60 protein-coding genes (2 of these 60 running past the window's edge) are annotated in these 56,520 nt (G+C 57.7%); 3 read left to right on the top strand and 57 right to left on the bottom strand.

The window, feature by feature from the left end:
- The 27 genes from WKS99_RS07780 to cmk all read right to left on the bottom strand — a co-directional run.
- Positions 1 to 1,333 carry the 5' portion of a DUF3794 and LysM peptidoglycan-binding domain-containing protein gene (locus WKS99_RS07780; protein WP_240287741.1) on the bottom strand. 197 nt of this gene lie to the left of the window's left edge, so the window shows 1,333 of its 1,530 coding nt (coding positions 1-1,333); it begins with the start codon at positions 1,331 to 1,333; the stop codon falls past the left edge of the window.
- 342 nt (positions 1,334 to 1,675) lie between these two features.
- Entirely contained in the window at positions 1,676 to 2,560 is an 885-nt protein-coding gene (gene rsgA, locus WKS99_RS07775; protein WP_240287742.1) for a ribosome small subunit-dependent GTPase A, read from the bottom strand.
- Positions 2,560 to 4,566, bottom strand: coding sequence for a Stk1 family PASTA domain-containing Ser/Thr kinase (gene pknB / locus WKS99_RS07770; protein WP_240287743.1), 2,007 nt, complete (start codon positions 4,564 to 4,566; stop codon positions 2,560 to 2,562). Before pknB ends, rsgA begins: the two co-directional genes overlap by 1 nt.
- A 40-nt stretch (positions 4,567 to 4,606) precedes the next feature.
- Positions 4,607 to 5,320 (bottom strand): Stp1/IreP family PP2C-type Ser/Thr phosphatase, encoded by a 714-nt coding sequence (locus tag WKS99_RS07765; protein WP_147572275.1) that lies wholly within the window; start codon positions 5,318 to 5,320, stop codon positions 4,607 to 4,609.
- Between the two features lie 46 nt (positions 5,321 to 5,366).
- Positions 5,367 to 6,392 (bottom strand): 23S rRNA (adenine(2503)-C(2))-methyltransferase RlmN, encoded by a 1,026-nt coding sequence (gene rlmN / locus WKS99_RS07760; RefSeq protein ID WP_147572274.1) that lies wholly within the window; start codon positions 6,390 to 6,392, stop codon positions 5,367 to 5,369.
- Positions 6,389 to 7,726 (bottom strand): 16S rRNA (cytosine(967)-C(5))-methyltransferase RsmB, encoded by a 1,338-nt coding sequence (gene rsmB / locus WKS99_RS07755; RefSeq protein WP_262669752.1) that lies wholly within the window; start codon positions 7,724 to 7,726, stop codon positions 6,389 to 6,391. The genes rlmN and rsmB overlap by 4 nt, the downstream gene beginning before the upstream one ends.
- Before the next feature lie 231 nt (positions 7,727 to 7,957).
- Positions 7,958 to 8,881, bottom strand: a complete 924-nt coding sequence (gene fmt / locus WKS99_RS07750) for a methionyl-tRNA formyltransferase (RefSeq protein WP_340405689.1) — start codon at positions 8,879 to 8,881, stop codon at positions 7,958 to 7,960.
- On the bottom strand, positions 8,878 to 9,381 hold the full coding sequence (gene def, locus WKS99_RS07745; protein WP_147572271.1) for a peptide deformylase: 504 nt from the start codon (positions 9,379 to 9,381) through the stop codon (positions 8,878 to 8,880). Before def ends, fmt begins: the two co-directional genes overlap by 4 nt.
- 46 nt (positions 9,382 to 9,427) lie before the next feature.
- Positions 9,428 to 11,893 (bottom strand): replication restart helicase PriA, encoded by a 2,466-nt coding sequence (gene priA / locus WKS99_RS07740; RefSeq protein ID WP_340405688.1) that lies wholly within the window; start codon positions 11,891 to 11,893, stop codon positions 9,428 to 9,430.
- Positions 11,894 to 11,959: 66 nt separating this feature from the next.
- Entirely contained in the window at positions 11,960 to 12,148 is a 189-nt protein-coding gene (gene rpoZ / locus WKS99_RS07735) for a DNA-directed RNA polymerase subunit omega (protein ID WP_147572269.1), read from the bottom strand.
- A 43-nt stretch (positions 12,149 to 12,191) separates the two neighbouring features.
- Complete coding sequence (gene gmk / locus WKS99_RS07730; RefSeq protein ID WP_186852651.1) at positions 12,192 to 12,797, bottom strand: guanylate kinase; 606 nt, start codon at positions 12,795 to 12,797, stop codon at positions 12,192 to 12,194.
- Entirely contained in the window at positions 12,794 to 13,069 is a 276-nt protein-coding gene (locus tag WKS99_RS07725; RefSeq protein WP_340405687.1) for a DUF370 domain-containing protein, read from the bottom strand. The genes gmk and WKS99_RS07725 overlap by 4 nt, the downstream gene beginning before the upstream one ends.
- A 14-nt stretch (positions 13,070 to 13,083) precedes the next feature.
- Entirely contained in the window at positions 13,084 to 13,965 is an 882-nt protein-coding gene (locus WKS99_RS07720; protein ID WP_147572266.1) for a YicC/YloC family endoribonuclease, read from the bottom strand.
- A 32-nt stretch (positions 13,966 to 13,997) separates the two neighbouring features.
- Positions 13,998 to 14,528 carry a hypothetical protein gene (locus WKS99_RS07715; protein WP_240287754.1) on the bottom strand — a complete coding sequence of 177 codons (531 nt, stop codon included), beginning with the start codon at positions 14,526 to 14,528 and terminating at the stop codon, positions 13,998 to 14,000.
- Positions 14,529 to 15,119: a J domain-containing protein gene (locus tag WKS99_RS07710; protein ID WP_186852517.1), complete on the bottom strand. Its 591-nt coding sequence runs from the start codon at positions 15,117 to 15,119 to the stop codon at positions 14,529 to 14,531. It abuts the gene before it with no gap.
- Positions 15,119 to 15,982, bottom strand: a complete 864-nt coding sequence (locus WKS99_RS07705; RefSeq protein WP_340405686.1) for a DUF5685 family protein — start codon at positions 15,980 to 15,982, stop codon at positions 15,119 to 15,121. The genes WKS99_RS07710 and WKS99_RS07705 overlap by 1 nt, the downstream gene beginning before the upstream one ends.
- Before the next feature lie 15 nt (positions 15,983 to 15,997).
- Positions 15,998 to 16,420: a SoxR reducing system RseC family protein gene (locus WKS99_RS07700; protein WP_147572262.1), complete on the bottom strand. Its 423-nt coding sequence runs from the start codon at positions 16,418 to 16,420 to the stop codon at positions 15,998 to 16,000.
- A gap of 17 nt (positions 16,421 to 16,437) precedes the next feature.
- On the bottom strand, positions 16,438 to 17,673 hold the full coding sequence (locus WKS99_RS07695; protein ID WP_147572261.1) for a CdaR family protein: 1,236 nt from the start codon (positions 17,671 to 17,673) through the stop codon (positions 16,438 to 16,440).
- Positions 17,670 to 18,554, bottom strand: coding sequence for a diadenylate cyclase CdaA (gene cdaA, locus WKS99_RS07690; protein WP_262669758.1), 885 nt, complete (start codon positions 18,552 to 18,554; stop codon positions 17,670 to 17,672). The genes WKS99_RS07695 and cdaA overlap by 4 nt, the downstream gene beginning before the upstream one ends.
- Before the next feature lie 235 nt (positions 18,555 to 18,789).
- A complete protein-coding gene (locus WKS99_RS07685; RefSeq protein ID WP_340405685.1) occupies positions 18,790 to 19,914 on the bottom strand; it encodes an aminotransferase class V-fold PLP-dependent enzyme in 1,125 nt (374 codons plus the stop codon).
- Positions 19,911 to 20,165, bottom strand: a complete 255-nt coding sequence (locus tag WKS99_RS07680) for a DUF3343 domain-containing protein (protein WP_147572258.1) — start codon at positions 20,163 to 20,165, stop codon at positions 19,911 to 19,913. The genes WKS99_RS07685 and WKS99_RS07680 overlap by 4 nt, the downstream gene beginning before the upstream one ends.
- Before the next feature lie 239 nt (positions 20,166 to 20,404).
- Complete coding sequence (gene ispF / locus WKS99_RS07675; RefSeq protein WP_262669809.1) at positions 20,405 to 20,878, bottom strand: 2-C-methyl-D-erythritol 2,4-cyclodiphosphate synthase; 474 nt, start codon at positions 20,876 to 20,878, stop codon at positions 20,405 to 20,407.
- Between the two features lie 2 nt (positions 20,879 to 20,880).
- Positions 20,881 to 21,618 (bottom strand): 2-C-methyl-D-erythritol 4-phosphate cytidylyltransferase, encoded by a 738-nt coding sequence (gene ispD / locus WKS99_RS07670; RefSeq protein ID WP_147572257.1) that lies wholly within the window; start codon positions 21,616 to 21,618, stop codon positions 20,881 to 20,883.
- An 85-nt stretch (positions 21,619 to 21,703) separates the two neighbouring features.
- Positions 21,704 to 22,180: a CarD family transcriptional regulator gene (locus WKS99_RS07665; protein WP_147572256.1), complete on the bottom strand. Its 477-nt coding sequence runs from the start codon at positions 22,178 to 22,180 to the stop codon at positions 21,704 to 21,706.
- A gap of 178 nt (positions 22,181 to 22,358) precedes the next feature.
- The gene (locus WKS99_RS07660) at positions 22,359 to 24,320 is read right to left on the bottom strand and encodes a bifunctional 4-hydroxy-3-methylbut-2-enyl diphosphate reductase/30S ribosomal protein S1 (protein WP_186852516.1); all 1,962 of its coding nucleotides are present in this window, start codon (positions 24,318 to 24,320) and stop codon (positions 22,359 to 22,361) included.
- The gene (locus WKS99_RS07655; RefSeq protein ID WP_240287764.1) at positions 24,317 to 24,967 is read right to left on the bottom strand and encodes a lysophospholipid acyltransferase family protein; all 651 of its coding nucleotides are present in this window, start codon (positions 24,965 to 24,967) and stop codon (positions 24,317 to 24,319) included. Before WKS99_RS07655 ends, WKS99_RS07660 begins: the two co-directional genes overlap by 4 nt.
- The gene (gene cmk / locus WKS99_RS07650; RefSeq protein ID WP_147572254.1) at positions 24,964 to 25,641 is read right to left on the bottom strand and encodes a (d)CMP kinase; all 678 of its coding nucleotides are present in this window, start codon (positions 25,639 to 25,641) and stop codon (positions 24,964 to 24,966) included. The genes WKS99_RS07655 and cmk overlap by 4 nt, the downstream gene beginning before the upstream one ends.
- A 120-nt stretch (positions 25,642 to 25,761) precedes the next feature.
- Between cmk and WKS99_RS07645 the strand changes: the two genes are divergently transcribed.
- Positions 25,762 to 26,205, top strand: a complete 444-nt coding sequence (locus WKS99_RS07645) for a GyrI-like domain-containing protein (RefSeq protein ID WP_340405684.1) — start codon at positions 25,762 to 25,764, stop codon at positions 26,203 to 26,205.
- Here the strand turns inward: WKS99_RS07645 and WKS99_RS07640 are convergent.
- From WKS99_RS07640 to ylqF, 18 genes are all read right to left on the bottom strand, one after another.
- Positions 26,189 to 27,403, bottom strand: coding sequence for an NAD(P)/FAD-dependent oxidoreductase (locus WKS99_RS07640; RefSeq protein WP_445297953.1), 1,215 nt, complete (start codon positions 27,401 to 27,403; stop codon positions 26,189 to 26,191). The two genes, WKS99_RS07645 and WKS99_RS07640, sit on opposite strands and share 17 nt — an antisense overlap.
- 47 nt (positions 27,404 to 27,450) lie before the next feature.
- Entirely contained in the window at positions 27,451 to 28,314 is an 864-nt protein-coding gene (locus tag WKS99_RS07635; RefSeq protein ID WP_147572251.1) for a MurR/RpiR family transcriptional regulator, read from the bottom strand.
- Between the two features lie 160 nt (positions 28,315 to 28,474).
- Positions 28,475 to 29,200: a pseudouridine synthase gene (locus WKS99_RS07630; protein ID WP_147572250.1), complete on the bottom strand. Its 726-nt coding sequence runs from the start codon at positions 29,198 to 29,200 to the stop codon at positions 28,475 to 28,477.
- A 19-nt stretch (positions 29,201 to 29,219) separates the two neighbouring features.
- Positions 29,220 to 30,344: a D-alanyl-D-alanine carboxypeptidase family protein gene (locus tag WKS99_RS07625; RefSeq protein ID WP_147572249.1), complete on the bottom strand. Its 1,125-nt coding sequence runs from the start codon at positions 30,342 to 30,344 to the stop codon at positions 29,220 to 29,222.
- 86 nt (positions 30,345 to 30,430) lie between these two features.
- Complete coding sequence (locus tag WKS99_RS07620) at positions 30,431 to 30,853, bottom strand: GerW family sporulation protein (protein ID WP_147572248.1); 423 nt, start codon at positions 30,851 to 30,853, stop codon at positions 30,431 to 30,433.
- 4 nt (positions 30,854 to 30,857) lie between these two features.
- Positions 30,858 to 31,478, bottom strand: a complete 621-nt coding sequence (locus WKS99_RS07615) for a DUF2953 domain-containing protein (RefSeq protein ID WP_340405682.1) — start codon at positions 31,476 to 31,478, stop codon at positions 30,858 to 30,860.
- A complete protein-coding gene (scpB, locus tag WKS99_RS07610; protein WP_147572246.1) occupies positions 31,475 to 32,089 on the bottom strand; it encodes an SMC-Scp complex subunit ScpB in 615 nt (204 codons plus the stop codon). The genes WKS99_RS07615 and scpB overlap by 4 nt, the downstream gene beginning before the upstream one ends.
- A gap of 15 nt (positions 32,090 to 32,104) precedes the next feature.
- On the bottom strand, positions 32,105 to 32,905 hold the full coding sequence (locus tag WKS99_RS07605; protein ID WP_147572245.1) for a segregation and condensation protein A: 801 nt from the start codon (positions 32,903 to 32,905) through the stop codon (positions 32,105 to 32,107).
- Positions 32,906 to 33,055: 150 nt separating this feature from the next.
- On the bottom strand, positions 33,056 to 33,652 hold the full coding sequence (gene yihA / locus WKS99_RS07600; protein WP_147572244.1) for a ribosome biogenesis GTP-binding protein YihA/YsxC: 597 nt from the start codon (positions 33,650 to 33,652) through the stop codon (positions 33,056 to 33,058).
- 12 nt (positions 33,653 to 33,664) lie between these two features.
- A complete protein-coding gene (lon, locus tag WKS99_RS07595) occupies positions 33,665 to 36,085 on the bottom strand; it encodes an endopeptidase La (protein WP_340405681.1) in 2,421 nt (806 codons plus the stop codon).
- 86 nt (positions 36,086 to 36,171) lie between these two features.
- On the bottom strand, positions 36,172 to 37,485 hold the full coding sequence (gene clpX, locus WKS99_RS07590; protein WP_147572242.1) for an ATP-dependent Clp protease ATP-binding subunit ClpX: 1,314 nt from the start codon (positions 37,483 to 37,485) through the stop codon (positions 36,172 to 36,174).
- Between the two features lie 59 nt (positions 37,486 to 37,544).
- Positions 37,545 to 38,126, bottom strand: a complete 582-nt coding sequence (clpP, locus tag WKS99_RS07585; protein ID WP_147572241.1) for an ATP-dependent Clp endopeptidase proteolytic subunit ClpP — start codon at positions 38,124 to 38,126, stop codon at positions 37,545 to 37,547.
- A gap of 209 nt (positions 38,127 to 38,335) precedes the next feature.
- A complete protein-coding gene (gene tig, locus WKS99_RS07580; RefSeq protein WP_340405680.1) occupies positions 38,336 to 39,730 on the bottom strand; it encodes a trigger factor in 1,395 nt (464 codons plus the stop codon).
- A 134-nt stretch (positions 39,731 to 39,864) separates the two neighbouring features.
- On the bottom strand, positions 39,865 to 40,554 hold the full coding sequence (locus WKS99_RS07575; RefSeq protein WP_186852511.1) for a metallophosphoesterase: 690 nt from the start codon (positions 40,552 to 40,554) through the stop codon (positions 39,865 to 39,867).
- A gap of 4 nt (positions 40,555 to 40,558) precedes the next feature.
- Positions 40,559 to 42,043: a threonine synthase gene (gene thrC, locus WKS99_RS07570; RefSeq protein WP_340405808.1), complete on the bottom strand. Its 1,485-nt coding sequence runs from the start codon at positions 42,041 to 42,043 to the stop codon at positions 40,559 to 40,561.
- A gap of 140 nt (positions 42,044 to 42,183) precedes the next feature.
- A complete protein-coding gene (locus WKS99_RS07565) occupies positions 42,184 to 42,531 on the bottom strand; it encodes a YraN family protein (RefSeq protein WP_445297946.1) in 348 nt (115 codons plus the stop codon).
- A 17-nt stretch (positions 42,532 to 42,548) separates the two neighbouring features.
- Complete coding sequence (locus WKS99_RS07560; protein ID WP_186852509.1) at positions 42,549 to 43,154, bottom strand: ribonuclease HII; 606 nt, start codon at positions 43,152 to 43,154, stop codon at positions 42,549 to 42,551.
- Entirely contained in the window at positions 43,155 to 44,036 is an 882-nt protein-coding gene (gene ylqF, locus WKS99_RS07555; protein WP_240287775.1) for a ribosome biogenesis GTPase YlqF, read from the bottom strand.
- Between the two features lie 106 nt (positions 44,037 to 44,142).
- Between ylqF and WKS99_RS07550 the strand changes: the two genes are divergently transcribed.
- Positions 44,143 to 44,907, top strand: a complete 765-nt coding sequence (locus WKS99_RS07550) for a TraX family protein (protein ID WP_340405678.1) — start codon at positions 44,143 to 44,145, stop codon at positions 44,905 to 44,907.
- A 37-nt stretch (positions 44,908 to 44,944) separates the two neighbouring features.
- On the opposite strand, the gene rplS is transcribed toward WKS99_RS07550, so the two are convergent.
- The 6 genes from rplS to WKS99_RS07520 all read right to left on the bottom strand — a co-directional run bounded on the left by rplS (position 44,945) and on the right by WKS99_RS07520 (position 49,433).
- Entirely contained in the window at positions 44,945 to 45,286 is a 342-nt protein-coding gene (gene rplS, locus WKS99_RS07545) for a 50S ribosomal protein L19 (protein ID WP_147572234.1), read from the bottom strand.
- A gap of 153 nt (positions 45,287 to 45,439) precedes the next feature.
- Positions 45,440 to 47,092, bottom strand: coding sequence for a hypothetical protein (locus WKS99_RS07540; RefSeq protein WP_340405677.1), 1,653 nt, complete (start codon positions 47,090 to 47,092; stop codon positions 45,440 to 45,442).
- Positions 47,085 to 47,891 carry a Nif3-like dinuclear metal center hexameric protein gene (locus WKS99_RS07535; RefSeq protein WP_340405676.1) on the bottom strand — a complete coding sequence of 269 codons (807 nt, stop codon included), beginning with the start codon at positions 47,889 to 47,891 and terminating at the stop codon, positions 47,085 to 47,087. The genes WKS99_RS07540 and WKS99_RS07535 overlap by 8 nt, the downstream gene beginning before the upstream one ends.
- Complete coding sequence (locus tag WKS99_RS07530; RefSeq protein ID WP_340405675.1) at positions 47,870 to 48,577, bottom strand: tRNA (adenine(22)-N(1))-methyltransferase; 708 nt, start codon at positions 48,575 to 48,577, stop codon at positions 47,870 to 47,872. The genes WKS99_RS07535 and WKS99_RS07530 overlap by 22 nt, the downstream gene beginning before the upstream one ends.
- A complete protein-coding gene (locus WKS99_RS07525) occupies positions 48,574 to 49,167 on the bottom strand; it encodes a flavodoxin family protein (protein ID WP_340405674.1) in 594 nt (197 codons plus the stop codon). Before WKS99_RS07525 ends, WKS99_RS07530 begins: the two co-directional genes overlap by 4 nt.
- 62 nt (positions 49,168 to 49,229) lie before the next feature.
- Entirely contained in the window at positions 49,230 to 49,433 is a 204-nt protein-coding gene (locus tag WKS99_RS07520; RefSeq protein ID WP_147572230.1) for a DUF1858 domain-containing protein, read from the bottom strand.
- 300 nt (positions 49,434 to 49,733) lie between these two features.
- On the opposite strand from WKS99_RS07520, the gene WKS99_RS07515 reads away from it, so the two are divergent.
- Complete coding sequence (locus WKS99_RS07515; protein ID WP_147572229.1) at positions 49,734 to 50,477, top strand: tRNA threonylcarbamoyladenosine dehydratase; 744 nt, start codon at positions 49,734 to 49,736, stop codon at positions 50,475 to 50,477.
- A 54-nt stretch (positions 50,478 to 50,531) separates the two neighbouring features.
- Here WKS99_RS07515 and WKS99_RS07510 read toward each other — a convergent pair whose 3' ends face one another.
- From WKS99_RS07510 to WKS99_RS07485, 6 genes are all read right to left on the bottom strand, one after another.
- A complete protein-coding gene (locus WKS99_RS07510) occupies positions 50,532 to 50,954 on the bottom strand; it encodes a DUF3830 family protein (RefSeq protein WP_147572228.1) in 423 nt (140 codons plus the stop codon).
- Positions 50,955 to 51,020: 66 nt separating this feature from the next.
- Positions 51,021 to 52,241, bottom strand: coding sequence for a tyrosine--tRNA ligase (gene tyrS / locus WKS99_RS07505; RefSeq protein ID WP_262669772.1), 1,221 nt, complete (start codon positions 52,239 to 52,241; stop codon positions 51,021 to 51,023).
- Between the two features lie 42 nt (positions 52,242 to 52,283).
- Positions 52,284 to 53,150, bottom strand: coding sequence for a DMT family transporter (locus WKS99_RS07500; RefSeq protein WP_186852504.1), 867 nt, complete (start codon positions 53,148 to 53,150; stop codon positions 52,284 to 52,286).
- A gap of 306 nt (positions 53,151 to 53,456) precedes the next feature.
- Positions 53,457 to 54,797 carry a hypothetical protein gene (locus WKS99_RS07495; protein ID WP_147572225.1) on the bottom strand — a complete coding sequence of 447 codons (1,341 nt, stop codon included), beginning with the start codon at positions 54,795 to 54,797 and terminating at the stop codon, positions 53,457 to 53,459.
- Positions 54,790 to 56,070 carry a DUF58 domain-containing protein gene (locus WKS99_RS07490; RefSeq protein ID WP_186852502.1) on the bottom strand — a complete coding sequence of 427 codons (1,281 nt, stop codon included), beginning with the start codon at positions 56,068 to 56,070 and terminating at the stop codon, positions 54,790 to 54,792. Before WKS99_RS07490 ends, WKS99_RS07495 begins: the two co-directional genes overlap by 8 nt.
- Positions 56,060 to 56,520, bottom strand: the final stretch of a protein-coding gene (locus tag WKS99_RS07485; protein WP_186852501.1) for an AAA family ATPase. It continues 499 nt past the right edge of the window; 461 of the gene's 960 nt are visible here — the last part of the coding sequence; the start codon falls outside the window, past its right edge; its stop codon occupies positions 56,060 to 56,062. The genes WKS99_RS07490 and WKS99_RS07485 overlap by 11 nt, the downstream gene beginning before the upstream one ends.

The following is a 56,520-nucleotide window of genomic DNA, read 5'->3' as shown; positions in this document are numbered from 1 at the left end:
CACGAACCACAGGCACAGAGATGCACTCCGTAGTCAGGCAGTGGAATTCGACGGTAAACCGTACCTCCACGCCGCCGGCGGAGGGGGTGGCAAATACTTCGCCTGAGGTGGAACAGCGGCAGCTGCACCGACTGCCCTCGGAACAGTTCAGGCGGCACTGGACTGGAATAGTCCGGCGGACACACTGGACCATCTCATTTTCATCCAGGTACATGACAGTGATCCAAGCCTCGGCGGTCAGGACTAACTCTTTCCCCTCCCTGCTCTGGCTCACCTGGCCCAGAGCCAGGCGGCTGTCTACCACGCTTCGTACCATCTCACCTGTCTCCAGCAGCTCCCGGACGGCCTGGGGACGGATCGACTGCTCCCCCAGCTGGAACAGCTGCTGATTGTCCCGGTCCGCCTCCAACTGCCAGCTGGTGCTGTATAGGTCTTGGAGCAAGGTTACCGGACGGTGGCAGCGCACCTCAGCCTGGGCCAGCAGCTCCAGCGTCACCTCCAAGCTGCGGCTGTCCTCACTGCTGGGACCGCACCGGAAGTCTGTAATCTCCACCAGGACCTGGCAATCTCCCTCTTCTCCAGCACCTGTTACCTCCAAAATCTGAGAGAAAGGCATGGACTCGTGGTTAGTGGTCAATCCGCCGCCCGCCTCCAGAAGGAGCAGCTCCAGCTCAACCACCCCTTTCAGAATCAGTTTGGTTCCTATGAGCTTGTTTTCTGAGCATACAGCACTGGCCCGGCTGGCCAGAAGTTGAGGAATCTCTCCTTGGTTTCCCTGAAGTCTGATCTGTTCAGTAAATGTAAAGGGTTTTTCCTGGACAGATGAAATCTGATAATTTTCTCCCTGATACTGGCGCTGGCACAGTGTATGGTCTTCAGTATCAGACGCGCCGCTACAGATAGGGATTTCTGTTGGCTGGAGTGCTGTCACATCTACCGCTAGATCCACCCGGAGCAGCACCTTCCTGGGGTTTAGTGCTCTCGCTTCAGCGCAGCGCAGGCGAGGACTGGCCTCTACATATCCCTGGTCCGTGAGCCCTGGGGCCTCGGCCTGACAGGTAAATGGAAGTCCCACCTCCATACGGCGCAGCCCGGCAGAACCCTCAGGCTGGTACAGAATGACAGCCCGGACCATGCCGGTTACTACCGCCATACCCTCTTTGGCTGCCTTAGAGCTGAGTGTAGCCTGACCGCACACATCCACGATCCGCAGAATATCCGGACAGGCGTCCGGAACAATGGACTCCAGCGTTTCCTCCTGGCAGAGCGTCACCTCAGTCAGTGTTTCATAACATACGATTGTATCCCGTTCAAATTCCAGTTCCATGGTCATTGTCCTCTCCTTATCATGGTGTCAGGCCGGCGGAACGCGGCCCCGGCTTTGTGACACCATATGAGAGAACGGCAGAATGTATGACTGCTTTTTCCCCTCTCAGGACTTATCGCACCCCGAAGATCCTGCGCAGCAGTCCCCGCAGGCATTTGGGGGAACGCACCACTACGATACCCATGAACACGCCTCCCCTCCCCTAAATTGACCGTCTCCGGCTGTTACCATTATATGGCGGAAGGGCTGGTCCGTGTCACTGATCCTCCTCTTTTCTCTCCATCTCCTCCACTTTGGGATTTAGAAATAGGAAAGGAGCGGATGACGAAATCGTCATCCGCTCCTTTCCTATCCGCGCTCCCAATCTGGAATCGCTTTGGCCTGTTCATACAGGCGTACATAGCTCTGATGCCGAGTTGGTTCAATCTCTCCCTCTTTCAGAGCCGCCAAAACGGCGCAGCCCTTCTCCTTCACATGAGCGCAGTCTTGAAACCGGCATCGTCCCAGGTAGGGCGCAAAGTCTGGAAAGGCATACTGCAACTCCTCTTTGCGGGCCAGCTCCATGCGGTCCACATCGAAGGAAGAGAACCCCGGCGTATCCGCTGCCAAGGCGCTACACGACAGGCGGTACAGCTCCACATGGCGGGTGGTATGCCGGCCCCGGCCCAGCTTTTGGCTCACATCCCCGGTGGAAAGGGCAATTCCAGAGTCCAGCGCGTTCAATACGCTTGATTTCCCTACCCCCGAATTTCCTGTAAAGGCAGATACCTTTCCGGTGATTAGACTGCGAAGCTCCTCCAGTCCCTCCCCGGTTTCCGCGCTGATGCGAAGGGTTGGAAAGCCAGCCCTGTGATAGATTCCAGCCAGTTTCTGGCCATCTGCAAGGTCGCATTTATTGATGCAGATGATACACTGGCAGTTCCTGCTCTGGGCGATGGCGGCCACCCGGTCGATAAGGAAAGGGTCTGTAACCGGTACAGCTTCCGAAGCGATGATAACCAGTTGGTCGATGTTGGCTACCGCAGGACGGAAAAACTCATTTCTCCTAGGCAGGATCTCATCCAGCGTGCCCGGGCTGCCATCTAAGGATGGGGTAAACCGTACCCGGTCCCCCACCAGAGGCGTCATCTTAATATGGCGAAGCCTGCCCCGTCCCCGACAGGTATAGACGCTCGCTCCGTCATCCACATAATAGAAGCCGCTGAGGGCCTTCATGATCGTACCTTCCGCCATCATCCTTCAAAACTTTCTGTCCAGCTGTTCTGTAGGACGCCATCTACATAGAGGGACATATTCTTGCTTTCTCCCGCTTTGGCCGTCACCGATACTTCAACCAGCATTTCCATTGTGGTGTCTATATCGTCGGAAAAAACGACCTCTCCGTCCGCCAGGATCTGAATAAACGCTACTCCACCAGTTTCCGGCAGAGGGACGCTCAACGTCTTGGTGACATCCTTAGCCTGGGTGCTGGGGTCCGGTCCCTGGCTGACCTGAAGACTGACAACGCTTCCAGCCTCGACCTCTTTATACGCCTCAGGATACTGCCACACTACCTGCCCCGCCTGAGCGGTATCGCTGTACACAGGGGTGACAGTCCCCACCTTCAGCCCAAGGGCGGTAATATCTTCTTCCGCCTTTTCCTGGGTTAAGCCTACCAGGCTGGGCATGGAAAAGGTCTCCGTAGCTGGCCCCAGGCTGACTACCATATGGACCTCCGTTCCCAGGGGAACCGGATTATTTTCCAGCGGCGTGAATGATATGACATGGTTGTAGGCAATCGTATCGTCATGCTCATAGGTGGGGGTGGCCACCTTCAGCCCCATCTCTGTGACCGCCAGATAGGCTTTGGAATACTCCATATTTTTTAGGTCAAGCATATTCACTGTTTCCGGTCCGCCACTGACAGTCACGGTGATAGGTGTCACCTCATCCTGGACCTTGGAGTCCGCTGCCGGGTCCTGGTGGAGGATTACACCTGCGTCGGTGTCCTCGTCGGTCTTTGTTTCTCCCAGGACCACCGTAAAATGCTCACCCAGTATGGACGGGTCCGTCATCACTTCCTCATAACTCTTACCAATCAAATTTGGTACATCATAGCTGATCTGCGGTGTAAACAGGCCGGACAGGAAGGTATTGTAGAGGAAATAGACAACCACGCCGATAAAAGCCAGTATAGCTACCACAGCCCCCACCACCGGCCAAGGGAAGCCTCCCTGCGGCCCATCCTCGTCCTCCTCCTGGCGGCGAGGGCGGTGGTCCTCTCTGTGGCCGCCGGAATGGCGCCGCTCTGGTCTTGCCTCCCGGCTCCGATGTGAGGCCGATACCGCATGGATCTGAGTCTTGTCTCTGTCTTCCTCTTCAGGGGATGCGACGGAAAATTCGTTGAGATTATACTCAAAATTAATGGTAGGATTCTTCCGAAACTCCTCCAGATCCGCCAGCATTTCATCCGCGTTGAGGTATCGGTTGTCCGGATTGGGGGCCATCGCTTTCATAGTGATGGCCTCCAGTGCCTCAGGGATTGATGGATCGATCTCTCTGGGAGACAGAGGGATCGAGTTGATATGCTGAATGGCCACCGAAACCGGGGTATCCCCTTCAAATGGAAGCCGTCCGGTGATCATTTCATAGAGCACCACACCGGCGGAGTACAAATCGGAGCGTGCGTCAATAAAGCTACCCCTGGCCTGCTCCGGAGAGATATAGTGGACAGAGCCCAGCGCCTCCTGGGTCAAAGTGCTGTGGCCCCCGGAGGCCACCCGCGCGATGCCGAAGTCGGCCACCTTTACGCTCCCGTCCCGGAGCACCATCACATTGTGGGGCTTGATGTCCCGATGGATAATGCCCCGGCTGTGGGCGTGGCCCAGCGCCTTGGTAATTTGTGTGATGAAGTGGAGGGCCTCACGCCAGTTCAGCTTGTTCCCCTTCTTCTGCATATATTGCTTCAGGGTAATCCCGTCGATCAGTTCCATGACGATATACTCCAGCTGGGAGGAGCGGCTCACGTCATAGACAGCCACGATATTTGGGTGGGACAGCATGGCTACAGCCTGGGACTCGTCGTGGAAGCGGCGGCGGAACTCGGCGTCCTGGGCCAGATCCTCCCGCAAAATCTTGATAGCCACCAGCCGGTTCAGGCGGTGGCACCGTGCCTTATACACCCTGGCCATGCCGCCGGAGCCGATAAGCTCCAGTATCTCATATCGGTTGTCGAGTAATTTACCTATGTATTGATCCATGGTAACATCCTCCCTATCTTCTTGTTCATAACCGGGGCCGTCAGCAGCGGATCAGGACCGCTGTCACGTTGTCCGGCGCGCCCCGGTGAAGGGCGATGTCCAGCAGACGCTGGGGACAGCTTTCGCTGTCACCGCCGTGGATCACCTCGTAGAGCATCTCCTGCTCTGTGACCAGATTGCTCAACCCATCGCTGCACAGCAGGAGAAAATCACCCTGGGCCAGCGGCTGGCGAAAGCAGTCCGCCAACAGCACAGGCTCGGCGCCCAGGGCCCGGGTAATCAAATTTTTATGCGGATGAGTCCTGGCCTGTTCTCTCGTCAGCTCTCCCCGCTCCACCAGGTCCTCGACCAGAGAGTGGTCCCTGGTGATCAGCACGATGCCGTCCCCATTGATATGATAGGCCCGGCTGTCCCCCTCGTTAAGGATGACCGCCTCCCCCGCTCCGGCCAGAGCAGCCACCAGTGTGGTGCCCATCCCAGTGCAATCCTCATCTGTGGCTGCCTTTTGGAATATCTCTTGGTTGGCCTGGGAGGCCGCCCGCTGCATCCGCTCCTGGTCATCGCCACTCTCCCGTAGAAAGCGGTCCATAAACAGGTCCACAGCCATAGCGCTGGCCACATTGCCTGCTCTGGCGCCTCCCATTCCATCACAGACCAGAGCGATCACCCGTCCGTCATCCATTGTCCGGGCAGAAAACGCATCTTGATTTTGTTGCCGAACCACACCCCGATGGGTAATCCCCCATACTTCCATGGAATGTAACCTCACTTCTTAGCGGTACACCACCGGCACCGCTTCGTCAATTTTCCTCTCTCATGGCCTTTCTCCGCAGTTGGCCGCAGGAGGCGTCGATATCTCCCCCCAGCTTGCGCCGGACGGTGACGGTAACCCCCTGGCTCTCCAGCCGCTTCTGGAAAGCCGCCACTCGCCTGCTTGGTTTCAGAGGACTCTCCTCCACGTCGTTGAGAGGAATTAGATTCACATGACCGGGTGTTCCCTTCAGCAGGCTGGCCAGCCGGTCGGCCTGTTGGTCAGAGTCGTTAACTCCGTCGATCATGGCGTACTCATAGGAGATCCGCCGTCCGGTGGTCTGGAAATACCGGCGACAGCAATCCATCAGCCTTTCCACCCCTATGCCCCGATTTACTGGCATGATTTTCGACCGCGTCTCGTCATCGGGCGCGTGGAGGGAAACGGATAGTGTTAATTGTAACCCACGCTGGGCCAATTTGTCAATTTTGTCTACCAAGCCGCAGGTGGACAGAGAGATATGCCGCATCCCAATGTTCAATCCGTCGGGATGGTTGACCAGGGTGAGGAACTTCATCACCGTGTCATAGTTATCCAATGGCTCCCCGATGCCCATCAGAACGATGTTGGAGATTGGCTCACCGCTGTCTATCTGGGTAAACAGGACCTGGTCCACCATCTCCGCCGGAGTCAAATCCCGGACCTTTCCAGCCAGGGTAGAGGCACAAAAGGCACACCCCATGCGGCAGCCCACCTGACAGGAGATACATACCGTATTTCCATGCTTGTACCGCATCAAAACTGTTTCAATACAGTTGCCATCGGCCAGCTCCCAGAGGTATTTGATCGTCCCATCCAGGGCGGAAACCTGCTTCCGGGCCACCTTGGGCTTGGACAGAAAGCACTGCTCCTCCAGCTTTTGACGAAGGGGCTTGGACAGGTCGCTCATCTCCCCAAAGGAGGTGGCCCCCCGGTAGAACCAACGAAAGACCTGCTTTCCCCGAAAGGCGGGCTCTCCCTGCTCTTGGAGCCAAGCGGTCAGCTCCTCCAGTGTCATGGATTTTAGGTCAATCAAAGGGAATCCTCCCCCTTCCGAAGCTTACAAATAAAGAATCCGTCGGTGTCGTGGCGATGTGGCCACAGGGTAATCATCCCCTCCGGGGCGGCTCCTACTGGGTCAGGCAGTACAAAGGGCTCCTTTTGGAAGGAGCTGTCCCTTGTTAAAAAGGTCCCAATGACCTCCTCGTTCTCCCGACGGAGAAGCGTGCAGGTAGAGTAGAGCAGCGTCCCGCCGGGCCGTACATACCGGGCCGCATTGGACAGGATGGCCAGCTGGATCTCTGGAAGTCCCTCCAAAGGCGCCGGGTCCTTGTAGCGGATATCCGGCTTTTTACGGATGACACCCAGCCCGGAGCAGGGGGCGTCTACCAGTACCAGGTCAAAGGCACGCTCCCACTCCGGGTGAAATACTTTGCCGTCGGCGGTCTGTGGAGTAATGATGTCCAGACCCAACCGGTCCGCGCCGGCCTGGATGAGTTTCTTTTTATGGGGATGAAGGTCGCAGGAAATGACCTGGCCACAATTTTCCATCGCAATCGCCGCAGCGAAGGACTTTCCTCCGGGGGCGGCACAGCAGTCCAGCACCCTCATGCCGGAGATGGGGCCTGCGGCGAGGACGGCCAGCCGGGACGCTGGGTCCTGCACATAGAACAGACCCTTTTGAAAGGCATCAAGCTCCTCCAGATTACCCGTCCGGGCCAAAAGCAGACAGTCGTTCAGCCATAGGTGGAGTCGTGCCTCCACCCCCGCCTCCTCCAGCTTATCCCGCAGCTCCTGGGCCGTAATCTTTGTTGTGTTCACCATAACGGACATAGGTGGCTGGCTATTATTTGCTGCAAGCAGCTTGGATGTTTCCCCTGTCCCGATGGCCAAGAGAAATTCCTTTACCATCCACTCCGGATGGGAATACAAAATAGACAGATAAGAGGTGGGGTCCCGCTGAGGTACCGTGGGCAGATCGTCCAGACTTCGGACCAACGCCCTCAAAATACCATTTACCATTCCCGCCGCCCTGGGGTTTTTACAGTGCCGTTTGGCCAGCTCCACCGAGCTGTTTACCGCCGCGCTCTGGGGAATCTTATCCAGAAAGAGAAGCTGGTATGCCCCCAAGCGCAGGGCCTGTACCACCTTTTCCTCCATCCTCTTCAGGGGAATATTGGAAAACCGGGACAGATAAAAGTCCAGCAGCATCTGATTTTGAAGCACGCCAAAGCACAGTTGGGTGGCAAGGGCCGCATCCCGTCTGTCCGCTCCGTGTTGAGCTAGTTGTTTCTTCAACACACCATCCGACCAGCCCCCTTGCTTGTGGCAGGCATACAGCGCCTGCAACGATACCTCGCGTGCGTCCATGCTTCTCACCGGCCTTTCTTCTTCTTTTCTTGAAAGAAAAAGGAGGGGAAAACTTGAGAAAAACTTCGTTTTCTCTCACTTTCTTACCATTTCTCTCAGCGTTAAAACAGAATGCCAATCAGGTCCTCCTATCATAGCAGCCGGGATGACTATAAAATACAGGCAAGTCTCCCTATAAATTGGCAAATGCCATGATAAATGACCGCTCCCATGGCGTTTCTCCTTTTTCAATCACAGGTGAATGGGATGGCCAGCCAAATAGGAGGCGGCGGACATACGCTTGCCGCCAGGAGCCTGCAGCTCTAGGATACGGAGGAGCCTTCCGTCCCCACAGGCCACATCGATACCTTCCTTCCCCGCGGCGACCACTGTACCAGGCTGTTTGTCCGTCCCCTGGTCCAGAAGGGTGGACTTGAACACTTTGACTGGCTCTGCAGAAAAGATGTCCGTGGATGTGGCTGGCCATGGCACCAGCCCTCTGATCTGGTTATGGATGTCCCGCCCACTCCTGCTCCAGTCGATGGGAGAGAGCTCTCGGGACAGCATAGGAGCCAGCGTAGCCTGGCTGTGGTCCTGAGGGATCCGCCGGGCGGTCCCGGCAGCCAGCTCCGCCACAGTTTGGACCAGCAACCGCCCACCCAGGTCAGCCAGCCGGTCGTGGACGTTCTCCACCGTTTCCTCCGGGTCGATATGGGTTGTCTCCTGGGCGATGATATCTCCGGCGTCCAGTTCCCCGGCCATATACATAATGGTCACACCTGTCTCCTTTTCCCCACGGATCACTGCCCAGTTGATGGGGGCAGCCCCCCGGTATTTGGGCAGCAGAGAGGAATGGACATTGATGCAGCCCATTGGAGGCAGAGCCAGGATATCGTCAGGTAGGATACGGCCATAGGCGGCCACCACCACCAGCTCCGGTGCCAGCTCCCTGAGCTGGGCTAATGCTGTGCCATCCCGAAGCTTGGTAGGCTGGTAGACCGGGATCCCATGAGCTGCGGCGCAGGACTTGACCGGTGTAGGCTGAAGCTTGTTCTGGTGCCGCCCAACCGGCTTGTCCGGCTGGCTGAACACCCCGCACACCTCATGTCCCGCGGAAATCAGCCCCTCTAGGGAGGGAACAGCAAAGTCTGGAGTGCCCATAAAGACGATCCTCATCCCCGCTCCTCCTGCTCCTCTTCCGACATCATCTGGTCCAAATCCTCGTTAGTATAGAGCTTGTCCGTCAGTTCCGTGTACAGATGGCCGTCCAGATGGCTCAACTCGTGACAGAAACAGCGGGCGGTGAGTTCCTGTCCCTCCACCTCAAACCAGTTTCCATCCCGGTCCTGGGCCTTTACTTTAACCCAAGCCGGCCGCTTCACATAGCCCCACAGTCCAGGGACAGACAGGCAGCCCTCCAGTCCGTCCTGTTCGCCCTTCTGGTCAACGATTTCAGGGTTGACCAGCTCCAGCATCTCTCCATCATCATTCACCACGATGACCGCACGGCGCAGGATGCCCACCTGAGGAGCGGCCAGCCCAAGGCCGTTGGCCTTTGCCAGCGTCTCCTTCAAGTCGTCCAGCAGCTCCCACAGCTTCTGGTCAAATTTGGTGACGGGATGGCACATCTTATTCAGGGCCGGATCGCCCTTGGTTAGGATCGTACGAATCGCCATGTTATTTTCTCCTTTTATTCTTCTGTCGGGGCCTCAAAGCCCAAGTCTAACTCTGATAGGGATCCCAATCTCCATACACGGACACCCCCCGGTTGTCCTTATCCTGATGGACGGACCGGATGAGATGAGCAATCAATCTACGGACTTCCCTGGTACAGGGGCCAGTCAAAGTCAGGCGATAACGGTAGCGGTTATTCACCTTCGCCACCGCAGCCGGAGCCGGACCCAGCACCTGCCAACCGCCCGGAGCGTATCGCTTCAGCTCCTGGTCAAGCGCCTGCCGCAGTCGGTCACAGCACCGCAGGACAGCCACCTCATCCACACTGGAGGCGGTGAGTACGATGATATCCTGAAAAGGCGGGTAGCCCCGCAGCCGACGCAGCAGGATCTCGGACTGGTAGAAACTGTCATAATCCTGGCTTGCGGCACATCGGATCACATCGTTTTCCGGGGTAAAGGTCTGGATGACCGCTCGTCCCTGTTTGTCCCCCCGCCCTGCGCGGCCTACGACCTGGGTCAGCAGAGAGAAGGTGCGTTCCCCAGCCCGGAAGTCGTCCACATACAGGGACAAATCGGGAGCGATGACCCCAACCAAAGTCACATTTTCAAAGTCCAGACCTTTGGCTACCATCTGGGTCCCCACTAAAATGGGAATCCGTTCCTTCTGAAAGCGGTCCAGCAGCTCCTCATGGGGGTGGGCCGCTGAAACTGTATCCGTATCCATCCGCAGAACCTGCGTGCCTGGAAACAACGCTTCCAACTCCTCCTGGACCCGCTGGGTCCCCACCCCGATAAAGTTCAGCAGTCCTCCGCAGGAGGGACACACCGGGGGCAGGGGCTGGGACCAGCCGCAGTGATGGCACATGAGCCTGCCGTTGGCCGAGTGATAGGTCAGCTTCACTGAGCACCGGGGGCACTCAGGCACCTGCCCGCACTCTCCGCAGGAGACCATTCGGCTGGCTCCCCGGCGGTTGAGGAACAAAATCGACTGCTCGCCCCGCGCCAGATTTTCTTCCAGCTCCCGCCGGAGCACGGAGCTGATGGCGGAGGCGTTGCCTTGACGCAGCTCCTGCTTCATATCGGCCAGGATAACCTGTGGAAGCGGGTGCTGGTTATAGCGGTTCTTCAGCTGGAACAGGTGGTATGTCCCCTCCTGCCCATGGTACATGCTCTCCACAGAAGGAGTAGCGGAGCCCAGCACCAGCAGAGCCCCGTGCTGGACACAGCGGTATTTCGCAATATCTCGGGCGTGGTACCGTGGAACATTTTCTGATTTATAGCTGGTCTCCTGCTCCTCATCCAGGATGATGACGCCGATGTTGTCCAGAGGGGCAAAGACAGCGGACCGGGTGCCAATGACCACGGTAGCTGTTCCTTCACGTACCCGCTTCCACTCGTCATACCGCTCCCCCGCCCGAAGTGAGCTGTGAAGGACGGCTATCTGATCCCCAAAGTGAGAAGTGAATATTCTTAGCAGCTGCGGTGTCAGAACGATCTCCGGCACCAGGACTAGCGCTGTTTTCCCCTGCTTTCTGGTTTCCTGGATCAGTCGGATATAGATCTGTGTCTTGCCGCTGCCTGTCACACCATAGAGCAGCGCGGCAGCCGGCTGACCGCTCCGGCGCAGCTGGTCAAGCCCCTCAAACGCCTCCTGCTGTTCCCGGTTGAGCACCAGGGGCTGGGCCGGCTCCACCTGGATGGCAGGCAGGCGTCGGAACACCTCCCGCTCCTCCAAGGTCAATATTCCACTTTTTTCTAGGGATTTTATGGTAGGCATAGAAGCCCCGGTGAAATAACACAACTCTTTGACCGAAGCCGCACCCAGTGTACACAGCAGTTCGGTTACGGAGTATCGAAGGGGAGCCGTCTTTCGCTTGGGCGTGACCATCGCCATAGCGTCCTCCGTGGGGACCGCCAACACCGCCAGCTTCTCCCGCTTATCCCCTACGCCCCGGCGTGTACTTGTTTCCAGCCGCGCCGCGCCTCTCTCCACCAAAAGATGGATCGCCGGATTGGGATCCTTGGGGCCGAAGGCCATACGGATCTGTTCCATATCTCCCCTTCCGCCCCAGTCATACAGCAGGTCCAAGAGCTGTACCGCCAGGGCCGCCCCCTCCGCCGTCTGATAGGCCGCTTCCTTGTCTCCCTGGACCACTACCTGATCCCGGAGTGAGAAATAGAGCCCTGCCGGCAGCATGGCTTTGACGCAGTCATACATCGTACAGAAACAGCGTTCCCGCATCCAAAGGGCCAGTTGGATCCCTTTATGGTCCAGCACCGGCGCATCATCTAACTTAGATTGGATGGCTTTTAGAGAGGGGCCACCCTCCCCCTCCTCACGGATGGAGAGGACAATGCCGTCCGTCCCCCGGTTTCCGCTTCCAAAAGGGACGAGCACCCGCATACCAGGCACCAGTTCCTTCTCCAACTCCTTGGGGATCCAGTAGTCATAGGGCTTATCAATAGCGTAGACGGCCCTGGAAACAGCGACTTTTGCGATTTTCCGTCCCACGGTCCGACCACCCCCTATCACAAGGAAAGCAAGCGCAAGGTTCCCCTTCGCCTGCTTTCTCTCCCTTTACTCCTGGTCCAATTTTCCTTCCGCCACCTCCCGGATGGCAATGCTGACCGGCTTGTCGTCCAGCGGCACACCAGCCGTCTCCGCCTCGCTGGCGATCTTGCGGGCCCGGCAGGCCACAACGTTTACCAGCTCATAGCGGCTGGGCACCTTCTTCAGTAAATCCTTCATAGCGGGATAGAGCATCATGATAAAAACCCCTTTTCAACCATAATCGTTAAAACTTTTTCGCTCAGATAAACTGGGAGAGCATACCGCTCCGGTTCTCCACCCGGCATTGGGCGGCGGTCAGGATGGACTCGATTTCATAAACCGCATTTGACACCTTGTCGTTGATCACCAGGTAGTCATAATTCGGTATCTCCCGAAATTCGATCCGAGCCTTTTCCAGACGCCCGGAGATAACCTCCTCACTGTCGGTATTCCGGCCGTGAAGACGTCGGGAAAGCTCCTCAAAGGAGGGCGGAATGATAAAGATGGACAGTGCGTCTGGGCACTGGTCCTTTACCTTGGCCGCTCCCTGAACCTCGATATCTAGCAGCACATCAATGCCGGCCGCCAGCTTCTCCCGTATTACCTTGAGTGAGGTCCCATAGTAGTTATTGACATACTCGGCATATTCCAGCAGCTCCTGGGCGGCGATCATCCGCTCAAACTCAGCCCGGTCTACAAAGTTATAATTGACCCCATCTTGCTCCCCCACACGGGGTTGACGGGTGGTGTAGGACACAGAGAAATAGATGTCAGGGCGCTGTCCCAATAGTTCAGCGATCACCGTGCTCTTGCCCACACCAGAGGGCCCGGAGAGGACGATCAGTTGCCCCTTTTCTTTCTTTATGGCCATGTGGCCCCCTCCTCTTCCTGTCTGTCCGCCTTTTCTCCTTCCAGCCGGCTGGCCACATCATCGGGCGAAAGAGCGGACAAAATCAGATGGTCATTGTCCATTACCAGCACGGAGCAGGTCTTACGCCCATAGGTGGCGTCAATGAGTACGCCCCGCTCTCGGGCCTCCTGGATCATGCGTTTGATCGGGGCTGATTCCGGCGCGATGACCGCCAGCAGCCGCTGGGCGGAAATCAGGCTGCCAAATCCGATATTGATCAGCTTCACAGCGCCGTTCCTCCTTATTCGATATTCTGGACCTGCTCCCGAATCTTTTCAATCTCCGCCTTGATATCGACCACCTGACGGGCGATGTCAATATCGCTGCATTTAGATCCGATGGTATTGGCCTCCCGGTTGAACTCCTGAATCAAGAAATCCAGCTTCCGTCCAATCGCTCCACCCTTGTCCAGCATCTCCCGGAGCTGTTCGATGTGGCTGCGCAGCCGCACAGTTTCTTCGTCCACGGCCACCTTGTCCGCAAAGATCGCGGCTTCTGTCAGGATGCGCGCCGGATCGAGCTGGGTGTTGGACAGCACCTCGTTCATCCTACTCTCCAGCCTGGTCCGATACTCGGAAACAGTCTGAGGGGAACGCGCCTCCACCACCCCCACCTTCTCCTCAATCAAGGCGGCACGGGCCAGAATGTCCTCCCTAAGCCGTCCCCCCTCTCGGGTGCGCATCTGGTCAAAATCAGCCAAGGCCCGGTCCAGGACCGCGCATATGTCTTTTGCCATCTGCTCTACATCCTCTTCCGCCTTTTGGGCCAACAGCACCTCAGGAAAACGCGAGAGTGTCTCAGGGGTAATATGATAGGAGCCCGCACCGCAAAACTCTGCCAGCTCTCTCAGAGCAGCGGCGTATTGGGCGGCCAGGGGCCTGTTTACCGACACCTGTATATCGTCGGCGCCCGTGCTGTCCATCGTGACAAATACGTCTACCTTTCCCCGCGAAATGGCGCTCTGCACCCGTGTCTTGATGGCATCCTCAGAAAACAGATACAGCCTTGGAATGCGGACATTACAGTCCAGATAGCGGTTATTGACGGAGCGCAGCTCCACTGTGATTGTGCAGCCGTTGACCGTCTCCTCCGCCCGGCCGTAACCGGTCATGCTCTTGACCAAATCAGGTCACTCTCCTTGATATGGATTATAGCTCAACGCCTGCCTCCCCGACTCAGACGATGTCCCAGCAAACCGATGAGCCTGGATAGGCCGATGTCGTAACAGATAAATACCAGGTTTCCCCCAGCAAAAAAGATAGCGATTCCCTCCTCCAGCCACTGGGGCGGGTCAGGGAGAAGCAATCCCTGAAATAAAAACCAGCACAGGATCAAAGCAACATTAAAGAAAATCAGCTTCAAGAGCCACTCTACCGCTCCACGGCGCAACCCCTCGATGCGGCTCTTTACCACCGGATAGAGGCCCAGAAACACCAGATAGAGCAGAGGTATCCCCTTATTTGGCAGCAGGACCAGTCCCAGCAAGGAACCTGCCGCCCAGCACATATAGCCAGCCGCGCGGCCAGCATACAATGTCGCAGTCACTGGAAACAGGCCAGCCACAGCTGTAAGACCCAGCCAGCCCGAAGGTACGATACAGGCCAGCCATAAAATGACCAGGCTCCCCGCCCCCAGCATACCGCCCAGAGCAATTCTGACGCTCTGTTCACGATCCCGACGTGACATTTAGCAGTGTCCTCCCCCACACAGACAGTTCAGACACAGCATTGAGGTACAACAGTCCATCCCGTCTACTGTATTGGTATAGCCATAGGGGCGATAACCCACATTGCCACGTTGCATGATAGACAGAGCCTGGCGGTATTCCATATTGTTGGGCTCCATCTGGACCGCCATGGAATAGTTCTGCATGGCCTCATCCAGCCATCCCTTGCGGTAGGCGATGCTGCCGGAGAGGAAATACCACTCCCCGTTTTTCTGGGGCACCTCCAATAAAAGGCGTTCCGCGGTCTGGAGATCACCGGCGTTAATCAGATTGCGGATCTGGGCAAAGGTGGGGTTTGCGGAGCCGCCATAAGACCTCTGCTGGCTATAACTCCCGGAGGACTGCTGATAGCCGCCACCACCGGCACGGCTCTTGGTGATGGCGTCATAGGCCTCGTTGATCTCCTTCATCTTCTCTTCCGCCAGATCTGCCAGAGGGTTGTTTTGATAGTTGTCGGGGTGGTATTTTCGTGCCAGCTCACGGTAAGCTTTCTTGATCTCCTCATCGCTGGCATTCTGGTCCACACCTAAGACGCTATACGGATCTCTCATCAGTTGTTACTCCAAATCTTTTGTTTTTTTATCTCTCGCCAGCTGCCATCAAAGACAGCCCGCTGCACCATAGGCAGCCCCAGGTACAGGATATTCTCTAAAATCGGGGTTCGGCAGCCAAACTCCCCTAATTGGAGAGCAGCGCCCATCAGCCCCAGGGAATGGTCTAAGGTACGCCTTAAGTTTTCATCATCCCCCTGGGGGCCAAATCGGGCTATCACCGGGTTATACCGCCCGGCTGCCCGGTCCTCCTCCATGTCGTCCCTCGCGTCCACCAAATAGATCCATCGCCCAAGCTGATAGAGCAGTTGGGATAACACCCGGTCCTGTTTTCCCTCTTTCGATGCCGCTCCCTGGAGCAGCCGGGCAAAGGTATCGGCCGACTGGTCCATCGAAGGACAACTCGCCTGCTCCAGCTGTTCCAATTCCACCAGGCTGTCCTGGACTTGCTGGTCAAAGGCAGGACAGCGAACCGCAGCCTTCCGGTAAGATGGACGCAGCAGAAGGGAAAGTCCTCTCGCGGGCATGGCTTTCCAAAAGCCCTCGTCCTTGATCGAATCCCGCAGCTTCCACCATGCCAGGATGACACTCTCATCCGCCGCCAACTCCAGCGCCTCGCTGTCAGGACACATGGGCTTTTTGACCAGAGGATTGGCGTGGCACCGCCCCTGACAGGGAGTAAAACGCTCCTCCGGCTCCCACAGCAGAAGAGCCAGAAAGGTGAAATCAAAGTTCAGGAACATAGGGGCCAGCAACCCATAGCGCCGGCGCAAGCAGCGGCACAAGCCGCAGTAGGTTGCCCGGTACAGGTCAAACTCCCTGCATTTCATCTCCGGGCGGCAGGGCCTTACATATCCAAACACTGCACGTTTCCGTCTTTAATGGAGCAGCTTCAAAACAGCAAATTCAGGGGCCTTGCTGCGGAGGATCGCCCGGTTAATCAGCCACGCGGGAACAAAGCCGAGTACCAGTCCCAGCAACGCGGTCCCCAGAGCGGCAATATCGCCCAGATGCAGAAGGGATTGGCCCAGCATATAACCCGCACCTAACCCAACGCAGGGCAGCAGGAACACCACCACGGAGGTGCTGATGTTGTGCCCAGACGTGGGTTCAACCTCCACCACATCGCCGGGCTTGGTCCCAATGGGATCGCTGGCCAACGCCAGGATCTCCTGCGTGGGTTTTTGGGTACAGCCAGCACAGGCTCCATCGCAGTGAAGTCCGCACTCCATCTGCCGCAGGAGGGAGACCTGGACCACTCCCTCACCTATCCGCTGTTTTACGATTGCGTTCTGAACCATGGTATTTTGCCTCCAAATTAGCTCCGACTCACATTGACTACAATGGAATAATCCCCGATGACCCCTACGCTCCCGCCGGCGTCCAGATAGACTCGGGCGGTGACCGGGATCAGCCCAGTGGTGGTCACCTCCGACACGTCCGCTACGATCCGGATCTGGCTGGCATCGATCTTTTCCAGATCCTCCGTTCTACCCCGGATAGTCACTGTACGGTTTTGCGTGACCGCCTCGGCCGTATATCCATCCGGCGGCTGGCTTACCGTAATGTTGCCCACCTCGAAGGTAGCAGTTGACAAGCCATCTACCTTAACAGTCACTTTAGCAGAGGTAATCCCACTGACATTCTCTAATCCAGGGTCCAGTGTGATGGGGAAGGTATACTCTTTCGTCCCCACGACCTTGGATAGATCGACACTGCCCAGAGATATCTCCTCCAGACCCTCTATATCTGTTTCAGGTCCGGTCACGGTAATGATATCCGGCTCGATCTCGATAACCGCGTCATCCGCTGTGGCTCCGCCGCCAGGAATCACATTGACCGTCAGACCCACATCCTTCTGCACCACCACAGGAACCACCACATAGGCGGAGTCCGCGCTGAGGGTGACATCCAGATCAGTCAGCGGATTCCCTTCCCGGTCCAGCAGGGTGAGAGGAAGATCTCCGGCAAAGCGCTCGTCCAAATTTTCATCCTCAAGGATGGCAACCACCTTGGCGACCTGGCTGACCTGCTCTACCGAGCCGCTGACGGTCACACTTTCCGGACTCACAGCCGCGGTGCCCATCTGATAGTTCTCCGCCACCTGCCCTTTCAGTTGAAACTCTACGTCAAAAGAGCTTGTATAGAGTTTATCCACTGTTACGATAATGGTCGCCGGGTCCTGCTCCTGCAAGGTCACATCAGACACATTGACATTGGCGGGATAGCTGGGCTTGTAGCTTAACTCATTCTCCCCCTCCACACAGCGGGAAACATCCAGAGGGATATAGAGATTTGAACGGTTCTTCAGCAGGTTGGCCGCCACGCTGGTGGGCGCCTCAATCCGTAAGTTCACAGTTTCAGTGGACAGACCAGCCACGGTCAGCCCCTGGCTGGTCAATACATTGGTCCCAGTCAGCTCTACCCGCACATTATGGATGGTATAAGGCTGAGTGGGGTCCACCTCCGCCCGCACATAAAACCAAAAAAGCACTGCCAGCAGGACGGACAGCAGGACATATACCCATTTGCTCTCTCTCAGTCGTCCCATCATGAGCGGTCACCCTCTTTCCTGTTTCCGCCAAAGAGCTGGCTCAACAGAGGGAACTGGCTGCTCTTCTCCTCCTCCTTGCTCTCGCTCAACAGCTCGTTCCGCAGCAGCCGCTCTAAGGTCTCCGGTGCCAGATGCCGCTTGAGCATGCCTCCCACGGCCGCGGAGATGGAGCCCGTTTCCTCCGACACGATAACTACCACCGCATCCGAATGCTCGCTCATCCCGATCCCTGCCCGGTGGCGCATCCCCAGGTCGCGGCTCAGGTTCACATTGCCGGACAGGGGCAGCATACAGCCAGCGCCCACGATACGGCCCTCCCGAACAATGACAGCACCGTCATGCAGAGGCGCTTTATTCCAAAAGATGTTCTTCAGCAGTTCGCTGGATACACCGCAGTCCAGAGCCGTCCCTGTCTTAATGACATCGTCCAGGAGATTCTTGCGCTCAAAGACCATCAGAGCCCCAACCTTATCTCTGGAAAGGTCGGCATATGCCTCGGTCGTCTGGGTAATAGCGGTTTCGATCTCCATAGGCGTGGCCCTGCTGCTGGAAAAATTCAGTCCCAGGCGGCTGCTCCCCATCCGCTCCAAAAAGCGGCGTATCTCGGGCTGGAAAAGGACAACTAGGACCAGAACGCCCCACTCTACTACCTTGTTCAGCATGAAACTGGTGGCCGTCAGTGGGAGCTCCGAGGAGATCCACATGGCTACCAGCAGGATCAGGATTCCTCGTAAGACCCGTCCGGAGCTGCTTTTCCGGAGCATCCAGAGCAGTTTGTATATGATCAGAGAGAGGATGGCAATATCCAGCAGATCAAAAAGACGTATGGTGCTGATAATCGGAAGCTCATTTTGGAGCAGACTCGTGATATCCTGAAACACATGTATCACCTCTCTCAACGGCTGTCTTCGCATACCCGGCCGCAATTTTCCTATTTTGTTATTATACGATATTCCCGCCCGGTTGGCAACACGAAAGGGGGCGTTCCCGGAGAAAAATTCATGAATTTTCTTTTAATTTTCTTTGTTACTTTTTTACCCGTTTTTCCGGCGAAAAAAACGCTTCAAAACGGAGCTCATTCGCCTGAGTCCCACTTCAAAGCGTTTTTTTCATGATTCAACGTCTGACCATATCTCCAATTGCCCGCAGAAAGCGGTCAATTTCCATCTCGGTGTTAAAGGCAGATACACTGGCACGGACGGTCCCTGTTTCCAGAGTCCCAGCGGTGCGGTGTGCCTCCGGGGCACAGTGCAGGCCGGCTCTGAGCGCAAATCCTCGGTCCCCCAGCGCCTCACCTACGTCCTCACAGTCCCTTCCCTTAATTCGAAAGGAGAGCACACCGGACTGCGCCTTGGGCATAGACGCCTGGAACACCTCCACACCCGGCAATCTGGACAGCCCGTTACCCATCCGCTGGATCAGCCGGCTCTCATGTCCCGCAATCCACCGTACGTCCCGGCGGCGCAAAAAACGCAGGCCCTCCAGCAGGCCGGCCACACCGGCAATGTTGTGGGTCCCCGCCTCTAGGCGGTCAGGCAGGAACTGGGGCATGGACTGCTTCAAGGATTCACTTCCTGTCCCGCCCTCTAGAATCGGAGTCGGGTCACGGTTGCAGAGCAGCAGGCCGGTGCCCTGTGGGCCGTAGAGCCCCTTATGGCCCGGCATCGCTACAAAGGCGGCGCCCAGTTCCTGGATATCCAGCGGCAGGACGCCTGCGGACTGTGAGGCGTCAACAATCAGAGGCACTTCCCGCTGCCGGCACAGCTCCGCGATCTCCTGGATTGGGAGGATAAAACCGAATACATTGGATACATGGGTACATATAGCCGCGTCCGCTCCCTGGTCCAGACACCGGCGGAAGGAGTCTATCATTCCCTGCCTGTCAAAGAGAGGCGATCGGGCCACCAAAATTTCCACCTCCGGAATCGCGTGGAGCGGCCGGGTGACCGCGTTGTGCTCATAGCCGGAGATCACCACTCTGTCCCCAGGATGGACCAGGGTTTTTATGGCGATATTAAGTCCATGGGTAGCGTTAAACGTAAAAACCACCTGATCGACGCTGGGCACATGAAAGAGGGCAGCCGCCTCCTCCCGACAGGCGAAGGCAGTATCGGCGGCAGCCATAGCCGGCCGATGTCCTCCCCGTCCAGGGCTGGCCAAGTGGTCAATGGCGTGTGCGGTGGCGCGAGCCACAGAGGGCGGCTTCTGCAGGGTGGTGGCCGCGCTGTCCAGATAGATCACAGCTCCACCTCCTGATAGCTGCCGTCCCCGGCGGTGATATAGATACGCTTTGGCTCAAGATTCGTCCGCTGGAGGACCCGAAGGGCGTCAGGCAGACTGCGTTGGGATATCTTGACCGAGTGGCTGCACCCCTCCCCCGCCACGCTCTTTGGCGAGCGGAGAATCCGCGCCGTGATGCCCGCCCGCTCCAGGGCGGCGGCTGTCCGCTGTGCGTAGGTCAGAGAGCGGCATACAATGAGATAATAGAGCATGACTTGGTTCCTTTCTCGGGACAGTCTGTCGGCCGCCCCTCGGAAATAGCTGGGAGGGGAGCCTGCGTTCCCCTCTCATCTCCATTGTATGCTCTTTTTCAGGCGGTGACACCGCAGACTTGCTTTCTCTTTACAATGGTCAAACAGCTCATATCTCCATTTTCGCCATACGCCAGGCGAAAATGGCCCCCCCTGATACTTGCCGGAGTCGAACTATTTGCAGCGTTCGTGCTTGCCGTTCAATCTTTCCAAATCAGCACTACTGCGTGCGCCGCCATCCCCTCACCGGAGCCAGTAAAGCCGAGGCCTTCTTCCGTGGTAGCCTTTAGATTGACCTGCTCCGGGGACACTCCCATAGCTCTGGCCAGCCGCTCCCGCATCTGCGGAATATGGGATGCCAGCTTAGGCCGTTGAGCCAGGATGGTGGCGTCGATATTCCCCACCTTCCAGCCCCGGTGGTCCAGCAGGGCGATTACTCTCTCCAGCAGTTTTATGCTGTCCGCCCCGGCGTAGGCGGAGTCTGTATCGGGAAAATGTGTGCCGATGTCCCCAAGTCCTGCCGCTCCCAGAAGCGCGTCCATCACCGCGTGGGTCAGTACGTCCGCGTCTGAGTGGCCCAGCAATCCCTTTTCCCAGGATATCTCTACCCCGCCCAGGATGAGCCTGCGCCCCTCTACCAGCCGGTGGACATCGTATCCGTGCCCGACCCGCATCTTCATAGCTCTCCCCTCACTCTCGCTTCCAGGATAGCCTCCCCCAATATTAGGTCAAAGGGGGTGGTGATCTTAATATTTTCCTTGCTTCCAGTGGTCAGGGACACCTTCATCCCCAGCCGCTCTACCGCCCCACATTCGTCTGTCAGGCTTTCCCCGTCAACCGCCGCCTTCTCCACCGCGGCCCGGATCAGCCCGGCTTCAAAGACTTGGGGCGTCTGAACCGTCCAAAGCTCTGAGCGGTCTACGGTTTCCTCTATCAGTCCCTCTCTAGCTCTCTTTACTGTATCTGTGACCGGTATAGCGGGGGCGGCTGCTCCCGTTTCCGCCGCCCGCTCCACCACCTCCTCCAGCACCTGCTGGGGGGCCAGTGGGCGGGCGCCGTCGTGGATTGCGATAAGGTCCGCATCCGGACGCACCTCCCTGAGCCCAGCCAGCACGGAGTCGGTCCTCTCTCTGCCCCCTACCACCACTTTGGACACTTTATCCAGTTGGAAGTCTTTGCAGATCCGGCTGACTTCAACCAGCAGGTCCTCTCTCGTGACCACCACGATCTCATCAAACCGGGGGCAGTCCTGAAAGGAATAGATCGTGTGCACCAAGACGGGCAGTTCCCCCAAAGGCGCCAATACCTTGTCTATCCCCTCCATCCTACGGGCGGAGCCCGCCGCCACAATCACAGCGGAACAGATTGGGGGATGAGCCTTCTTCTTCGCTAATTTTCGCAATACTTCCAGCATCTTAGGGACCTCCTACACAAAAAAGGAGCCGGTGGGCTCCTTTTCAGGTCAGCTTTTATCAATCACTATGTCTGGGCAGGACAAACTATGCCAGCGCTGTATCCAACTGCTCCTCCACTGTCTCGTAGCTTAGACTCTTGGAGAGCACGATCTCGGAGATCAGCATCTGCCGAGCCGAGTGAAGCATTTTCCGCTCCCCAGTGGACAGCCCCCTCGAGTGGTCCCTGGCCGTGAGCCCCTTGATGACCCAAGCGACCTGAAAGAGATCACCGCTTTTCAGGCGCTCCATATTCTCTCGGTAACGGCGGTTCCAATTTGAGGTCATCTCCGCCTGGATGGAAGGAATCGCCGCCATAACCTGATCGGCCTGATTCGCGTCCACTACTGGTCGGACGCCGATATCCTCGCTATGTTCTGTGGGGATCATAACCACCATGGACCGATTGGGGAGCTTCATCATGTAATAATCTCGCTCTACACCGTCAATTTTTCTCTGGACGATACTCTCTAAAACGCCTGCTCCGTACATTGGGTGGACGACTTTATCCCCAATCTGGTACAACTTTTACACCTCCATACCGATCATGACCCCGTCCTTGCCTCTATTTTCACACTAATTATAGCAATTTAAACGGCTTTACGCAAGCAAAACCCCTAATGATTTTAAAATTTTGTCATTTTTTACATCATATAGGAAACGGCCCTTGGTCAAAAAGACCAGGGCCGTTTTTAAATCAAAATTACTCCTCGGTTTCGGCAGGAGCTTCCTCGGCGCTATCTTCCTCCACAGCGGGCTCCAGCAGGGCACGGATGGAGAGGGAGATCTTCTTGTTCTCCATGTCCACATCGGTGATCTTCACGTCCACCTTATCGCCCTCAGCCAGTACGTCGCCGGGCTTCTCGATGCGGTGGTCTGCGATCTGGGAGATGTGGATCAGTCCGTCCACACCGGGAACTACCTCGGCAAAGGCACCGAAGGTCATCAGCTTGACGATGCGCACATTAGCGGTGTCCCCCACCTGGTAGGTAGAAGTAAATACGGTCCAGGGATCCTGGCTGTGGTCCTTCATGCCCAAGGAGATCTTCTTCTTCTCCTTGTCGGCGGAGATGACGTACACCTCTACGGTATCGCCCACCTTTACTACCTCAGAGGGGTGCTTAATGCGGCTCCAAGACAGCTCGGAGATGTGGACCATGCCGTCCACGCCGCCAATATCTACAAAGGCGCCGTAGGAAGTCAGGGACTTCACCGTGCCGGTATAGCGCTTGCCGTCCTCGATCTCGGCCCACACCTTCTCCGCGGCGGCAGCCCGCTCGGCGCGCTGCACCTTGCTGATGGAGCCCACTACACGGCGGCGGGCCCGGTTGACCTCTGTAATGACCAGACGGACCTTGTGCTTCAGCAGTTCAGCCATGGGAGTCTCCCGCGGCAGGCCCGTCTGGGAGGCGGGCACAAAGACGCGGATGCCCTTGACGGAAACAACCACACCGCCCTTGTTGTCCTCAGTCACAAAGCCCTCAACCACTGTCTCGTTCTCGCTGGCGGCCTCGATCTCCTCCCAGCCCTTGACCATATCCAGGCGCTTCTTGGACAGCTTGACCTGGCAGTCCCGGTCGCTGACCTGCATCACATAGGCTTCGATTTCGTCGCCTACCTTCACCAGGTCCTCAGGCTTGACGGTGGGGTCGTCGCTCAACTCAGCCAAGGGGATATAGCCGGGATACTTAAAGCCCAAGTCGACTTGGATCTCAGTGGGGGTAATAGAATCCACTATGCCCGTGACCTTATCTCCATTATTTATAGGCTTGATCGACTCCTCCAGCATCTCCGCAAAGGATTGCTCGATCTCCATGATTTCTTCGCTCATTTTGTCATAGACCTCCTTTATTATCCACGCGGGCGTGGACGCGCCCGCCGTGATGCCGACCATATCCGCCTGGGGCAGCCCGGTAAGATCCAGCTCCTCCGCGCTCTCAATCAGCTGAACGCGGGGACAAACCTCCCGGCAAAGCTCCGCAAGCCGCTTCGTATTGGAGCTTTGACTGTCGCCTATGACCACCATCATGCTGCATTTTTCAGCCAACTGACGGGCCTCTTCCTGGCGTTTGGACGTCGCTCCACATATTGTATCAAAAAATTCTGCGTTTGTACACTCTTTTTTTGCTTTTTTCACGCAGTCGTCCCAAATTTTCCTGGTAGATGTGGTTTGCGATACCAAAGTGATAGGCAGGTTTCGCCGGTCCGGAGCCTCTAACAGCCATTTTTCCAATGCCTCTGCCCCCGATACCACAACTGGTTCCCGACACCAGCCAGCGATAGCCGTCACTTCCGGATGGTCAGGAGTCCCTACGATTACGGGCCTTCTCCCTTGCTCCTCCGCCTGGCGCACGATCTCATGGATTCGGGTCACATTGGGGCAGGTGGCATCCAAGATCTGGGCGCCCCGACTCTCCAGCGTTTTGTAAACCGCGCGGCTCTCGCCGTGGGAGCGGATAATGACCGACGCGCCATCCGGCACCTCCTCCGGTGTTTTCACCGAACGAAGGCCCTGCTCCGCCAACCGGCCGATCACCGCCTGGTTATGGATAATGGAGCCCAGCATAACGCAGGGCGTGCCCTGTGCGGCAGCCTGCTCCGCAAGCTCCACGGCCCGCCGTACACCATAGCAGAAGCCAGCACTCCTGGCCAATTCCAGCTTCATCCGATCCCCTCCCCCAGGGCCTGCACCCGGTTCATCACTTCCTGGGCAATCGACTGGAGCTCCTCCGCCGTAGGTTTACGGCCCTCATACTTGGGATAATAGGGCTGTCCGATGACCACAGTATTCGGTCGGAACAGCCGCTTCTTCCGCTGTATGTACACCGGCAGCAGGGGGACACCGGCTCGGGTTGCGAAGAGGGCGGCACCCGTCTTGACCGACACGTTTTCCCCTTCGTGAACTCTGGTCCCTTCCGGGAACATCAGCAGCTTATCCCCGCCCTTTAAGAATTTCAAGGCTGTCTTCACTGCCTTCATATCATTGTTTCCCCGGTCCACCCCAAAGACGCCGGCCTTGGACAATATCCAGCCGACAAATGGGACACGCATGATCTGTATCTTGGCCATGGCCCGCATGGGACATTTATGTCCAAAAGCAAAGACGACATAAAAAGGGTCCCCCGCGGTGGTATGATTGGGACAGATGACTGCCGGGCCCTTCGGAATATTCTCCCGTCCAACCGCCCGGATTGGGCGGAAGAGGTTAAAGAAGGGCCAGATGACGGCGTATAAAAAGGAAAAGTATCTGTCTAGGCTTTTGCGCTGGAGCTCATTCTTTTCCTGGGGTTCTTTCACCGATTCTTCGCTCACAGATGAATCTTCTCCTTTATCAAGGAAAGCATGGCCGCCAAACTCTCCTCTAAATTCAGCCGGGTGGTGTCCAGAAGGACTGCGTCCTCCGCCTGGCGCAGCGGTGCAATCGGGCGATTCCGGTCCTGTTCATCCCGCTGGACAATATCTCGCAGGACAGTTTCAAAATCAGTCTTTTGCCCCCGCCCTTCCAGCTCCAAGAGACGGCGGCGGGCACGGGACTCCGGTGCCGCAGTGAGAAATATTTTCACATCTGCCTGAGGCAGCACGACGGTTCCGATATCCCGGCCGTCCATGACCACATTGTGCTCACGGGCTTGAGTGCGCTGAAATTCCAACAAGAAGTCCCGTACTGCCGGGATAGCGGATACCTTAGAAGCCAGTCCGGAGATCTGATGTTCCCGGATCGCTTTGGACACATCCTCGCCCTCCAGAAACATCCGCTGCTCCCCGTCTGGGCCATAGTCCATAGAAATATCCAGCCCATTCAGCAGGGGGATCACCTGGCTCTCTTCGGTCGGATCCGCACCCGCCCGGAGGACCTTCAGGGCCACCGTGCGGTAGATGGCCCCGGTATCTACATATAAAAAGCCCAGCTCCCTGGCCGTCTTTCGGGCCAGGGTGCTCTTACCGGCCCCGGCGGGGCCGTCGATAGCAATGCTGACACACTTCATACAACCGCTCCAAACACTTTTGTGGTTTCCATAGAACAAATTAAAAAAGTTCTTGAAATTTCTTTTAATTCGGGATACTATACCTAAATCACCGTAATTTTATTACAATATGGAGGCCCTATGATACAGGAGAGATTTGAGAACATTACCCTGGCATATCAAAGGAGCATCGGCCCATACGGCCAGCACAACAGGCATTTTATGGAGAACTTTAAGCAAACCTTAGACCGGGAGCAGCTATTGGACGACCAGTCTGTCATTTTTGGCATCGCCCTGGACGATCCCGCCCGTGTGGCGGCAGAAAAGCTCCGATATGATCTGGGTCTGGTCCTCCGCCGGGGACAGTCCACCAGTCTGGAAACAAGGACCTTGGAGGACGGCCTCTATGCCGTCTTTGAAGTGCCCCACACAGAGGCCGACATTCTCTCCTTCTGGAAAGACCTGCCTGTCCTGACCCAGGGCCTGCCGGCCGACTGGAGGCGCCCCATCATCGAGCGGTACGCCGCCCCGATGATCGCCCGGCACCTGTGCGAGATGTGCGTCCCCCTTATCCGGCCCCTATAAACTCCACTGCCCCTTCCCCCGCCGCCCGTCCGGTAGCCCATGCGATCTGGAGGTTGAAGCCGCCGGTATAGGCGTCCACATCCAGCAGCTCCCCGGCAAAAAACAGGCCAGGCACCTTTTTGGACTGCATGGTCTTTGGGTCTACTTCGCCCACCTTGATACCGCCGGAGGTGATGATGGCCTCCTCAATAGGCCGTGGTCCGGACACGGGTACTGTAAAATGTTTCAGCGCTTCTAACAGGCGGCGGCGCTCCTCACGGGTCACATTGTGGGCCTTTTTGTCCCCTGGGATGCCGGCACGCGCCAGCAGGACAGGGATCATCGCCTTTGGGACCAGGCTGCCTAATAAATTGCCCATATCTCTGTTGGCGTTTTCCCCCAGCTCCCGCAGCAGGCGGGCATCCAAAACGGACTCGTCCAGTGCTGGCTTTAAGTCGATGGAGCAGACATACTTAACTCTCTCAAAATCCCGCATATGAGCACTGGCTGACAGCACCAGCGGACCGGACAGGCCAAAGTGGGTGAACAAAAGCTCACCCTGCTCACGGTATACTATCTTACCCTTTTGTCCCCGGACCGTCAACTGAACATTTTTTAGAGTCAGTCCCTGCATCTGTCCGCAGCAGGGGTCTGGGGACACCAGCGGAACCAGCGAGGGACACGGCTCCACAATGGTGTGGCCCAATGCCTCCGCCATCCGATACCCGTCCCCAGTGGAGCCAGTGGCGGGATAGGAAACGCCTCCCGTAGCAAGGATGACCGCTTTACAGCCAAACCCAGTCCTGCCCTTATCTTTTCTCACTTCCACGGCGCGCACCGCGCCATCCTGAATACTGATTTCAGAAGCTCGCTCATGGATCACCGGAACCTTCAGCCGTTTTAACTCCTGGAATAAGGCGTCGATGATATCCGAAGCCCTATCCGACCGCGGGAATACCCGATTCCCACGCTCCACCTTCAGTTCCACGCCCAGTCCGGTAAAAAATTCCTCTACATTGGCGGGTGTGGTGCGGCTTATAGAGCTGTATAGAAAACGTCCATTCCTGGTCGTGGCGGCTAGTGCCTCCTCCGGCGTACAGTGATTGGTCACATTACACCGGCCCTTGCCAGTGATATACAGTTTCCGGCCCACTTTGGGGTTGCGCTCCAACAGGCAGACCTCTGCCCCCAGACGGGCGGCGGTGATGGCCGCCATCATACCCGCGGCCCCACCGCCCACCACAATCAGATCATAATGGGTACCGCTCACTCCTGCACCTTCTCATAGACGCCGTACTCCTCCCAGATTTTCTCCAGGTCCTCAAAGGTATTGGCCAGGTCGTCATTTTTCTTCCGGCTCACCGCCACCAGCAGGGCGTTAATCAGTGAGAGGGGCGCCACCAGAGAATCGACAAAGGAGGCCATATCACTACGCGCCTTCAGTGTGTAGGTGGAGATGGGCGACAGGGGGGATACCTCGCTGTCTGTAATGGCGATGGTAGTTGCCCCCCGGCTCCGTGCAAAGTTCATCGCCTGAACCGTGCGGCTGGAATACCGGGGAAAGCTGACGCCGATAACCACATCCCCCTCCCCCACTCGTAGGAGGCTCTCAAAGACCTCGCTGGCTGTAGTGGCGGATACCTTGACTACATTATCGAAAATCAAATTGAAATAGAAGGACATGAAGGTTGCCATGGCCGCGCAGGACCGGACACCGATGATGTAGAGCTTCCGGGCAGACACGATGGCGTCAACAGCCTTCTCAAAGCTGTCCCTGTCCAGCTCCTCCAGGGTAAGACGTATCTTCTCGATGTCAGATTGCAGAACCATAGACAGCAGATCCTGGTCGCCCAGCCGATCATTGGTCACCTCAATCCGCTGAACGGATGTCAGCCGGTTACGGATCATCTTTTGCAGCGACCGCTGCATATCCGGGTATCCATCATAGCCCAACTCAGCAGCAAACCGGACCACGGTAGACTCACTCACATTCACCTTCTTGCCCAGCTTGCTGGCTGTCATAAAGGCAGCCTTATCATAGGACTCCAGGATAAAGCTAGCGATCCGCTTCTGTCCCTTGGAAAAGGTATGCATATTCTCCTGTATCAGGGCCAAAATGTCACGATTCATATGGTTCTCATCTCCCGTTTATGTAGAAACCCCTCTGATACTATACGTCAGTCAAAGCGTACACGCCTTTCATGGATTATCATACCCGTTTTCCTGCAAAAATGCAAGCGCTTTTTGCAAGAAATTCATTTTTTCTTGCAAAAAGCGCCGAGCAGCTTGTTCAATTATCTGTAGTTTCTTCTCCCGTCAGCAGGAGCACCTCCTGCTCCGTCAGCCTACGCCATGTTCCGGGGGCCAGTGTCCTGTCCAGGTGCAGCGCCCCCTCCCGAATCCGCTTCAGCCGCAGCACATTGAGTCCTGCCTGGGCACACATCCGGCGCACCTGCCTGTTTTTTCCCTGGTGGATGACGACAGACATCTGCGACACCCCTCCGCTGGTCCGCCCCCGCCGAACTTGGGCGGGAGCCAGCTTCTCCCCGTCCAACACCATTGGGCCGGAAAGAATGGGCAGGGCTTTCTCTACATTTCCAGTCACCCAGACCAGATATTCTTTTTCAACCTCGTGGCTGGGATGGAGGAGCCTGTGGGTGATCTCCCCGTTATCGGTCAGAAGGAGCAGCCCTTCCGAATCCAGGTCTAGCCGACCGATGGGCCACACTCGCGCGCCGCAACCGGACACCAGATCCGCCACGGTCTTTCTCCCCTGCTCGTCAGAGAGGGTGGACACATAGCCGCGGGGCTTATTGAGCATCAGGTAGGTCCGTGCTCCCCCGGGGCGCAGCCTTTTGCCATCCACCAGCACCTGATCCCGGTCCAGGTCCGCTCGATCCCCCAGATGGGCTTTCTCTCCATTCACTGTGACCCGTCCAGAGGAAATCCACTCCTCCGCCGTTCTCCGGGAAGCCAGTCCGCAGGAGGATATCAGCTTTTGCAGTCGTTCTTCCATGGTCCGCCTTTCTCTTTCTCTATCTCTCCGAAAGCTGGGCCAACCGGTCCGACAGCCTGTCCCACAGCCCGCGGACCGATACGCTGTCCCGCGGGATATCGGCGCCGGCTACCAGGGGGATATCCGCCACTTCTTCCCCCTTCAAGCGGAACACCACCCTGCCCAAAGGGGCCCCCCTCTCCACCGGAGCGGTCAGAAGTTCCTGGTCCAGCAGAATATCATACTGGAGCTTCTCCCCCTCTGCCAAGGCCACAGAACAATCCTCGGCCGCTGATATGGGACACACTGGGATCAGACTGTCCGCCACCGGGAGCTGACAGACCTGTTCCCCCGCACGTGTCAGTTCCTTCGCACGATAGTGGGAGAAACCCCAGTCAAAGAGACGGGTGTGGTCCGCCCAGTCGTTGGGGTCACTGAGAGTGACGCAGATCAGCGCAGTCCCTTCCCTTCTGGCCGCTGACACCAATGTGCGCCCTGCCTTCTCGGTATATCCTGTCTTCAGTCCAATACAGCCCTCATACTGCCACAACAGCTTATTGTGGTTAGTAAATGTCCTGGTCCCTATGGTGATGGATTTGGTGGACACTATCTGCGCCAAGGTATCATTCTTCAGGCAGGCTTGGGCCAGCAGCGCCATATCATAGGCAGAGGAGTAATGCCCCTCCGCGTTGAGCCCATTGGGATTGGCAAAATGGGTATCTGCCATCCCCAGCTCCTGAGCCTTCTGATTCATCCGGTCCACAAACCGCTCCACCGTACCGCCGCAGTATCCGGCTACTGCCAAAGCGGCATCGTTTCCAGAGCGTAGGAGCATCCCGTAGAGCAGCGCCTCCAGACTTACCCGCTCCCCCGCCCGCAGGTAGATGGAGGAGCCCTCAGCCCCGGCCCACTCCCCGGAGATGGTCACTTCTTCTTCCAACACATGGCCTGATTCCAAGGCCACCAGGGCGGTCATCAGCTTGGTGATGCTGGCGATAAGACGCGGCTCATGGGCGTTCTGCTCATATAGCACCCGCCCGCTCTCTCCATCCATCAGGACTACCGAGGCGGCGGAGGTACCAGGCGCTCCGGAGGCCGCCGCGGCCGCGGCAGGTGCAACAGCCGCTGTCAGCACCGCCAGACACAAACTCATGATCCGTTTCATATCGGTCACCTTCTTCAAAAACATAGGTGACCATAGTATGGCAGTCTAACTTTTTTCGTTGCCCGGAAATTTTTGCGAATTTGGCTTTATTCGGCAAAATCCGCCCGCTCCGTCTCCTGTGCCTTTTTTTCCTGCTGCTTTTCAATAAAGTCCGTTACCTTGTCCACTACCTCGGGCACCGCTTCAATTACCCGGTCCACCGTAGTGGCGGGAGGAGGAGCCACAGGCAGCAGCTTCACGGAGCCTCCCCGGAGGATCAGAAAGGCCACCGGCTCCAGTTTAGCACTGGCTCCGCTGCCCCCACCGAAGGCCGGATCGCTGGCTGGCTGCTTTTTGGTAGAAAACTCGGTCCCGCCGCCCGCTATCCCAAAGGACAGCCTAGACACGGGGATCAGGGTAACTCCATCTGCTTGAATAGGGGTGCCAATGATTGTGTTGGCGTCCGCCATGGCCCTCACGTGCTCCATGGTGACGCTCATCAGTTCACTTAGATGGTCCTTTTTTTCCATACCCTCAGGCCGCCTTTCTCACATTCTGCTCTTTTTGTTCCCCACGCGCCGCCATGACAGCCCGCAGAGCTTTTATCCCAAAATACACCGCCAGCCGGCATATCTGCCCCAGCTTCAGGGACAAGGAGGCCCTTCCCCGCAGACTGACGGCAGGAGCCTCCAGATCCAGCCTGACCCTAGCCCGGCCATCTACTATATGGAACCCCTCTACCAGGGGATACCACAGGGCGCCCAGGGCCCCGTTTGCCCATCCATAGGCCATTGCCGCGTCCGCAGGGTCCTGACCGCCTATGGTCAATTCCAGATCCAGGATATCTATTTTCAGCTTCTTCTGAAACTGTCCCGCCGCCTCCAGTGCGATGGGGAGCAGCCTTTTGGCATACTCCAGCCCCCCGCCCTTCACGCGGACAGGTTTTTCTTCTGTCAGGTCCGTTCCCATCTTTTTTCCCCGGACAGGCTTTTCCTTCTTTTTCCGCTTCCAAGGGAGCACTCTGATTCGGACAATCCCTGTTCGCAGCCAGAGGAACAGCCCCTCCTGCTGATAGGACACGACACAGCCCACCCGGACCTGTCCCAGCAGGAGCAGGGCCAGCAGGACGGCGGCCACCGTGAACAGGAGCTTCATGGCCCGTCCTCCGCCGGCAGCCCGGCCCCCTGCTCCTCCTCCGCCCTAAGCCTGGCTACCGCCGCCTCCAGCTCCAGGGTCATCTGACTCCCCTCCTGGGAGGAGTCGGGGAGCTCAGGCAGCTCCTCCAGGCTGGACAACCCAAAGGAACGCAGGAAGTTCTTGGTGGTCCGAAACAGGAGCGGCCGTCCGGGGACAGCCAGGCGGCCCGCCTCCTCAATCAGCTCCCGCTCCAGCAGCAGCCCCACCGTATAGGAGCTGTCTACCCCCCTCACCTGATCTACATAAGCACGGGTCACCGGCTGATAATAGGCGATGATCGCCAGTACCTCCAGGGCGGGCTGCGACAGGCGGGCCGGCTTGCGGCTCTCCAGCGTCTTTCTGATATAGGGGGCGAACTCCGGCGCGGAGCACAGCTGATAGCTGGTATCCAGCTTGATCAGCCGTATTCCCCGCCGCTCATAGCTGTACTGGTCCATCAGCCGCTGGGCCACAGCGTCCAGGGTGGGCCTGTCTACCTCAAGCCCCAGGCACAGCCGCTCCACAGCCACCGGCTCTCCTGAGGCAAAGAGGACACCCTCCAGAGCGGATTCCAATTCCTTCAGTTCCACAGAGCTATCCTCCTCTTAGTAGCTGTCGGCGGTAAACTCCGCCGGCGTCTCCCCCTCCGCCTGGGTGCAGGTGACAGTACAGTCCGACTCGGTACCCGCCAACCTGACCCGGCGCGCTTTGCACAGTTCCAGCACTGCCAGGAAAGTAGCCACCACTTCGGAGCGGCTCCGGTTCCCCTTGAACAGGGCCCGAAAGCGGGTAACGCCGAACTGGAGCAACCGCCGGACGATCTCTCCCGCTTTGTCTGTCACGGGGTAGGGCTCCCGGCCCACGATGCCTTGGAAGGCGGAAACAGGAGGCGGGAGTTTGTTGTCTGTCCGGGACAATACAGCGGTCATAGCCTTCCAAATATCCTCCCTGTCATGGACATAGCGATAGGTCCTGTCCGGCTGGACCGGCTCCGGCACTTTGGTCAGATAGTCCCGCCCATAGTGGAACCTGGTATCCAGCACAGGGATGACTTCCTTGATTTTCAAAAAATTTTCATTTCTCTGATGGGCCTCTAGTGTAGCGATGAGCTGCTCCACCTCGCTGAGTGCCTCTTCATCGTGGATGGACAGGAGCATCCGAGTCTTGATATAGATCAGATGAGAGGCCATTGTGATAAACTCACTGGCCACCTCCAAGTCCAATTCCTTCCGCTTGTTCATCCATTCCAGATACTGGTCCAGGATCAGCGATATCTGAATGTCCTTGATCTCCATCTTATTCTTGCTCAAAAGATGGAGAATCAGGTCCAGCGGGCCCACGAAGTCCTCCATATTTTCTTCCTTGGCCTTCACCACCCCTTCCAGGTGGTAGATGGGTGCTTCCATGGGCTCACCTCTTTTGGGAAAATTGTGTCAGAATATTATACCAGCTATGGAGCCAAAACACAAGGCGTGAACAGCGGTTTCCCAATATAGAGAATAAAGTCTCTCCTGTACAAAGATCCCCGGTATGCCGCAGGGCATACCGGGGATCCTTCAGCTCACTCCGGCGCCGGACAGGATAGCCGACAGCAGTTCCTCCCTGCCGGTCCCCTTCTCAGCCGAAAAGGGGATAACGATGGTCTCCTCGTCCAGCTCCAGGGTTTCCCGGATCCTCTGGAGGTTGGGACCGATCTCGCTCTTTTTCAGCTTATCCAGTTTGTTGGCCACCACTACCATGGGCCGGCCTGTGTCACGGAACCATTGGGCCATGGTACAGTCATCGGCGGTGGGGTTATGCCGGGAGTCTACGATCATCACCCCCAGGGTCATCAGCTCCGGATGGGCGAAGTAGGACTCCATCAGCCGCGCCCACCGGTCTCGTTCACTCTTGGACACCTTGGCGTAGCCATATCCTGGCAGGTCCACCAGGTAGAAGCCCCCATCAATCAAAAAGTAATTAATGTGGATGGTCTTGCCCGGGGCGGCACCCACCCGTGCAAAATTCTTTCGGCCCAACAGCCGGTTGATGACCGAGGACTTACCCACATTAGAACGGCCGGCGAAGGCCACCTGAGGCAGCCCGTCGGTCCGGAAGTCCCTTGCGGAAGCGGCGGACAGGATAAATTCCGCCTTTTGCAGGTTGACAGGCATCCTATCCCCTCCTCACTGGCGCAGCCGGGGACCAGGGGCTCTCTTTGCAGTCCCCAGGACTGGAGCGGACGGCTCCCTCTGCTCCTCCGCGGAGGGCAGCGGGTGTGAGAGGGCTGCCGACAGCACCTGGTCTGCCCGCTCTACCAGGATAAACTGGAGAGCCTTCCGTACCGTCTGGTCGATCTCCTCTAAGTCCTTGCCGTTGTCCGCTGGCAGGATGATCGTTTTGATGCCGTTTCGGAAGGCGGCCATCGTTTTCTCCTTCAAACCTCCGATGGGCAGGACACGGCCGCGGAGGGTGACCTCTCCGGTCATGGCGATGCCACGGCGCACCGGGCAGCCAGTCAGGGCGGACACCATGGCGGTAGTGATGGCGATGCCGGCAGAGGGCCCGTCCTTGGGGACGGCTCCCTCCGGGAAGTGGACGTGGATATCCTTCTCCTTATAAAAATCGGCGGGGATCCCCAGCCGGTCTGACTGGCTGCGGATAAAGCTGAGTGCGGCGTAAGCGCTCTCCTTCATCACATCTCCCAGATTTCCGGTGAGCTCTACCTTTCCGGCCCCTGGGACCACATTCACCTCCACCTCCAGCAGCTCGCCGCCCACAGAGGTCCAGGCCAGGCCATTGACCACGCCTATCCGCTCTTCCAGGGCCTGCCGCTCGGGGTAGTAGCGTGGGACCCCCAGATACTCCTTGAGATCTTTTTCTGTAATGTGAATCGACTTTACGCCATCTGAAACCACTCTCATTGCGGTTTTGCGGCAGATGGCAGCCAGCATTCGCTCCAGCACCCGAACTCCCGATTCCCGGGTATAGGCTGAGATGATCTCCCGCAGGGCGCTGTCGGATACCTTCAGCTGGCTCTTTTCCAGGCCGTGGCGCTTCATCTCCTTCGGAAGCAGATGCTTTTTCCCAATCTGAACCTTCTCCTCGTCGGTGTAGCTGGACAGCTCGATGACCTCCATCCGATCCAGCAGAGGCCGGGGAATGGTATCCAGAGTATTCGCGGTGGTAATAAACAGGACTTGAGACAGGTCAAAGGGGACCTCCAGGAAGTTATCCCGGAAGGTGGCATTCTGTTCTCCGTCCAACACCTCCAGAAGCGCGGAGGAGGGGTCGCCCCGGTGGTCCCGGCCCAGCTTGTCGATCTCGTCCAACAGGATCAGCGGATTGCAGCTGCCCGCCTGCTGGATTGCGGTGATGATGCGGCCCGGCATGGCTCCCACATAGGTCTTGCGGTGCCCCCGAATCTCCGCCTCATCGCTGACGCCGCCCAGGGAGAGACGGGCCAGCTTCCGGTTCATAGCCTTTGCCATAGACATGGCGATGGAGGTCTTGCCCACTCCGGGCGGGCCCACCAGGCAGAGTACCTGTCCTTTCAACGCCGGGGCCAGCTGCTTGACTGCCACAAATTCCAGGATGCGCTCCTTCACCTTATCCAGGCCGTAGTGCTCCTGGTCCAGCACCCGGCGGACAGCCGGGACGCTGATCTTCTCCTTGGTGTATTTTCCCCAAGGCAGCTCCAAACATACGTCCAGATAGCTGCGCAGAACGGTGGCCTCCGAGGATCCGAAGGGCTGCTTGGTCAGCCGGTTCAACTCCTTGGTCAACTTCTCCCGCACCTCATCAGGCAGGGCGGCCTTGGCGATCTTCTGACGGTACTCCTCGAACTCGTCGGCCCCATCACCCTCTCCAAGCTCGTTCTGGATGGCCTTCATCTGCTCCCTGAGGTAGTAATCCCGCTGCTGGTCGGACATCTGCTCTCTGGCTTTGCTCTGTATCTCGTTGTCCAGAGCCAGTATCTCCACCTCCCGGTCCAGCAGCCGATGCAGCTTCTCCAGGCGGCGCAGGGGCCGCCGCTCCTCCAGGATGGTCTGCTTGTCGCTGTTTCGCATGGGGATGTTTTGGGCGATATAGTCAGAGATATAGCCTGGGTCCTGGCTGGCCAATACATGGATCAGCAGGTCTGGAGATACCTTAGGGGCCAGCTCCGTATACCGCTGAAAGAGCTCGTAGGTGGAGCGCATTAGGGCTTCGGTCCGGGCGCTTGTTCCAGTCCGCTCCTCCTCTGGCAGTTCCAGTATCTCCCCCTCCAGATAGGGCTCGGTCCGCAGGAGGCGGAGCAGCTTGCCTCTGGCCTGCCCCTCTACCATAACCCGGACATTGTCTCCTGGCATACGGAGGATCTGGCGTACATTGGAGATGGTTCCTACCACGTACAGGTCGCGCTGGTCCGGCACCTCCACGGAGATATCCTTTTGGGCCACCAGGAACACAGGGCTGCCGGTCGTCATAGCAGTTTCCAAGGATTTGATGGAGATATCCCTGGCCACATCAAAATGGATCAGCACGTTGGGGAAAATGGTCAGCCCCCGCAGAGCGATAACCGGCATAGTGCTGGTGTGGAGGATATCCTTCTGTGTGGTCGTCATGTGGTCACTTCCTCTCTGGTCGATACAGCGAAATGCCCCGGGGCCCGCCGATCCGGGGGCTCCGCGGGGCATTCAAGATTTCTCTTTTATCCGGCGTTGGTGCCGGGGACACCGCCGCGCTCGGCCTTAAGCGCCGCTTTTCCCAGACGGGGACGGCGGCAGCGTTCCGGGTCATAGGTCAATTCAGCCGGAGCACCATCCTGCACGGTAGCGGCGGTAATGGTTACCTTCACGATAGTGGGGTCAGAGGGCACATCGTACATAACCTTGGTCATGATCTCCTCCAGCACCGCACGGAGGCCGCGAGCACCGATGCCCCGCTTTACTGCCACGTCGGCCACCGCCTCCAGGGCCTCCCGGCTGAAGTCCAGCTCCACCTGGTCGTATTCCAATAGCTTCTGGTACTGCTTGACCAGGGCATTTTTGGGCTCCGTCAAAATCTGGACCATCTGGTCCCGGTCCAGAGACTGAAGGGTAGTGATGACAGGCAGGCGGCCTACCAACTCCGGGATGATTCCGAATTTCAGCAGGTCGTGGGGCTGGACCTCGGCCATCAACTGGCCCACGTTGCGCTCCTTCCTGCTCTGGATCTCCGCCCCAAAGCCAAGGGTTCGCTTATCCAGGCGGTTCTCAATGATCTTGTCGATGCCGTCAAAGGCGCCACCGCAGATAAAGAGAATGTTCTTGGTATCAATCTGGATAAACTCCTGGTGGGGATGTTTCCGTCCGCCCTGTGGGGGGACATTAGCCACGGTACCCTCCAGAATCTTCAGCAGGGCCTGCTGCACCCCTTCGCCGGACACGTCCCTGGTAATAGACGTATTCTCGCTTTTGCGGGCGATCTTATCCATCTCGTCGATGTAGATGATGCCCCGCTCCGCCAGCTCGATGTCGTAGTCGGCCGCCTGAACCAGACGCAGCAGGATGTTCTCCACATCGTCACCCACATAGCCCGCCTCAGTCAGTGTGGTGGCGTCAGCGATGGCAAATGGGACCTTCAGCACTCGAGCCAGTGTCTGGGCAAACAGAGTCTTCCCGCAGCCGGTGGGACCCATGAGCAGAATATTGCTCTTTTGAAGCTCCACATCCTCCGCCCCGCCGAAGTAGATGCGTTTATAATGGTTATACACGGCCACAGAGAGGGCCACTTTGGCCTTCTCCTGTCCAATAATATACTGGTCCAGAACAGCGTGTATTTCCTTTGGGGTGGGGATTACATCGGGGATATCGCTGTCTAAGGCATCCTGGATGGGGTCGTTGTCCTCGTCCAGAATCCCCATACACAGTTGGACACACTCGTTGCAGATATAGGCCCCAGGCCCGGCAATGATCCGGCGGACCTGGTCCTGATGCTTTCCGCAGAAGGAACAGCGGATGCTTTTTTCATCATTTCGCGCCATTGGTACACCTCATAAACTCTATGGTGGGAAATCGGGGCTGACCCTGAGCGTTCTCCAGGTCAGCGCTTATCGATGACCTTATCGATCAGGCCATACTCCATGGCCTCCTGAGCGGTCATAAAGTTGTCCCGCTCACAGTCCGCGGTGACCACTTCAATGGGTTTGCCGGTATTCTCCGCCAGAATGCGGTTCATCCGGCTCTTGACTACCTCCAGCCGCTTCAGGTGGATGGCCATATCGGTGATCTGCCCTTGGGTCCCGGCGGAGGGCTGGTGGATCATGATCTCAGCGTTAGGCAGAGCCAGCCGCTTACCCTTGGCTCCAGCAGCCAGCAGGAAGGCGCCCATAGAGGCTGCCAGCCCCACGCAGATGGTGGACACATCGCACTTGATATACTGCATGGTGTCATAGATGGCCATTCCGGCGGTAACAGAGCCACCGGGGCTGTTGATATAGAACTGGATATCCTTATCCGGGTCCTGGGCCTCCAGATACAGCAGTTGAGCCACCACCAGGGAGGCTGTGGTGTCATTGACCTCCTCTGACAGCATGATAATACGGTCGTTGAGCAGGCGGGAGAAGATGTCATAGGACCGCTCGCCGCGGTTGGTCTGCTCTACTACATAAGGAACTAAACTCATAATCACATACTCCTTCTTTTGGGACGGTGATACCAGAGTATACCCGTCCAGCCGGAAAATGATTCCTCCGGCCCACCAGAGAAAAAGGGACGATCTCAGGAGCGGGCGGTGTGCCGCCCTGCTCCATGGCCTCACCGGCGCCTTGTTACTCCACGTCTGCAAAAATATGGACACGCCCGGAGCGGTTCCCCACCCCGGACGTGACAGCATCACTCAGCCTTGGGCTCCTCGGTCTTCTTTTTGCGGGCGCGCTTAGGCTTCTCCTCGGCAGGGGCTTCCTCAGCAGCTGCCTCGGCGGCCTCCGTCTTCTTGGCAGCAGCCTTCTTCTTGGCCTTTCCAGACTTGGCCTCAGCAATGACCAGACTGCTGGCCTTCTTCAGCCGCAGGTCCTTTTTCAGGTCCTCGGCGGGAACCGCTGCCTTCACCTGCTCAACCTTCAGGCCGTACTGTTCAGCCAGACGGCTGAACTCAGCCTCTAGCTCCTCCTCAGTGACCTCCAGCTTCTCGGCGTCGGCCACGGCGGTAAGGGCCAGCTCAGTCTGCACCTGCTTCAGGGCGGCGGGACGTGCGGAGGTGCGCAGCATCTCCGGGCTCATCCCCATCATCTTCATATAATCGTCCATGGAGATGCCCTGACCCTGGAGGCGCATGGCGTAGTCGTCCATCAGGCGGTCCACCTGGACCTCCACCATGCCGTCCGGGATCTCGCACTCCATATCCTCCACCAGCTGATCCATCACGGCGTTCTCAAAGTCAGCCTGAGCCTGCTGCTGGCGGCGCTGGGTGACCTTCTCCTTCAGGTCGGCCCGGAATGCCTCCAGCGTTTCAAACTCGGACACATCCTTGGCAAACTCATCATCAACGGCAGGGGCCTGGGACTCCTTGACCTCGTTGACCTTCACATGGAATACCACAGCCTTACCGGCCAGATCCGCGTGGTAGTCCTCCGGGAAGGTGATATCCAGGTCCTTCTCCTCGCCGGCCTTCATGCCGATAATCTGCTCCTCAAAGCCGGGAACAAAGGCGCCGGAGCCCAGCCTCAGGTCGTAGTTCTCGCCCTTGCCTCCCTCAAAGGGGGTGCCGTTGTCAAAGCCCTCAAAGTCGATGACGGCAGTGTCGCCCTTCTTGGCCTTGCGCTTGACGCTGACCAGGCGGGTCGCCCGCTCGACAAAGGGCTTCATCTCCTCGTCGACGTCCTTCTCGGTAATCTTGGGCTCCTCCTTAGGGGCAGTGATGCCCTTGTAAGTACCCAGCTTGACCTCGGGTCGGACAGAAACCAGAGCCTTGAAGGTAAAGCCCTCCTTACCCACCTCAACGATCTCCATCTTTGGATAGCCTACATCGTCCAGCCCCTGTTCCTTGACAGCCTCCTCATAAGCGGAGGGGTAGACGTCGTTGATAGCATCCTCATAGAATACGCCAGCGCCGTACATCCCCTCGATGATCTTGCGGGGGGCCTTGCCCTTGCGGAAGCCGGGGACGGAGATAGAGCCGCGGCTCTTTAGATAGGCCTTCTGAACGGCGGCCTCGAACTGGGCGGCGTCGATCTGGATGGTCAGCTCGACGGTGCTTTTCTCTTTCTTCTCAACACTGGTGACCTTCATTTGTTTACTTCCTCCTGTGGGCGCATCTCCATCCCAAAGGGGGAAAGAACAGCGCCTTTTTACTTTCGCCACGATATTTTACCAGATATCTCTCTGTTTGACCAGAGGATTTTTAAGAATTTTCCATGAATTTTTCAATCTTCCACCAACTTTTCCGGTCGAAACCCCAAATAATCCGCCGAAACCAAGTGGTACTCAATGCCGCCATGCTTTCCAGAGGCCGCCAGACGGTGGCTTCCGCCGTGGAGGTGGCCATAGTAGCAGCGGGTAACGCCATACCGCTCCATCAGGTCGATGATCTCCTGGCAGCGATAACCCTGATAGAGAGGGGGGTAGTGGAGAAAGCAGAATTTTTCCTTCTCCCCCCCGGCCTTCAGGGACGCCTCCAGCCGAATCAGCTCCCGGTTGAAAATCTTGGTGCCGTGCCCCTCCCTGTCCTCCTCATAAAACCATCCCCTGGTCCCGCACAGGGCGATGTCCCCATAGAAATGGCAGTTATTGTGGAGCAGATGGAAGGTGGTAAATCCATTTTCCTGGAAGAACCGCTCCATTTTGGCGGCGGTATTCCACCAGTAGTCGTGATTGCCCTTCATCAGCAGTTTCTTCCCAGGCAGGGCGTTTAGAAAAGCGAAGTCCTCCCTCGCCTCCTCCAATCCCATGGCCCAGGATAGGTCGCCGCACAAGACCACCGTGTCCTCCGGGCGGATCTGTGAGAAGCCCTCTTTCAACTTATCCACATACCCCGTCCAGCCCCCGCCAAAAACATCCATAGGCTTTCCGCTGGAGAGGGATAAATGGGTATCTCCAATGGCATACAGGGCCATGGGCTCACACCAGCATGGACAGCACCGCGTCCACCATATTCTCTTTCTCCACCGTCCTCGTAAAGCGAATTTCCTTGTTACGCAGAGAGGACAACGGAGCGGGAGCGGGCAGTCCGGTCTTGGCGGACAACTGGTCCAGAGCGTCCAGCCCCTGTGCCACTTCCGTCACTCCCAGGGCTCCCAGCACATTGTCGCAGAACTTGAAGGGACTGGCGGTGGACACCACCACACAGGGGGTATCATCTCCGCTCTCCTTCCGATACTGGTCCAGGGCAGAGAAGGCCACGGCGGTGTGTGGATCGATGAGATAATCGTGCTGACGGTACACCTCACCAATGACACGCTGCGTTTCCCGGTCATCACAGCAGTAACCTTGAAAGAGCTTCTGCAGCCGCTCCAGAATGGGCTTGCGAACCTCATACCGGCCGCTGGTGTTCAACTGCTCCATATATTGCTTGACCTCCTGGGTGTCCTGGGTCAGAGCAAACAGGAGACGCTCCAGGTTACTGGAGATCAGGATGTCCATGGAGGGGGACATAGTATTGTGAAATGGACGCTTGCGGTCGTACACGCCGGTACGGATGAAGTCAGTCAGGACGTTGTTGCTGTTGGAGGCGCAAATCAGTTTGCCGATGGGCACTCCCATCTCTTTGGCATAGTAGGCGGCCAGGATATTGCCAAAATTGCCGGTTGGCACGCAGACATTGATGGTCTGGCCCGGAGCAATCTTCTCATCCCGCATCAGGTCGCAGTAGGCGGAGATGTAGTAGACGATCTGGGGCAGAACACGGCCCCAGTTGATGGAGTTGGCGGAGGAGAAGAAAAATCCCCGGTCCGCTAGAGTTCTGCGCAGTTCCCCATCGGAAAACAGCCGCTTGACGCCGCTCTGAGCGTCATCAAAGTTGCCTCGCACCGCGGTCACCCCCACGTTATTCCCCTCCTGGGTGACCATCTGGAGCTCCTGTACCTGGGACACGCCGTCCCTTGGATAGAACACCATGATGCGGGTATGGGGTACATCCTTAAAGCCCTCCAGGGCTCCCTTGCCTGTATCGCCGGAGGTGGCCACCAGGATGCAGACAGTCTTTTCCTCCTCCCTCTTGGTCAAAGAGGCAGTGAGCAGGTGGGGCAGCATCTGGAGCGCCATATCTTTGAAGGCACAGGTAGGGCCATGCCACAGCTCCAGGCAGTGGGTATTCCCATCCAGAGAGCGCACAGGGGCGACTGCAGGGGTGTCAAACTTCTCCGGACCATAGGCGGCCGCCGCGAAGTCGGTCAGCTCCTTAACGGAGAACTCCTCCAGAAATTGCTTCATGATGTAAACCGCCCGGTGCTGGTAGGACATGGACTTTAAGTCCTCCAGGGCTTTACCGGGCAGCTTGGGGATGTAGAAGGGGGTCATCAGGCCCCCGTCTGGAGCCAACCCCTGGATAATGGCCTGGGAGGCCATATAAGAGGTACTTACATCTCTTGTGCTGACATATTGCATCTTGATCATTCCCATCTTGATTCACAAAGTCAAAAACGGTATTACCTGCCATCCGACAGGACCACTGTGCTCTATTATGACAGTTTCCCGGTCCCAGGTCAAGTTCTGAGGAAAGAAAAACCGAGAGAAATGTGGATGGCCTAAAAGGCGTTTTCCACTCTAGAAATCTGGGGGCCGCACGTTTCCGTCCCCTGAGGGGCATAGATCTCCACCACATCAAAACGGGGCTGGAGCTGTGTGGGGTTTTCGGCTAGGTAGAGCTGGGCGGCCAGACGCAGCTTCTCCTGCTTCCGGCTATCCACAAAGGCACCGGCACGAGCAAAGCTGCCACTCTTGCGCAGCTTTACCTCCACAAAACACAGGAAGTTCCCCTCCCGCGCGATCAGGTCTATCTCCCCTTGGCGGCATCTCCAGCCAGCGGCCAGGATCCGGCAGCCACGTTCCCGCAGCCATTGAGCCGCCAAGGCCTCCCCCCATCGGCCCAGCAATCTGCTCTCCTGTCCGCTCATAGGCTTTTCAAAAATGTGCGGCGGTGGATCGGACTGGGGCCATACCGCCGCAGCAGCTCATAGTGCAGCTTGGTACCATAGCCCTTGTGCTGGTCAAATCTGTATTGGGGATACCGCTCCGCCATCTCCAGCATGAAGCGGTCCCGGCTCACCTTGGCCAGCACAGAGGCGGCGGCGACAGAGGCCGACAGGCTGTCCCCCTTCACGATACAGCGGTGGGGCACGGTGATGGAGGAGGTCCGCCCCCTGTCCCGGTTGCCGTCGATCAACGCAAAGTCAGGGTGGACAGGCAGTCCATCGATGGCAAGCTGCATAGCCCTCATTCGGGCGCTTAGGATATCCGTAGCGTCGATCTCGGCGGCATCCACCCAGGCGACCGCGCAGGCCAGAGCCTGCTCCTGAATAAAGGGAAACAGGGACTCCCGCTTCTTTGCCGTCAATTTTTTTGAGTCGTCTAGCCCAGGGACATCCAGACCCAAAGGCAGGATAACGGCGGCGGCGTACACCGGCCCGGCCAGCGGTCCGGCCCCCGCCTCATCGCAGCCACAAACCAGCCCGTATCCAGCCGCCAGCGCCTCTCTCTCATAGGTATAGCGGTCCATTCACATTTCCCTTTCCGGCGCTTCCAGTGTGAAGCGTCCCAGCTTGCCAGCCCTGTATTCATCCAGAAGGACACGAGCCATCCGCTCGGTATCCAGCCCCCCCCCGGAAATCCGCATCCCCCGCTTCTGTGCGCAGGTCTCCAGCAGTCGGTAGCCATAGGCCACGTCATTTTCCTCCCCATCCCGCGGGGGCAGAGCGGCCAGCTTATAGCCGGCCATCAGGGCGTCGGGATAGCGGTGAGCCAGCAGGGTCATCAGATGACAGCCCAGGGTCTCTACATCCATGATATCGTCCTTCACCGCTCCAGTAAAGGCCAGATGGAGCCCGGTCTGTTCGTCGTCAAATTTGGGCCATAGGATCCCCGGAGTATCCAGAAGGTCCAGGGACTGATCCACATTAACCCACTGCTTGCCTCGGGTGACTCCAGGCCGATCACCCGCCTTGGCTGACTTTTTTTTCGCTACCTTGTTGATAAAGGTAGACTTGCCCACGTTGGGTACTCCGACCACCATAGCCCGGACTGGGCGACCCACTTGGCCCTTCTCCCGCCACTTGGCGATCTGCTCCTTCAGCGCCCCTTGCACGACCGCAGAAAACTGGTTGACGCCCCGGCCGGACTTGGCGTCTGTTTCCAGTACGCTGTACCCCTCTCCTTTGAAGCAAGCGGTCCACAGCCCAGTCATGGACGGGTCAGCCTGGTCCGCCCGGTTCAGGACAATCAGCCTGGGCTTCCCGGCGCAGATGGCGTCAATGTCCGGGTTTCGGCTAGACACCGGGATGCGGGCGTCGGTTATCTCTACCACAATATCAACATACTTCAGGTCAGCCTCGATCTGCCGACGGGTCTTGGTCATGTGACCAGGATACCATTGAATATTCATATGGGACACCTCCCAAAATTTCAGAAATTTGAAAGAAAGACAACCAAAAATTTGTAAGATTTCCATGTTATTCTCTTCCTCGAAACATATTCTGGAGGAAGATAATATGAGCTTTTTTACTCTTAAACTCGTGGCCCTGCTGTCCATGCTGTTCGACCATGTAACCAGTGTCTGGCCAGTATCCTGGTTTGTCTGGGACCTCTTTTTTCCCCACGCCACAGAAACGCCCCATATCGCGCTGGCTATACAGTCCCTTACGGATTATATCGGCCGCATCGCAGCCCCAGTGTTTCTGTTTTTCATTGCCAATGGCTACCGATACACCCATAGCGTCAAGCAGTATGCTCTGCGGCTGTTGGTCTTTGCCTGTTTGTCCGAGTGGCCTTATTACCTCTTATTTGGGATGCATGGGAACATCATATTCACACTTTTTTGGGGCCTAATCACCCTGTGGCTCTTTGAGCATGGTAATCGACTGCATCCTTGGCTGGGATGGACCTTGGCGGCGGCCGTCATTCTGGTAGCGGAGGTCCTGGCGCTGGCGGAGGGAACGGGCCGGTACCTCATCTTGATCCTTGCCTTTTATCTGACTGACCACTGGAGCGTAAGTCGAAAATTCCTGCTGTTCCTCTTTCTTCTGCCCGTGACCCGTTACGCTCTGACTTGGGATCTCCTCTCCCAAGCCGCCGCCGGTACATTGACCTGGCGCTGGATACACCTATGGGCGGTCAACACCATCGGTCCTCTCCTTGGAGTAGCTCTCACCTTCCGCTACAATGGCAAAAAAGGCCTCACCTTTCCGGTGGGTAAATATCTGTGGTATTTCTTCTACCCCGCCCACCTGCTAATTTTAGCGCTGATGGCCGGATAGAAAAAAGGAGCGGCACAAACCGCTCCTTTTTTGTGGATCACAGGGCCTCTTTGATCTTCGCAGCCTTGCCCACGCGGTTGCGCAGGTAGTACAGCTTGGCGCGGCGGACCTTACCGTGGCGGACCACCTCAATCTTCTCGACAGAGGGGGCGTGGACAGGAAATACCTTCTCCACACCGACGCCATAAGAGATACGGCGGACGGTAAAGCTCTCCTCGATGCCGCCGTGCTTCTTGGCGATGACGGTACCCTCGAACACCTGGATACGCTCACGGTTGCCCTCCTTGACCTTCAGGTGGACACGGACAGTGTCGCCGATGGCCACGACGGGGGGTTCAGCCTTCTTGTACTTCTCGGTAAAAGCCTGCATTAGATCCATATTACATTTCCTCCTGTTATATAGGCGTTCATGCCGGCTTTTCTGGCGCACACACGATTAGAGCGCCGCCGCAGAGGACCACCCGTTTTCAGACTAAGGAATCATATCACAATTTTCAGTGGATTGCAAGGACTTTTTCCCCTTTTTTACAAATCAGGACAGCTGTTCCGGCCGGAAAAAGTATCCGACACCGTCCTCCTCCCGCACCACACCCAGAAGCCGCCCCTCCTGGTCATAGATGGAGCACTCCGTCTCTCCCTCTTTCTCCAGCACCGCCGGTATCAGCTCCGCCCCGTCAAAGTAATAGAGGTGGTCAAAGGTATCCGGCCGGTTGGATGCCGCGTTCCACTGGCGGTACATGGGATCGGTGGGCAGAGGTGTGACATTCCAGGAGCGCGAACCGTCCAGACTGGTCATCAGGCCCTGAAAGGCCCAGGCGCTCTCGGTGCAGCCATGGATGTGCTCATGATAATAATAGGTCTGGTTTGACAGATATGTAGGCTCTACCGCCAAGATGCCGACCCGGCCGTTGTCCTCCGGCTCCAGATCCTGTTGCAGGGCCTGGACGGTCATCTGGCCAATATACTGGTCTGTTTCCCAGGTCTGGCGATAATCGTGGATATCAGCGGCCCCAGCCCAGCAGAATATCAGCGCGGCCAGGGTAGCCAGCACCGCCGGCCCCTGCTTGCGGCCGGGGAGCCTGAACCAGAGGGCCATTACCGCGGTATCGCACACCAGAGCCAGCCCAGCAAAGGAGGTGACGGCTCCACGGAATGAGAACCAGGGATTTGCCAGCACAAAAAAGATACTGATGGGCGCCAGGAAGAGAAGTACCCCTGCCACAATCGCAAGCCAGGGGGACAGTGTTCCCCGCCCCGCCTCCTTCTTTGGAAAGAGGCGCCAGCACAGCACAGCTAACGCCGCCGTGAGGAACGCCCAGAACAGCAGCTGTCCGGAGAGGATCCACTGGAAAACGCGGGCCAGTCCCTGAAACAGCGTGGCCCCCATCCCTTCCACAAAGACAGACCGCATCTGGTCCAACACCTCTGGCAAAAAGGTATCCCACCAGTAAGGGGTGTTGACCGTGACCATTTCCGTCCGTCCGCTGTACACCCCATCGGAGGCCAGCAGCGCAGTCATCTCCAGGTAAAGCTTCATGGCGGGCAGGCCCCACAGGGACAGGAGCGCCCGCTTCCACCTCCTCCAGTCCCGGATCACCTCTAAAATAGCCATGCCTACGATAAGAGCTACGGAAAAAACACCGGATTGCTCGTAAAACCCATAGGGCAGTAACTGGAGGAAAAGGAAAGACAACGCCCAATACCAACGTCCCGTGTCCATCCACCGCAAAAAGGCCTCCGCCGCCAGTACCGCCATCAGCAGGCCGCACACCACCCGAGTGGACGCGGACATCCAATAGGTCCCCTCCACACCCAAGGGCAGAAGGGTCATTACCACCAGAAAAAGAGGACCAATAGAAAAGTACCGGCTCAACTGCCGTTTGAGCAGTACAGCGCTCACAGCCAGCGCAAGGGAGATCATCGCTACACCCAGGATCATATAGTCGTACATAGAGCCCCAGATAAAGTAGTCCGCCAGCCCCGCCAGCGGTCGTGAGGCCAGGAGCCCCATCGATGTCTGGAGCTCCCAGAAACTTTCAGACAGAGCGTAGTTGTGGTACTGGATGTAGTCGTCCAGCTGGGGCCAGTACTGGACGCCAAAAGCACAGGCCCTGGCCATCAGGAGAAGGAAGATCGCCAGCACTTCTTTCCCCATCTCATGGCGAGCGGACCGCATGTCAGACATTCCCATAGACCTCCCTGTGTCCGCTGGACAGCCGGACCTCCATGTGTGGGAACCGCTTCTCTAGGAACTGGACCAGTTGGGGACAGACCACCTGCTCCGTGGCGTAGTGGCCCGCGTCCATCAGATTGATCCCCAGAGCCTTCGCCTCTAAAAACACATCATATTTTACATCGGCGGTCACAAAAGTGTCGCACCCCGCAGCTAGGACTTCTGACAGCATGGACCCGCAGGAGCCTCCGCCCACCGCCACCTTATTCACCGGCACTCCACCATCCACATAGCGGACTGACGCGGCACCCAGTCGTTCCTTTACAAAAGCGGCGTACTGGCACGCATCCAGCCCCTCCTGATGGGCCCGGCCCACCCTGCCGATCCCGTAAGGCCGACCCTGACAGTCTGTTCCGTCCTGGTGGAGCATCGCTGTGTCCACCAACGCCAGCCTGTGGGCCAGCACGTCGTTGACTCCCCCCTGGGCCGCGTCCAAATTGGTGTGGGCGCAGATGGCGGCGATACCCAGCTCTGCCAGCCGAAGCAGGGTCCGTCCCAAAGGTGAGGCGTCCGTAATCGTTTTTACCGGATGGAAGATGACTGGATGGTGGGACACGACCAACTGTGCGCCCCATAGCCCGGACTCCTCCACCACTTGTTCCGTGATGTCCAGCGCTACAAGGACACGGCTCACTGGCCGCTCCCCCCTGCCCACCAAAAAGCCGGCGTTGTCAAAGTCCATCTGTGTTTCAAAGGGCGCCCAGCTGTCCAGGGCCCGGTAGACCTCCATCACATCTGCCACTCTTGCCACTCCCTTTTCATCTCCAGCAGTCCCGTCCGGACCCGCTCCAGTTCTACACGCCGGTGGGCCGCCCGGTCCTCCCTGGCCTGTCCCATCCCAGACAGGGCCCTCTCTACCCGCTTCAGCCACTGGTCCAGCCACTTCCCCCGCAAGGGATGGGGGCTGTTCCTCCCCACCCAGCGTTCAGCGTCAGTCATGGGACCCATCTCGCCCGCCCTGACTGCCATAGCTGTATAAAGTGTATCTCCTTCACAGGAAAGCTCCTCCGCCTCAATCCGGTAGCCGTGGGTCCCCAGCCACCCCCTCAGGTCCGCCATAGACGACATGGGCTGAAGGACCAATAGGGTCCCCATGTCCCGTGTCCAGGGAGCAGCGGCCAGGATGGCGGCAATCGTTTCTCCCCCCATCCCCGCGATGGCTACAGCGTCCGCCTCTCTCGGCGAGATTTCCGCCAGACCGTCACACAGGCAGAACTTGACTTTTCCCTCCAAGCCGAATTCCTCTACGGTAGCTCTGGCCCGATTCAAGGGACCGGGTCGCAGGTCAGCGGCGATGGCCCCTCTGATCTTTCCCTCCAGCAGAAGAACGGCGGGCAGGTAGGCGTGGTCTGTGCCCACGTCAACCAGAACGACATCTCTGGGGAGCAAATCAGCCACCATCCGCAGCCGCGGTGTCAATTGAAGCGTTCTGCTCATACTTCCTCCATCCGGATGGATAAGTAGATGGCCTGGGCAAAGTCTCGGACTCCAGACTCCTTTTCCTCATCCATGAAAGGCACAGATTTCCCCAGGTCCCGGCGGCAGAACATCCCCAGATACTCCGCCTTCCCGTGCTTGCACCAGCGGCGCAGGCCCTCCTCCCAGAGGTCGGCCCCCCGATCCGGCCGGTATCCGCAGGTAACGATGGAGGCCACCCGTTTGCCGTTCAGCAGGGCTGCCCCTTTCGTCCTACCATAGTTCTTATTGCCCGCGTAGATGGCCCGGTCCAACAGAGCCTTCATAGGCGCGGTGCAGAAAAAGGCATAGACAGGGGTCGCCAGCACGATCACGTCGCAGTCCTCCATCTCCTGAAATATCTGGGCAAAATCGTCCTTCTGAACACAGCCCAGACTGTCAGGTACATCCTGGCAGGCCATACAGCCCAGGCAGGGCCCTACCTTTTTATCATACAGGTGGATACACTGGGTCTGTATGCCCAGGAAACGGCACTCCTCCAGAAAGGGCGCCAACAAAGCAGCGGTGTTGCCCTGGGGCCTGGGGCTACCCATCAATATGGTAAATTTCATCTCTGTTCCCCCTGACCAGAAAAAAACGGGGACGGAATCGCTCCGCCCCCGCTTTTCAAACTTTACTCACCGGCGGCGATCATCTCGTTGACCTTCGCCAGCAGAGCATCACAGTCCACCCCGTGGACCATGCAGGCCTGCTCCACGGTCTCTCCACGGGAGGAGGGGCAGCCCAGACAGTGCATTCCAATGCCCAGGAACAGGGGAGCGGTCTGGGGGGCGATGGTCAAAATATCACCGATGATGGTGTCTTTTGTAATGGTCATAACAGGATTCCTCCATTTTCTGAGATAGGAGTATTATACCCCATCTTCTCCCCTTTTTCAATGGAAAATCGGAAAAAAGTCCTTTCCTTTGATGGTATGGCAGATACCCCTTCCTTGCCTGTCTATCCTATCTTTCCATACTGTTCGAGAATCCTGTTTAGCGCCGCTGTTTTCTCGCCAATCCTATTTTGTAAAATTACCAGTGTCTTCTCCCTTTCCATGACCCAATGGATATGGTAAAATAAAAATAAAATATCCGCGCCTCTCCATATGGAGGAGCGCGGGGCAAGGAGCGACACCATGTCCGATCCATTTATCCGTACCCGCCTACTCATCGGCGAGGAACCGCTCGACCGGCTGGCCGCCGCCCGGGTCGCCGTCTTTGGCGTGGGCGGCGTGGGCGGTTTCTGTGTAGAGGCGCTTGCACGGGCAGGCGTTGGAGCTTTACACCTATATGATGACGATACCGTGTCGGAGAGCAATCTCAACCGGCAGATCGCCGCCCTTCGGTCCACCATTGGTCAGCCAAAGGTGGAGGTCATGGCCCGGCGGGTACTGGACATCAACCCCGGCTGCCAGGTCAAGGCCGTCCCTATGTTCTATCTGCCTCAGAACGCCCATCAGGTAGACCTGTCCCAGTACGACTATGTGGCCGACTGTATCGATACTGTGGCCGCCAAGCTGGAACTGATTGCACGGTGTACGGCGCTAGGCATCCCCATCATCAGCGCCATGGGTTCGGGAAATAAACTGGACCCCACCGCCTTTGAAGTGACGGATATCTCCAAAACCCAGGGCTGTCCCCTGGCCCGCGTCATGCGTAAAGAGCTCCGTCGGCGGGGTATCCTCCATCTGAAGGTGGTCTACTCCAGAGAGGAGCCCCTCTCCCCCGCCCAGCTTATCGAGGCAGAGGCTCCCGCCGGTGAGGGTACCCGCCCCGGCTCCTCCGCTCGACGGGCCACCCCCGGCTCCATCTCCTTTGTTCCCGCCGCCGCTGGGCTGGTATTGGCCGGGGCGGTTATACGGGATCTTGGCGGCTTCTAAGCATAAAAACGGCGTGGGAAATATCCCCACGCCGCTTTTCGTTTCTGCTGTCAATCAGTCCTCGGCCAGCTCGATACGGATGTTCTGCGCTCCCTCGTACAGGGTCTTCCTCCCCAGTTCATAAAGCTGGTCCAGCCCTTCGGTAATCGTTAGAACATGGTTCCCCGCCAACTGTCCCACCTTGCTGGCAAAGGACACGCCGCCATAGGCCAGGATCATCTCCATCTCGCTGATGCCCCCTGGATAGATGAGCAATTCCCCCTTGCTGGGGTAGCTGGTGTGGTTCTCAAAGTCCAGCCCCTCCCACCGGGTGTCGCCCATGGGAATCCACATCCCCTCTCCACTCCAGCGGACATGGATCAGCCTGTCCTCGATGGGAAGCATCTTCTTAAAAATGGCACAGGTCCTGGGGGCCTTTTCTTCTTCCAACCGCGCGAAAAATTGATAGTCACCGCAGGTCAACATTACCTTGGTCATATCCGCCGCTCCTTTTCTGGCCTTTTCCCAAAAACGTCTGTCGAGCCCCTGTCCGGCCGTGCAACTTTACAGAGACACCTTGTGGAACACTTTTTTCCCCTTGCGGACCATTAAGCCGTCGAAGAGCTGCTGGGCGGTATAAGCCGTATTGACATCCGCCACCTTTTCGTCATTGACAGTGACGCCGCCCTGCTCCACCAGGCGGCGGGCCTCCTTCTTGGAGGGGGCCAGCTTACACCTGACCATCAGGTCTAAGATCCCGATAGAACCGTCGGTCAAGTCAGCCTCGGTTAGTGTGGTGGAGGGCACATTACTCATATCTCCCCCGCCTACGAACAGAGCCTTGGCGGCCTCCTGGGCCTTTTGGGCCTCCTCCTCTCCGTGGACCAGCTTGGTCAGCTCGAAGGCGAGGATCTCCTTGGCGGTATTCAGCTGGCTTCCCTCCCACTTGTCCATCTCATCGATCTGCTCTATGGGCAGGAAAGTGAGCATACGAAGGCACTTGAGCACATCCCCGTCGCCCACGTTGCGCCAGTACTGGTAGAACTCGTACGGGCTGGTCTTGTTGGGGTCCAGCCACACGGCGCCCTTGGCGGTCTTGCCCATCTTCTTGCCCTCAGAATTGAGCAGCAGAGTGATGGTCATGGCGTGGGCGTCCTTCCCCAGCTTGCGGCGGATCAACTCGGTGCCGCCCAGCATGTTGGACCACTGGTCGTCGCCGCCGAACTGCATATTACAGCCATAGTTCTGGAACAGGTAATAGAAGTCATAGGACTGCATAATCATGTAGTTAAATTCCAGGAAGCTCAGTCCCTTCTCCATCCGCTGCTCGTAGCACTTGGCCCGAAGCATATTGTTGACGGAGAAGCAGGCACCCACATCCCGCAGCAGGTCGATATAATTCAGCTTCAGCAGCCAGTCGGCGTTGTTCACCATCTGGGCTTTGCCCTCGCCGAACTCGATGAACCGCTCCATCTGCTTCTTGAAGCAGTCGCAGTTGTGCTGGATGGTCTCAGGGGTCATCATGTTCCGCATATCCGTGCGTCCGGAGGGATCCCCGATATATCCGGTACCGCCGCCGATGAGGGCAATCGGCCGGTTCCCTGCCATTTGGAGGCGCTTCATCAGGCACAGGGCCATGAAGTGGCCCACATGGAGGGAGTCCGCGGTGGGGTCAAAGCCGATATAAAAGACAGCCTTCCCCTCGTCGATCATTTTGGAGATCTCCTCCTCATTGGTCACCTGGGCGATGAGGCCTCTGGCCTTCAGTTCTTCATAACAGGTCATATCTATACTTCCTTTCCTTTCTTTTCTCCATGGCTGTTATCTTCATTTTGTTGGGATATTGGAATGCTGTGCTTTCGCGCCCAGCTTGAGCTTGAGTACATTATAGGCCACCACCCCGCCGATGACGATGGCCGCTCCCACCATGGCATAGGCTCCGATGGCCTCTTTATAAAAAATCGCCACCAAAATAGGGTTGAGCACCGGCTCGATGCCGGAGATCAGGCTGGCCGTCACCGGCGGGGTGGTCTTCAGGCCAATGCACAGGAGCACATAGGCGACCCCTACCTGGAAGGCCCCCAGAATGACCAGGCTGAAAACCGCTGTGGCAGTAAATTCCGTTTCATGCGCCAAAAAGGGAAGCCCTGTCACGGCGGACAGCACATCTCCCCAGAATACGGAGGAGATGGCGTCGCTGTCCGGCATATCGTTCATCAGAAACACTCCGGCGTAGCTCACGCCGGACAGCAGGGCCAGAACATTGCCCAGCCCTCCCCCCATCTCCAGGCTGTCCAGAAAGAAAAAGAGGATGCCACCCAGCACCACCGCACAGGCTGCCAGGTCCAGCTTTTGGGGCTTTTTCCGAAAAAAAAGGGCGGAGAACAAGATGACGAAAATGGGCACTGTGAATTGAAGCACAATGGCGTTGGCGGCGGTTGTCAGCTTGTTGGCCAGAGAAAACAGGGCGTTGGTCCCAAACACGGACAGGGCCCCCAGTGCCACCCATCGGTTCAGGCGCAGAGGGTGCTTGGTCCACAGCAGATAGGCCCCGATGACTACCAGGGCGATTGCGGTCCGTCCGCCATTGATAGACATTCCGTTCCAGGGGATGACCTTGATGCAAAGCCCGCCAATGCTGTAAAGGGCGGCTGAGATGGCTACGAACAGTGTTCCCCTTTGGCTGGCTGTCATGCGTAGTCTCCTCTCTGCTCTGATATGAGGAAAGCCCTCTGTCCAAATTGGACAGAGGGCATGAAAATGCGGTACCACCTCTGGTATGCTTTCACCTCGCGGCGGAAGCCTCTCGGAGTACATGACTCCAGCGCTGTAACGGGCGCTCTCCGGCCTGTCCCCTACTAGGCCGTTCTCGGCGGTTCAGGCGGCTGCTCCGAGGGGTATTCACAAAAGCTTCCTCTCCCCCGTTGCACCGATCCGGGGGCTCTCTGGGCAGGAATTGCCTCTGCTACTCTTCCTCATCTCCGCAGTGTGCCAAATGTATCACAGTTTTGTCCCTTTGTCAACACCGGGTTTTCTCAGCCTTCGGACAGAAGACCAGCTATCCCGCAGGAACTGTCCCCGTACAGCCCGCCCGATCCGGCGGCGGATCAGCCCAGCCTGGGCCACAGTGTCGCTCCGGCCGGCAGGGCTGTAAAGGGCTGTCTCTACCGCAGGAATCAGTCCATCCAGGGCCGCGGCCAACTCCAGGTCCTCCCCTGCGCTTCGGCGCAGACGGAGCAAGAATTCCCGTGGCGTTTCCCCAGTCCGCTTACGCCAGGGGCTGAGTCGGCAGCGGCGGACCAGGCCGTAAAACATCCCCACAGGGGTGTCCCGGTGACGTGTCAGGAACAGATGCAGACGAATCCGGGTTCTCCAGCTCTCTAGCAGCCGCTTCAGCCCACTCCACAGGGAGATACGGCGGCGCTGAGGCGCCTTTTCAGCCTTTGGCACCTTCCTCCCACCAATTTTCAGCCGTCCCATCAGCCTTAACAGCCACGCCAGGAAAAGGAGGAGCGCCACCGCCGCCAGCACCAGAAGGATGATGGTCAACACAGGGTTGGCTTCCGCCTGAACAAGCTCCTCCTCCGGCAACTGGATCTGTGCATAGGGCTCCTCCAAATCCCCGGCGGCCATCTCCGGCAGCAGAGAAGACAAAAACAGAAGCAGCCGCCACAGCAGAGCCAATACTCCCTTTGCCATGGTAACCAGCCCATTCCACAGCATCACGATCCCCTCTCCGGCCGGGGCTGCCGCCACTCCTACCAGCAAAACCATCAGTCCAAAAATGCCCACAAAGGCAATCCCCAAGAGAGCCCAGCCCTTGATTGTGATTGGGCCATACATCCGCCTGGCCGCTACGCCCAAGCAGGCGGCGGCAAAGCCGGCCGCTCCAGGCAGTACCCATAGGATACCGCTCCCCATGATCGAGGTGTAACCCATCAGGAGGACCAGCATTACGGCGCTTGTATCCAGACTCAGTATCATTTCGTGGAGTGTGGGTGCGTGGAGACTTCGGTATCCCCCCTTCATGGTTATCCAGAGACAGAATCCCGCGGCAAATACCAGCAGCAGCATCTCCTTCTGCTCTCCCAGCAGAAGAATAGACAGGAAAAAAAGGGCTCCCACCGCTGTATTCAGCAGCACCAGTCTCCTCATAGTCTGTGGCCTGCTCAAAAACAGCTTGTTCAACAGATAAACAGCAGGAGAGTAGACCAGCATCGACAGCGGATAGTATCCATTGGGTGTTCTGGTGGACAGGGTCATCAAATAGAAAAAGGTGCACAGGTTGGCCGCCAGAGTGAACTGGAGCACCAGCGATGAGAAGGTCCGCCGCTCATCCATGGACAGGTCCCTCCCTCAGGCTGGACAGACAGACCAGCTCAAATTCTCCAAACGGCTCCGGCTCCCGGTAGGTCAGCACCGAGGTACATTCCTCTCCCAGCCGGCGCAGCAGTCCCCGGTCCCCCAGGCATGCCGTATCATAGGCGATGTAATAGAAGCGGCCCACCTTCTGGGCGCTCTCGTAGATGGGGCCCTGGTCAAAGACCGGCTGCTGGAGGATAAACTCCCCCCCGTCCTCTTTGCGCACCCGCGCACAGGGCTCGTAGGCGGCCAGGGCGCAGAGCAGCTCCTCCACATGGCTGACAGCAAACAGATTGACCGCCCTGCCGCTGAGACCCCGGCAGAGGCTCAGGCCGCATTGAACCTGGTAGTCAGCCAGCAGGACGAATTCAGAGGCCAGGATACTCAAAGTTTCCTCCAACTCTTCCCAATGGGGGACGTTCCCTCCAAAGCTCTCCCCGTCCAGGAGGAAGTGGACATTTTTGGGCAAAATATCCTCATACACATTGACGGACAAAGGCAGCCCCCGTGCGGCCAGACGCCAGTTGATATGCTTCAGGGAGTCGGTGGTCATGTAGTTCCGGGTGGAGCGGATCACCGTCAGGTCCTCCACGACGCCCCTGGTCCCGGTATCCGCGTTCCACAAGTTGCGCAGGAACAGGTCCGGGACCACCCGGACCAGCCTTGGGTAGACAAAAAACTGCCGTGCGTCCTCTTTGGGAATGAGGCACTCTACCTGACTTAGTCCAAAACCGTCCCCCGTCCTCAGTCGCCACCCTTGTGTGGAATAGACGCCCCGGCGCTCCGCCGTCCACCTGGAGGAGAAGCGCAGCCGCTCATACCAGAGAAACATGGTCAGCCGCTTCTCTCCCACCAGTTGGGTGGAAGCCCCCTCTTCCTCCAGGGCGGTCATCTCCCAATCGTCGGGCTTGCGGCTGTTCTCCGGCTTTAGGCAGAGGTTTCTGGACAGAGGAAAAAATACCTCCAGCCATACCACAGGCAGAAACTTGTTGTTGCATACCTCGATATCAAAGGTCGTCTCTTCCCCAGGGAACAAGCCGCCGCTCCGATTGGTCACCTGGATGGACACCTTTCGTGCGGAGGCGAAAGCCCATATCCGGGAAACTGCCGCAAGAAGGAACAGGAACATGAGGACACTGGCCAGGGCACTCTGTCCAAAAAAGGCGGCCAGCACACACAGCAGAGCCGATGTCGCTATAACCGGGATAGACACCAGAAGGCTAGAGCGGCTGAATACCAGCTTATTTTTCATGGGCGACTGCTTCCAGCTCTGGCGCTCCCTGGAGCCGTTCCAGCACATCGTCCAAGATGGCGGACACAGATACGCCGGAGAATCGGGCCCCGCTGTCCAGGATCAGGCGGTGCTCCAGCACTGGGGCGGCCAGTGTCTTTACGTCGTCCGGCGTCACGAAATCCCGGCCCTCCATGGCGGCCCAGACCTTTGCCGCCCGGTAGAGCCCCCGGGTGGCCCTGGGGCTTGCCCCCATCTTCAGTTGGGGATGGCTTCGGGTGGCGGCGGCCAGCGCCACGATGTAATCGGCCACCGCGTCGGACAGGTGTACCTGGCTGATCTGCCGCTGGGCCTCCACCAGCTCCTGGGCATTGGTGACCGGCCGCACCTGGTCAAAGGGGATCTCGTCCCCCAAATTACGGAGCATCCGCCGTTCCTCCTTCGGAGTTGGGTAACCCATGCTGATGCGGA

Origin of the sequence: Flintibacter sp. HCN-6482 (assembly GCF_037892565.1) — a bacterium.
Lineage (GTDB): Bacteria > Bacillota > Clostridia > Oscillospirales > Oscillospiraceae > Lawsonibacter > Lawsonibacter aceti.
This window is presented reverse-complemented; position numbering and strand designations above follow the sequence as displayed.

Coding starts and splice junctions, on each gene's coding strand:
- WKS99_RS07715 (WP_240287754.1), bottom strand. CDS start 14,528: ATGTCACGTCGGGATCGTGAACAGAGCGTCAGAATTGCTCTGGGCGGT.
- WKS99_RS07540 (WP_340405677.1), bottom strand. CDS start 47,092: ATGTCTGACATGCGGTCCGCTCGCCATGAGATGGGGAAAGAAGTGCTG.
- WKS99_RS07615 (WP_340405682.1), bottom strand. CDS start 31,478: ATGAAGCTCCTGTTCACGGTGGCCGCCGTCCTGCTGGCCCTGCTCCTG.
- WKS99_RS07510 (WP_147572228.1), bottom strand. CDS start 50,954: ATGACCAAGGTAATGTTGACCTGCGGTGACTATCAATTTTTCGCGCGG.
- WKS99_RS07550 (WP_340405678.1), top strand. CDS start 44,143: ATGAGCTTTTTTACTCTTAAACTCGTGGCCCTGCTGTCCATGCTGTTC.
- WKS99_RS07660 (WP_186852516.1), bottom strand. CDS start 24,320: ATGAAGCTGGAATTGGCCAGGAGTGCTGGCTTCTGCTATGGTGTACGG.
- tyrS (WP_262669772.1), bottom strand. CDS start 52,241: ATGACCTGTTATGAAGAACTGAAGGCCAGAGGCCTCATCGCCCAGGTG.
- pknB (WP_240287743.1), bottom strand. CDS start 4,566: ATGGATCAATACATAGGTAAATTACTCGACAACCGATATGAGATACTG.
- WKS99_RS07645 (WP_340405684.1), top strand. CDS start 25,762: ATGATACAGGAGAGATTTGAGAACATTACCCTGGCATATCAAAGGAGC.
- WKS99_RS07635 (WP_147572251.1), bottom strand. CDS start 28,314: ATGAATCGTGACATTTTGGCCCTGATACAGGAGAATATGCATACCTTT.
- WKS99_RS07620 (WP_147572248.1), bottom strand. CDS start 30,853: ATGGAAAAAAAGGACCATCTAAGTGAACTGATGAGCGTCACCATGGAG.
- WKS99_RS07695 (WP_147572261.1), bottom strand. CDS start 17,673: ATGATGGGACGACTGAGAGAGAGCAAATGGGTATATGTCCTGCTGTCC.
- rsmB (WP_262669752.1), bottom strand. CDS start 7,726: ATGGACGCACGCGAGGTATCGTTGCAGGCGCTGTATGCCTGCCACAAG.
- WKS99_RS07765 (WP_147572275.1), bottom strand. CDS start 5,320: ATGGAAGTATGGGGGATTACCCATCGGGGTGTGGTTCGGCAACAAAAT.
- WKS99_RS07490 (WP_186852502.1), bottom strand. CDS start 56,070: ATGAAAAATAAGCTGGTATTCAGCCGCTCTAGCCTTCTGGTGTCTATC.
- WKS99_RS07495 (WP_147572225.1), bottom strand. CDS start 54,797: ATGGATGAGCGGCGGACCTTCTCATCGCTGGTGCTCCAGTTCACTCTG.
- WKS99_RS07710 (WP_186852517.1), bottom strand. CDS start 15,119: ATGAGAGATCCGTATAGCGTCTTAGGTGTGGACCAGAATGCCAGCGAT.
- yihA (WP_147572244.1), bottom strand. CDS start 33,652: ATGCCTGTCAACCTGCAAAAGGCGGAATTTATCCTGTCCGCCGCTTCC.
- def (WP_147572271.1), bottom strand. CDS start 9,381: ATGGCGATTCGTACGATCCTAACCAAGGGCGATCCGGCCCTGAATAAG.
- WKS99_RS07560 (WP_186852509.1), bottom strand. CDS start 43,154: ATGGACCGCTATACCTATGAGAGAGAGGCGCTGGCGGCTGGATACGGG.
- clpX (WP_147572242.1), bottom strand. CDS start 37,485: ATGGCGCGAAATGATGAAAAAAGCATCCGCTGTTCCTTCTGCGGAAAG.
- WKS99_RS07640 (WP_445297953.1), bottom strand. CDS start 27,403: ATGATGGCGGCCATCACCGCCGCCCGTCTGGGGGCAGAGGTCTGCCTG.
- WKS99_RS07680 (WP_147572258.1), bottom strand. CDS start 20,165: ATGCTCTATTATCTCATTGTATGCCGCTCTCTGACCTACGCACAGCGG.
- WKS99_RS07630 (WP_147572250.1), bottom strand. CDS start 29,200: ATGGAAGAACGACTGCAAAAGCTGATATCCTCCTGCGGACTGGCTTCC.
- cmk (WP_147572254.1), bottom strand. CDS start 25,641: ATGAAGTGTGTCAGCATTGCTATCGACGGCCCCGCCGGGGCCGGTAAG.
- WKS99_RS07500 (WP_186852504.1), bottom strand. CDS start 53,150: ATGACAGCCAGCCAAAGGGGAACACTGTTCGTAGCCATCTCAGCCGCC.
- clpP (WP_147572241.1), bottom strand. CDS start 38,126: ATGAGTTTAGTTCCTTATGTAGTAGAGCAGACCAACCGCGGCGAGCGG.
- WKS99_RS07520 (WP_147572230.1), bottom strand. CDS start 49,433: ATGACCATTACAAAAGACACCATCATCGGTGATATTTTGACCATCGCC.
- WKS99_RS07530 (WP_340405675.1), bottom strand. CDS start 48,577: ATGAGCAGAACGCTTCAATTGACACCGCGGCTGCGGATGGTGGCTGAT.
- lon (WP_340405681.1), bottom strand. CDS start 36,085: ATGACGACCACACAGAAGGATATCCTCCACACCAGCACTATGCCGGTT.
- rpoZ (WP_147572269.1), bottom strand. CDS start 12,148: ATGATGCTCTATCCCGCTATGAAGGATTTACTGAAGAAGGTGCCCAGC.
- ispF (WP_262669809.1), bottom strand. CDS start 20,878: ATGCGGGTCGGGCACGGATACGATGTCCACCGGCTGGTAGAGGGGCGC.
- WKS99_RS07575 (WP_186852511.1), bottom strand. CDS start 40,554: ATGGCCCTGTATGCCATTGGAGATACCCATTTATCCCTCTCCAGCGGA.
- WKS99_RS07515 (WP_147572229.1), top strand. CDS start 49,734: ATGTCCGATCCATTTATCCGTACCCGCCTACTCATCGGCGAGGAACCG.
- WKS99_RS07525 (WP_340405674.1), bottom strand. CDS start 49,167: ATGAAATTTACCATATTGATGGGTAGCCCCAGGCCCCAGGGCAACACC.
- ispD (WP_147572257.1), bottom strand. CDS start 21,618: ATGCTGGAAGTATTGCGAAAATTAGCGAAGAAGAAGGCTCATCCCCCA.
- WKS99_RS07605 (WP_147572245.1), bottom strand. CDS start 32,905: ATGGAAGCACCCATCTACCACCTGGAAGGGGTGGTGAAGGCCAAGGAA.
- rplS (WP_147572234.1), bottom strand. CDS start 45,286: ATGGATCTAATGCAGGCTTTTACCGAGAAGTACAAGAAGGCTGAACCC.
- WKS99_RS07625 (WP_147572249.1), bottom strand. CDS start 30,344: ATGAAACGGATCATGAGTTTGTGTCTGGCGGTGCTGACAGCGGCTGTT.
- rsgA (WP_240287742.1), bottom strand. CDS start 2,560: ATGGCGGAAGGTACGATCATGAAGGCCCTCAGCGGCTTCTATTATGTG.
- tig (WP_340405680.1), bottom strand. CDS start 39,730: ATGAAGGTCACCAGTGTTGAGAAGAAAGAGAAAAGCACCGTCGAGCTG.
- WKS99_RS07700 (WP_147572262.1), bottom strand. CDS start 16,420: ATGGTTCAGAACGCAATCGTAAAACAGCGGATAGGTGAGGGAGTGGTC.
- thrC (WP_340405808.1), bottom strand. CDS start 42,043: ATGCAATATGTCAGCACAAGAGATGTAAGTACCTCTTATATGGCCTCC.
- fmt (WP_340405689.1), bottom strand. CDS start 8,881: ATGAGGATCGTCTTTATGGGCACTCCAGACTTTGCTGTTCCCTCCCTA.
- ylqF (WP_240287775.1), bottom strand. CDS start 44,036: ATGAATATTCAATGGTATCCTGGTCACATGACCAAGACCCGTCGGCAG.